This window comes from Streptomyces sp. NPDC049541 (genome assembly GCF_044465725.1).
Lineage (GTDB): Bacteria > Actinomycetota > Actinomycetes > Streptomycetales > Streptomycetaceae > Streptomyces.
The window spans coordinates 517,265-572,417 of sequence record NZ_JBITLY010000002.1 but is presented as its reverse complement, the minus strand read 5'-3'; the positions used below and the strand labels follow the sequence as shown (position 1 = coordinate 572,417).

At 72.1% G+C, this 55,153-nt stretch carries 51 protein-coding genes and 2 pseudogenes (2 of these 53 cut by a window edge); 25 read left to right on the top strand and 28 right to left on the bottom strand.

Annotation, left to right across the window (positions count from 1 at the left end; translation table 11 throughout):
• Together ACIBW9_RS09715 and ACIBW9_RS09710 are read right to left on the bottom strand one after the other, a co-directional pair.
• Positions 1-49, bottom strand: partial view of a hypothetical protein gene (locus ACIBW9_RS09715; RefSeq protein ID WP_398953035.1) — the 5' end (the start) only. Its footprint begins 158 nt before the window's first position; only the first 49 of its 207 coding nucleotides appear in the window; the start codon lies at positions 47-49; its stop codon lies off the left edge, out of view.
• Positions 46-1,029, bottom strand: coding sequence for a TIGR01777 family oxidoreductase (locus ACIBW9_RS09710; RefSeq protein ID WP_398953033.1), 984 nt, complete (start codon positions 1,027-1,029; stop codon positions 46-48). Before ACIBW9_RS09710 ends, ACIBW9_RS09715 begins: the two co-directional genes overlap by 4 nt.
• A gap of 279 nt (positions 1,030-1,308) precedes the next feature.
• Here ACIBW9_RS09710 and ACIBW9_RS09705 point away from each other — a divergent pair, with 279 nt between their 5' ends.
• Positions 1,309-3,330, top strand: coding sequence for an NPCBM/NEW2 domain-containing protein (locus ACIBW9_RS09705; RefSeq protein WP_398953031.1), 2,022 nt, complete (start codon positions 1,309-1,311; stop codon positions 3,328-3,330).
• 24 nt (positions 3,331-3,354) lie between these two features.
• On the opposite strand, the gene ACIBW9_RS09700 is transcribed toward ACIBW9_RS09705, so the two are convergent.
• Positions 3,355-4,302, bottom strand: a complete 948-nt coding sequence (locus tag ACIBW9_RS09700) for an ROK family protein (protein WP_398953029.1) — start codon at positions 4,300-4,302, stop codon at positions 3,355-3,357.
• Positions 4,303-4,550: 248 nt separating this feature from the next.
• Here ACIBW9_RS09700 and ACIBW9_RS09695 point away from each other — a divergent pair, with 248 nt between their 5' ends.
• A complete protein-coding gene (locus tag ACIBW9_RS09695) occupies positions 4,551-5,600 on the top strand; it encodes a LacI family DNA-binding transcriptional regulator (protein ID WP_398953027.1) in 1,050 nt (349 codons plus the stop codon).
• A 6-nt stretch (positions 5,601-5,606) separates the two neighbouring features.
• On the top strand, positions 5,607-6,362 hold the full coding sequence (locus tag ACIBW9_RS09690; protein ID WP_398953025.1) for a hypothetical protein: 756 nt from the start codon (positions 5,607-5,609) through the stop codon (positions 6,360-6,362).
• Positions 6,363-6,374: 12 nt separating this feature from the next.
• Here the strand turns inward: ACIBW9_RS09690 and ACIBW9_RS09685 are convergent, their stop codons facing one another.
• On the bottom strand, positions 6,375-8,234 hold the full coding sequence (locus ACIBW9_RS09685) for a protein kinase (protein WP_398953023.1): 1,860 nt from the start codon (positions 8,232-8,234) through the stop codon (positions 6,375-6,377).
• A 96-nt stretch (positions 8,235-8,330) separates the two neighbouring features.
• The gene (locus ACIBW9_RS09680; protein WP_398953021.1) at positions 8,331-9,635 is read right to left on the bottom strand and encodes a DUF6986 family protein; all 1,305 of its coding nucleotides are present in this window, start codon (positions 9,633-9,635) and stop codon (positions 8,331-8,333) included.
• 209 nt (positions 9,636-9,844) lie between these two features.
• On the opposite strand from ACIBW9_RS09680, the gene ACIBW9_RS09675 reads away from it, so the two are divergent.
• Positions 9,845-10,768, top strand: a complete 924-nt coding sequence (locus ACIBW9_RS09675; protein ID WP_398953019.1) for an endonuclease/exonuclease/phosphatase family protein — start codon at positions 9,845-9,847, stop codon at positions 10,766-10,768.
• Between the two features lie 58 nt (positions 10,769-10,826).
• Here ACIBW9_RS09675 and ACIBW9_RS09670 read toward each other — a convergent pair whose 3' ends face one another.
• The 4 genes from ACIBW9_RS09670 to ACIBW9_RS09655 form a co-directional block, all read right to left on the bottom strand.
• Positions 10,827-11,789 carry an electron transfer flavoprotein subunit alpha/FixB family protein gene (locus tag ACIBW9_RS09670; protein ID WP_398953017.1) on the bottom strand — a complete coding sequence of 321 codons (963 nt, stop codon included), beginning with the start codon at positions 11,787-11,789 and terminating at the stop codon, positions 10,827-10,829.
• 74 nt (positions 11,790-11,863) lie between these two features.
• Positions 11,864-12,652: an electron transfer flavoprotein subunit beta/FixA family protein gene (locus ACIBW9_RS09665; RefSeq protein ID WP_398953015.1), complete on the bottom strand. Its 789-nt coding sequence runs from the start codon at positions 12,650-12,652 to the stop codon at positions 11,864-11,866.
• A 220-nt stretch (positions 12,653-12,872) separates the two neighbouring features.
• Entirely contained in the window at positions 12,873-13,388 is a 516-nt protein-coding gene (locus ACIBW9_RS09660; RefSeq protein WP_398953013.1) for a flavin reductase family protein, read from the bottom strand.
• A 205-nt stretch (positions 13,389-13,593) separates the two neighbouring features.
• Positions 13,594-14,007 (bottom strand): TlpA family protein disulfide reductase, encoded by a 414-nt coding sequence (locus ACIBW9_RS09655; protein ID WP_398953011.1) that lies wholly within the window; start codon positions 14,005-14,007, stop codon positions 13,594-13,596.
• Positions 14,008-14,082: 75 nt separating this feature from the next.
• Here ACIBW9_RS09655 and ACIBW9_RS09650 point away from each other — a divergent pair, with 75 nt between their 5' ends.
• Together ACIBW9_RS09650 and ACIBW9_RS09645 are read left to right on the top strand one after the other, a co-directional pair.
• Positions 14,083-14,499 carry a DUF4395 domain-containing protein gene (locus ACIBW9_RS09650; RefSeq protein WP_398953009.1) on the top strand — a complete coding sequence of 139 codons (417 nt, stop codon included), beginning with the start codon at positions 14,083-14,085 and terminating at the stop codon, positions 14,497-14,499.
• Positions 14,500-14,683: 184 nt separating this feature from the next.
• Positions 14,684-15,412 (top strand): lysophospholipid acyltransferase family protein, encoded by a 729-nt coding sequence (locus ACIBW9_RS09645; protein WP_389074047.1) that lies wholly within the window; start codon positions 14,684-14,686, stop codon positions 15,410-15,412.
• A 130-nt stretch (positions 15,413-15,542) separates the two neighbouring features.
• Here the strand turns inward: ACIBW9_RS09645 and ACIBW9_RS09640 are convergent.
• From ACIBW9_RS09640 to ACIBW9_RS09615, 6 genes and pseudogenes are all read right to left on the bottom strand, one after another.
• Positions 15,543-15,729, bottom strand: a pseudogene (locus tag ACIBW9_RS09640) (cytoplasmic protein); the annotation flags it as partial.
• 17 nt (positions 15,730-15,746) lie between these two features.
• The gene (locus ACIBW9_RS09635; RefSeq protein WP_398953006.1) at positions 15,747-16,340 is read right to left on the bottom strand and encodes a transglutaminase domain-containing protein; all 594 of its coding nucleotides are present in this window, start codon (positions 16,338-16,340) and stop codon (positions 15,747-15,749) included.
• A gap of 71 nt (positions 16,341-16,411) precedes the next feature.
• Positions 16,412-16,840: a PH domain-containing protein gene (locus ACIBW9_RS09630; protein ID WP_398953004.1), complete on the bottom strand. Its 429-nt coding sequence runs from the start codon at positions 16,838-16,840 to the stop codon at positions 16,412-16,414.
• 63 nt (positions 16,841-16,903) lie between these two features.
• Complete coding sequence (locus tag ACIBW9_RS09625) at positions 16,904-17,974, bottom strand: threonine aldolase family protein (RefSeq protein WP_398953002.1); 1,071 nt, start codon at positions 17,972-17,974, stop codon at positions 16,904-16,906.
• Positions 17,971-18,765: an SDR family NAD(P)-dependent oxidoreductase gene (locus tag ACIBW9_RS09620; RefSeq protein WP_398953000.1), complete on the bottom strand. Its 795-nt coding sequence runs from the start codon at positions 18,763-18,765 to the stop codon at positions 17,971-17,973. The genes ACIBW9_RS09625 and ACIBW9_RS09620 overlap by 4 nt, the downstream gene beginning before the upstream one ends.
• The gene (locus ACIBW9_RS09615) at positions 18,762-20,159 is read right to left on the bottom strand and encodes a DUF6421 family protein (RefSeq protein ID WP_398952998.1); all 1,398 of its coding nucleotides are present in this window, start codon (positions 20,157-20,159) and stop codon (positions 18,762-18,764) included. The genes ACIBW9_RS09620 and ACIBW9_RS09615 overlap by 4 nt, the downstream gene beginning before the upstream one ends.
• A gap of 393 nt (positions 20,160-20,552) precedes the next feature.
• On the opposite strand from ACIBW9_RS09615, the gene ACIBW9_RS09610 reads away from it, so the two are divergent.
• Positions 20,553-21,236 carry a glycerophosphodiester phosphodiesterase gene (locus tag ACIBW9_RS09610; RefSeq protein ID WP_398952996.1) on the top strand — a complete coding sequence of 228 codons (684 nt, stop codon included), beginning with the start codon at positions 20,553-20,555 and terminating at the stop codon, positions 21,234-21,236.
• A gap of 20 nt (positions 21,237-21,256) precedes the next feature.
• Here the strand turns inward: ACIBW9_RS09610 and ACIBW9_RS09605 are convergent, their stop codons facing one another.
• A complete protein-coding gene (locus ACIBW9_RS09605) occupies positions 21,257-21,796 on the bottom strand; it encodes a GNAT family N-acetyltransferase (protein WP_398952994.1) in 540 nt (179 codons plus the stop codon).
• 384 nt (positions 21,797-22,180) lie between these two features.
• Here ACIBW9_RS09605 and ACIBW9_RS09600 point away from each other — a divergent pair, with 384 nt between their 5' ends.
• The 5 genes from ACIBW9_RS09600 (at position 22,181) to ACIBW9_RS09580 (ending at position 29,135) form a co-directional block, all read left to right on the top strand.
• Complete coding sequence (locus ACIBW9_RS09600; protein ID WP_398952991.1) at positions 22,181-22,573, top strand: VOC family protein; 393 nt, start codon at positions 22,181-22,183, stop codon at positions 22,571-22,573.
• Positions 22,574-22,780: 207 nt separating this feature from the next.
• Complete coding sequence (lanKC, locus tag ACIBW9_RS09595; protein ID WP_398953957.1) at positions 22,781-25,393, top strand: class III lanthionine synthetase LanKC; 2,613 nt, start codon at positions 22,781-22,783, stop codon at positions 25,391-25,393.
• Positions 25,380-25,517 carry a SapB/AmfS family lanthipeptide gene (locus ACIBW9_RS09590; RefSeq protein ID WP_398952989.1) on the top strand — a complete coding sequence of 46 codons (138 nt, stop codon included), beginning with the start codon at positions 25,380-25,382 and terminating at the stop codon, positions 25,515-25,517. Before lanKC ends, ACIBW9_RS09590 begins: the two co-directional genes overlap by 14 nt.
• A gap of 61 nt (positions 25,518-25,578) precedes the next feature.
• Positions 25,579-27,303 (top strand): ABC transporter ATP-binding protein, encoded by a 1,725-nt coding sequence (locus tag ACIBW9_RS09585; protein ID WP_398952987.1) that lies wholly within the window; start codon positions 25,579-25,581, stop codon positions 27,301-27,303.
• Positions 27,300-29,135 carry an ATP-binding cassette domain-containing protein gene (locus tag ACIBW9_RS09580; RefSeq protein WP_398952984.1) on the top strand — a complete coding sequence of 612 codons (1,836 nt, stop codon included), beginning with the start codon at positions 27,300-27,302 and terminating at the stop codon, positions 29,133-29,135. Before ACIBW9_RS09585 ends, ACIBW9_RS09580 begins: the two co-directional genes overlap by 4 nt.
• On the opposite strand, the gene ACIBW9_RS09575 is transcribed toward ACIBW9_RS09580, so the two are convergent.
• Positions 29,065-29,661, bottom strand: a complete 597-nt coding sequence (locus ACIBW9_RS09575) for a response regulator transcription factor (protein ID WP_398952982.1) — start codon at positions 29,659-29,661, stop codon at positions 29,065-29,067. The genes ACIBW9_RS09580 and ACIBW9_RS09575 overlap by 71 nt on opposite strands.
• A 64-nt stretch (positions 29,662-29,725) precedes the next feature.
• The gene (locus ACIBW9_RS09570; RefSeq protein ID WP_398952980.1) at positions 29,726-30,670 is read right to left on the bottom strand and encodes a GNAT family N-acetyltransferase; all 945 of its coding nucleotides are present in this window, start codon (positions 30,668-30,670) and stop codon (positions 29,726-29,728) included.
• 176 nt (positions 30,671-30,846) lie between these two features.
• Between ACIBW9_RS09570 and ACIBW9_RS09565 the strand changes: the two genes are divergently transcribed.
• Positions 30,847-31,611, top strand: a complete 765-nt coding sequence (locus ACIBW9_RS09565) for a VOC family protein (RefSeq protein ID WP_398952978.1) — start codon at positions 30,847-30,849, stop codon at positions 31,609-31,611.
• Here ACIBW9_RS09565 and ACIBW9_RS09560 read toward each other — a convergent pair whose 3' ends face one another.
• The 4 genes from ACIBW9_RS09560 to ACIBW9_RS09545 all read right to left on the bottom strand — a co-directional run bounded on the left by ACIBW9_RS09560 (position 31,612) and on the right by ACIBW9_RS09545 (position 36,824).
• Positions 31,612-31,905, bottom strand: a complete 294-nt coding sequence (locus ACIBW9_RS09560) for a DUF1905 domain-containing protein (protein ID WP_398953955.1) — start codon at positions 31,903-31,905, stop codon at positions 31,612-31,614.
• A gap of 2 nt (positions 31,906-31,907) precedes the next feature.
• Positions 31,908-34,496, bottom strand: a complete 2,589-nt coding sequence (locus tag ACIBW9_RS09555) for a cellulosome protein (protein WP_398952976.1) — start codon at positions 34,494-34,496, stop codon at positions 31,908-31,910.
• A 127-nt stretch (positions 34,497-34,623) separates the two neighbouring features.
• Positions 34,624-35,166 carry a MarR family winged helix-turn-helix transcriptional regulator gene (locus ACIBW9_RS09550; RefSeq protein ID WP_398952974.1) on the bottom strand — a complete coding sequence of 181 codons (543 nt, stop codon included), beginning with the start codon at positions 35,164-35,166 and terminating at the stop codon, positions 34,624-34,626.
• Positions 35,163-36,824: an FUSC family protein gene (locus ACIBW9_RS09545; protein ID WP_398952972.1), complete on the bottom strand. Its 1,662-nt coding sequence runs from the start codon at positions 36,822-36,824 to the stop codon at positions 35,163-35,165. Before ACIBW9_RS09545 ends, ACIBW9_RS09550 begins: the two co-directional genes overlap by 4 nt.
• Before the next feature lie 165 nt (positions 36,825-36,989).
• On the opposite strand from ACIBW9_RS09545, the gene ACIBW9_RS09540 reads away from it, so the two are divergent.
• From ACIBW9_RS09540 to ACIBW9_RS09530, 3 genes are all read left to right on the top strand, one after another.
• On the top strand, positions 36,990-37,538 hold the full coding sequence (locus ACIBW9_RS09540) for a DUF5134 domain-containing protein (RefSeq protein WP_398952970.1): 549 nt from the start codon (positions 36,990-36,992) through the stop codon (positions 37,536-37,538).
• 61 nt (positions 37,539-37,599) lie between these two features.
• Positions 37,600-38,274, top strand: a complete 675-nt coding sequence (locus ACIBW9_RS09535; RefSeq protein ID WP_398952968.1) for a phosphatase PAP2 family protein — start codon at positions 37,600-37,602, stop codon at positions 38,272-38,274.
• A complete protein-coding gene (locus ACIBW9_RS09530) occupies positions 38,271-38,960 on the top strand; it encodes an HAD family hydrolase (protein WP_398952966.1) in 690 nt (229 codons plus the stop codon). Before ACIBW9_RS09535 ends, ACIBW9_RS09530 begins: the two co-directional genes overlap by 4 nt.
• A gap of 86 nt (positions 38,961-39,046) precedes the next feature.
• On the opposite strand, the pseudogene ACIBW9_RS09525 reads toward ACIBW9_RS09530, so the two are convergent.
• Positions 39,047-39,112 (bottom strand): annotated as a pseudogene (locus tag ACIBW9_RS09525) (hypothetical protein); the annotation flags it as partial.
• A 197-nt stretch (positions 39,113-39,309) separates the two neighbouring features.
• On the opposite strand from ACIBW9_RS09525, the gene ACIBW9_RS09520 reads away from it, so the two are divergent.
• Positions 39,310-39,999, top strand: coding sequence for a TetR/AcrR family transcriptional regulator (locus ACIBW9_RS09520; RefSeq protein WP_398952964.1), 690 nt, complete (start codon positions 39,310-39,312; stop codon positions 39,997-39,999).
• On the opposite strand, the gene ACIBW9_RS09515 is transcribed toward ACIBW9_RS09520, so the two are convergent.
• Positions 39,984-40,451: a DUF6214 family protein gene (locus tag ACIBW9_RS09515; protein ID WP_398952962.1), complete on the bottom strand. Its 468-nt coding sequence runs from the start codon at positions 40,449-40,451 to the stop codon at positions 39,984-39,986. The two genes, ACIBW9_RS09520 and ACIBW9_RS09515, sit on opposite strands and share 16 nt — an antisense overlap.
• Before the next feature lie 190 nt (positions 40,452-40,641).
• On the opposite strand from ACIBW9_RS09515, the gene ACIBW9_RS09510 reads away from it, so the two are divergent.
• Both ACIBW9_RS09510 and ACIBW9_RS09505 read left to right on the top strand, forming a co-directional pair.
• The gene (locus tag ACIBW9_RS09510; protein WP_398952960.1) at positions 40,642-41,997 is read left to right on the top strand and encodes an FAD-dependent oxidoreductase; all 1,356 of its coding nucleotides are present in this window, start codon (positions 40,642-40,644) and stop codon (positions 41,995-41,997) included.
• A gap of 132 nt (positions 41,998-42,129) precedes the next feature.
• Positions 42,130-43,515 (top strand): nucleobase:cation symporter-2 family protein, encoded by a 1,386-nt coding sequence (locus ACIBW9_RS09505; protein ID WP_398952958.1) that lies wholly within the window; start codon positions 42,130-42,132, stop codon positions 43,513-43,515.
• On the opposite strand, the gene ACIBW9_RS09500 is transcribed toward ACIBW9_RS09505, so the two are convergent.
• Positions 43,438-43,803: an ArsR/SmtB family transcription factor gene (locus ACIBW9_RS09500; RefSeq protein WP_398952956.1), complete on the bottom strand. Its 366-nt coding sequence runs from the start codon at positions 43,801-43,803 to the stop codon at positions 43,438-43,440. The genes ACIBW9_RS09505 and ACIBW9_RS09500 overlap by 78 nt on opposite strands.
• Before the next feature lie 92 nt (positions 43,804-43,895).
• On the opposite strand from ACIBW9_RS09500, the gene ACIBW9_RS09495 reads away from it, so the two are divergent.
• Positions 43,896-44,975: an NADH:flavin oxidoreductase/NADH oxidase gene (locus ACIBW9_RS09495; RefSeq protein WP_398952954.1), complete on the top strand. Its 1,080-nt coding sequence runs from the start codon at positions 43,896-43,898 to the stop codon at positions 44,973-44,975.
• 8 nt (positions 44,976-44,983) lie between these two features.
• On the opposite strand, the gene ACIBW9_RS09490 is transcribed toward ACIBW9_RS09495, so the two are convergent.
• From ACIBW9_RS09490 to ACIBW9_RS09480, 3 genes are all read right to left on the bottom strand, one after another.
• A complete protein-coding gene (locus tag ACIBW9_RS09490) occupies positions 44,984-49,306 on the bottom strand; it encodes an HAD-IC family P-type ATPase (RefSeq protein ID WP_398952952.1) in 4,323 nt (1,440 codons plus the stop codon).
• A gap of 9 nt (positions 49,307-49,315) precedes the next feature.
• Positions 49,316-49,849, bottom strand: a complete 534-nt coding sequence (locus ACIBW9_RS09485; protein WP_398952950.1) for a hypothetical protein — start codon at positions 49,847-49,849, stop codon at positions 49,316-49,318.
• A 158-nt stretch (positions 49,850-50,007) separates the two neighbouring features.
• Positions 50,008-50,751, bottom strand: a complete 744-nt coding sequence (locus tag ACIBW9_RS09480) for a PaaX family transcriptional regulator C-terminal domain-containing protein (protein WP_398952948.1) — start codon at positions 50,749-50,751, stop codon at positions 50,008-50,010.
• 72 nt (positions 50,752-50,823) lie between these two features.
• Here ACIBW9_RS09480 and ACIBW9_RS09475 point away from each other — a divergent pair, with 72 nt between their 5' ends.
• The 5 genes from ACIBW9_RS09475 to efeB form a co-directional block, all read left to right on the top strand.
• Positions 50,824-52,491, top strand: coding sequence for a DNA alkylation response protein (locus tag ACIBW9_RS09475; protein WP_398952946.1), 1,668 nt, complete (start codon positions 50,824-50,826; stop codon positions 52,489-52,491).
• A gap of 201 nt (positions 52,492-52,692) precedes the next feature.
• Positions 52,693-53,922 carry an EfeM/EfeO family lipoprotein gene (locus ACIBW9_RS09470; RefSeq protein WP_398952944.1) on the top strand — a complete coding sequence of 410 codons (1,230 nt, stop codon included), beginning with the start codon at positions 52,693-52,695 and terminating at the stop codon, positions 53,920-53,922.
• Positions 53,919-54,128, top strand: coding sequence for a hypothetical protein (locus ACIBW9_RS09465; RefSeq protein WP_398952942.1), 210 nt, complete (start codon positions 53,919-53,921; stop codon positions 54,126-54,128). Before ACIBW9_RS09470 ends, ACIBW9_RS09465 begins: the two co-directional genes overlap by 4 nt.
• Positions 54,125-54,250, top strand: coding sequence for a hypothetical protein (locus ACIBW9_RS09460; RefSeq protein WP_398952940.1), 126 nt, complete (start codon positions 54,125-54,127; stop codon positions 54,248-54,250). Before ACIBW9_RS09465 ends, ACIBW9_RS09460 begins: the two co-directional genes overlap by 4 nt.
• Before the next feature lie 115 nt (positions 54,251-54,365).
• Positions 54,366-55,153, top strand: partial view of an iron uptake transporter deferrochelatase/peroxidase subunit gene (gene efeB, locus ACIBW9_RS09455; RefSeq protein ID WP_398952938.1) — the 5' portion only. 436 nt of this gene lie beyond the right edge of the window; only the first 788 of its 1,224 coding nucleotides appear in the window; it begins with the start codon at positions 54,366-54,368; the stop codon falls past the right edge of the window.

Here is a 55,153-nt window from a genome sequence, read left to right as displayed (position 1 = left end):
CGAACCCGGTGGCGAGGGAGGCAATGGCGAGCATGCTGCGTTTCTTCATGCCCGGTTCAACTGTGAAACCGCCCGCGGGTCACGCCCTCGTCCGTCGCGCACCTGGCGCACCAGGTCGGCGGCGGCCTCGGGCCACTGGCCGTACTCGAAGGCGAACCCCGCTTCGAGCAGGCGGCCGGGGACGACCCGGCGGCTCTTCAGCAGGAGTTCGGTGTCCGAGCGCAGGGCGAAGGCCCCGAGTTCCGCCATCCAGCGCGTGGCGGGCAGCCCGACCGGCATGCCCCAGGCAGTGCGCAGGGTCCTCATGAAGGCGCGGTGCGGCAGCGGTGCGGGAGCGGCGAGGTTCACCGGCCCGGCGAGGTCGTCCCGGTCGACGAGGAACTCCACCGCGCGGACGAACTCGCGCTCGTGGATCCAGGAGACGTACTGGGCACCGCCCGCGACCGGGCCGCCGAGGCCGAGCCGCGCCAGCCGCAGCAGGACGTCGAAGACTCCGCCGCGATCGGGGCTCATCACCATGGCGGAGCGCAGGGCGACCTTGCGGGTGCGGGGCGTGTCGGCCTCCTCCTGCGCCCGCTCCCAGTTCCTGGCGATCTCGACGCTATAGCCCCAGTAGCCGGGAACGTCCGACTCGTTGCCGCCGATCTCGCCGGTCGTCTCGTCGTTGGGCGCGTCGAAGCGGTGGGCGTAGACCGTGGCCGTACTCATCTGGAGCCAGACGCGGGGCGGCTGCGCTGCGGCTGCGATCGCCTCGCCCACGACCCGGGCCGAGTTCACCCGGGAGTCCATCATCGTCTGCAGATTGGCCGGGGTGTACCGGCAGCTGACGCTGCGCCCCGCCAGGTTGATCACGACGTCACTGCCGGTGATCTCCTCGACCCAAGGGCCCAGGTGCTCGCCGTCCCAGCGGACCTCGCCCTGGCGCACCGGCCGCCGGGTGAGGATCACGACCTCGTGACCGGCACCCGTCAGCGCGCGCCTCAGGACCGTGCCGACCTGCCCTGTTCCGCCAGGAATGACGATCTTCATCAGGCTTCCCCCTTCGTATGACGGAAGCCTAACCCAAAAACTTGAACGCGTTCAAAACTTCCTCCTCTTTGTGCGCACATCCGATGACCTGCCCACCTCCGGACTGGACCAATAAACCAAACGACAACCGTGGGGCCGCGAGGGCAAGGGTCCCGACGGGATATCGAACAACCACTACCCGACCTCTTCCAACAGAGTCGGACACGTTCTACCGTGATCGCGCAGCGATGACGCGGACATGACGTCATCCCACCTTTCGTGTGCTCGGAGGAACGTACGATGCGTCACCTTCCCACCCGCACAACCCGCCGAAGAGTGGTCGGAGCGCTCGCCGCAGGGCTGCTGGGCGCCGCGGGACTCGCCGTGCCCGCCGTGGCGGCACCCACCGCCGCGCCCGCCGCCCCCGCCCTGGCCGACGGCCTCGCCCTCACCCCACCGATGGGCTTCAACAACTGGAACTCCACGCACTGCCGTGCCGAGTTCAACGCGTCCATGGTCAAGGGAATCGCGGACATCTTCGTCGAGAAGGGCCTCAAGGACGCCGGATACCAGTACGTCAACCTCGACGACTGCTGGGCCCTGCCGGCCCGGGACGCGGACGGCAAACTCGTCCCCGATCCGGCCCGCTTCCCGAACGGGATCAAGGCGGTCGCCGACTATGTTCACGCCAAGGGGCTCAAACTCGGCATCTACACCAGCGCGGGCACGAAGACCTGCGACAGCGCCGGGTTCCCGGGCGCGCTCGGTCACGAGTACAGCGACGCCCGGCAGTTCGCGGACTGGGGCGTGGACTACGTCAAGTACGACAACTGCAATAACCAGGGTGTGGACGCCACGTTGCGCTACACGACCATGCGCGACGCCCTCAAGGCGACCGGTCGGCCGATCGTCTACAGCATCTGCGAATGGGGCCAGAACAAACCCTGGGAATGGGCGGCCGACGTGGGCCACTTGTGGCGTACGACGGGCGACATCAGCGACAACTGGGGTTCGATGCTGTCCATCCTGAAGAAGAACCTGCCGCTCGCGCCGTACGCGGGCCCCGGGCACTGGAACGACCCCGACATGCTGGAGGTCGGCAACGGCGGCATGACGGACACCGAGTACCGCTCGCACTTCTCGATGTGGTCGATCATGGCCGCCCCGCTGCTCATCGGCTCCGACCTGCGCAGGGCCTCCCAGGCGACCTTCGACATCCTCGACAACAAGGAGGTCGTCGCCGTCGACCAGGACCCGCTGGGCAAGCAGGGCACGGTCGTCTCCTCCCAGGGCGGGCGCTGGGTCGTCGCCAAGGAGATGAAGGACGGCAGCCGCGCGGTCGCCCTGTTCAACGAGTCCGGAACGGCCCAGCACATCAGCACCACCGCCCGGGCCGTGGGCCTGCCCGCCGCCGACGCCTACACCCTGCGCGACCTGTGGCAGCACAGGAGCTACAACACCGCCGGCACCATCTCGGCGACCGTACCGGCGCACGGCACGGTCCTGGTACGGGTCATGGCCGACCCCAAGTGGGCCGCGCTCCCGCCCGCCGTCGAACTCGGCCTGGACGGCAGCCCGCTGGTCGAGGCGGGCAAGGCGGCCGCACTGACGTCGACCGTCACCGACCTGGGCCGCACACCCGCCCGGCGTGTGTCCGTCTCGCTGACCGGACCCCAGGGCTGGGCGGTCCAGGCGACCTCACGGACCACGGCCGCCTCGCTGCCGTCGGGCCGCTCCCTGCGCACCACGTGGTCGCTCACAGCCCCGGCGGGGACGCCGACAGGGTCGTACGACCTGACCCTCAAGGCGAGTTACCGTTCGGCGAGCGGTGACCGCGTCGACAGCACGGTCCCGCTGACCGCATCCGTCGTCGTGCCGCCGCCCTCGGGGACGTCCGGACTGGGCGACCTGCCCTGGCTGTCGGCCACGAACGGCTATGGGCCGGTCGAGCGCAACACCAGCAACGGGGAGAGCGCCGCGGGCGACGGCAACCCCCTCACCATCGGCGGGGTGGTGTACGGCAAGGGACTCGGCGTCCACGCGGAGAGCGCCGTCGAGTACTACACCGGCAGGGCGTGCAGGACGGTCACCGCCGATGTCGGCGTCGACGACGAGAAGGGCGCCAACGGCACCGTCGCCTTCGAGGTCTGGGCCGACGGCACCAAGGTCGCCTCGACCGGCGTGCTGACCAATGCGATGCCCGCCCAGCCGCTCACCGCCGATGTGACCGGCGCCCAGGTGGTCCGTCTGGTCGTCACCGACGGCGGCGACGGGATCGACTCGGACCATGCGGACTGGGCGAACGCGCAGTTGGCCTGCTGAGTCCCGGCAGCCCTTTCGGGTCCTTCAGACCGCGGCTGCGTCCGCCTGCTTGGCGAGCGCGGCCGCGGCCGCCCCGACCAGTCCGGCGTCCGTGCCCATCTGGGCCGGCGTGATCTTCAGGCGCTGCACGAAGGACAGGGTCGCGTAGTCGCCGAGGGCCTTGCGCAGCGGGGTGAACAGCACGTCGCCCGCCTTGCCCACTCCGCCGCCGATCACCGCGATGTCGATCTCGACGAGCGTGGCGGTGGCCGCGATGCCCGCGGCCAGCGCCTGGGCGGCGCGCTCGAAGGAAGCGACAGCGACCGGGTCCCCGGCACGGGCGGCGGCGGCCACCGCGGCCGCGGAGGTGTCCCCGTCGGGGCCGGGCCGCCAGCCGTTCTCCAGGGCGCGGCGGGCGATGTTGGGGCCGCTCGCGATGCGTTCGACGCAGCCGCGCGAGCCGCAGGGGCAGGGGTCGCCGTCGAGATCGACGCTGATGTGGCCGATGTGGCCCGCGTTGCCGGTGGGGCCGGGGTGCAGCTGACCGTTCAGGACCAGGCCGCCCCCGACACCCGTGGAGACCACCATGCACAGCGCGTTGTCGTGGCCGCGGGCGGCGCCCTGCCAGTGCTCGGCCGCAGTGATCGCCACGCCGTCGCCGATCAGCTCGACCGGCAGACCCCCCGCCGCCTCCTGGACCCGCCGCACGAGCGGGAAGTCGCGCCAGCCCGGCACGTTCACCGGGCTCACCGTGCCCGCGGAGGCGTCCACCGGGCCGGCGCTGCCGATCCCGAGCGCCGTGGCGCGGCCCCACAGCGGTGCGGCGGTCAGCTCGCCGAGGACCTCCCGCACGGCACCCATCACGGTCTCGCCGTCCTGCTGCGCGGGCGTCGCACGCTGAGCGCGCACCACGATCTGGCCGTGGCCGTCCACCAGCGCCCCGGCGATCTTCGTACCGCCGATGTCGAGCGCTGCCACGAGGTCGGTGTGCATCAGTGTCGGATCTCCCCGAAAACCATCGGATCCCCGGCGGTCAGGGGGAAGTTCCCCCTTCAACTACGGAGACGGGCGGGCCGGTCTGACGGTGGGGGCGCAGGCCGGAGATTGCGATGGACAGTCTCTCGCGCATATGACAACGTTGTCCAGGCTCTATGCTCGACGCCACATCCTCATACAAACTCATGGTCTGACGCACCCCCGTGGACGAGACCCGCGGACGAGACAGGACAGGACAGCGCATCGTGCCCGAGACCGCTCGCCGAACAGCCCCCCTCTCCGCTACGCGCTACGGCAACCGTCCCACCATGAAGGACGTGGCGGCGCGCGCCGGAGTCGGGCTGAAGACCGTCTCCCGCGTGGTCAACGGCGAGCCCGGCGTCACCCCCGAGACCGAGCGCCGCGTCCAGGAGGCCATCGACGCGCTCGGCTTCCGCCGCAACGACAGCGCGCGCGTGCTGCGCAAGGGCCGCACCGCCAGCATCGGCCTGGTCCTGGAGGATCTCGCCGACCCGTTCTACGGCCCCCTCAGCCGCGCGGTCGAGGAGGTGGCCCGCGCGCACGGCGCCCTGCTGATCAACGGCTCCAGCGCCGAGGACCCCGATCGCGAGCAGGAGCTGGCGCTGGCCCTGTGCGCGCGGCGGGTGGACGGACTGGTGATCATTCCGGCCGGTGACGACCACCGCTATCTGGAGCCCGAGATCAGGGCGGGTGTCGCCACGGTGTTCGTCGACCGGCCCGCCGGGAAGATCGACGCCGATGTCGTCCTGTCCGACAACTACGGCGGCGCCCGCGACGGCGTCGCCCACCTCATCGCCCACGGACACCGCCGGATCGGCTTCATCGGCGACATGCCCCGTATCCACACGGCCGCCGAGCGCCTGCGGGGCTACCGGGCCGCCATGGAGGACGCGGGCATCCCGGTCGAGGACTCCTGGATGTCCCTGGGTGTCACGGACCCGCAGCGGGTGCGCCGGGCCGCCGAGGAGATGCTCTCCGGGCCCGCCCCGGTCAGCGCGGTCTTCGCGGGCAACAACCGCGTGACGGTCACCGTGGTCCGGGTCCTCGCCGAGCAGCCCCGCCGGGTCGCCCTGGTCGGCTTCGACGACTTCGAGCTCGCCGATCTGCTGCAGCCGGGCGTCACCGTGGTCGCCCAGGACGCGGCGGCCCTCGGACGCACCGCCGCCGACCGCCTCTTCCGTCAGCTGGACGGCACGCTGCTCACGCCGGAGCGCATCGAGCTGCCGACCAGACTGATCACCCGCGGTTCGGGCGAACTGCCGCCGGCGGACTGAGCCGCCATGGACGGCGAAGCAGACCACCGCCTCGAAGTGCTGGGCCTCGCAGTGGCCCCGCGTGACCAACCCCTGCTCTACCCGGGAGCCTGGCCCACGCGGTCCGGGCTCCTCGACGGCGACCGGTTCCTGCCCCTCGACCGCCTGGTGCACGAGGACCGCGTCCCCGTGCTGGCGGTCGGCTCCAACGCCTGCCCGGGCCAACTGCGCCACAAAATGGACGAGTCCGGGATCACCTCGCCCGTCCCGATGGTGCGCGCCCGGGTCACCGGCATCGACGTGGGCGTCTCCGCACACGTCAGCCGCCTGGGCTATGTGTCCGCCTCACCGGTCGATTCGCCTGGCACCCTGCGCGAGTTGTTCGTCACCTGGCTGGATGCCGCGCAACTCGCGATGATCGACGCGAGCGAGGGCGTGCCGCTGCGGTACGGCAACTTCCGGCGCGCCCGGCTGCAGGAGCCGCGGGTTCGGATCGAGCTGGAGGACGGGACGCGGCTGCCCGGTGCGTACATCTACGTCAACCGCCGCGGGGTCCTGCGCAACGGCTCGGGGACGCCGCGCAGGCCGGTCGCTCAGCGGGCGCTGCTCAGCGAACTCCTCGTCGGTTCGGCCCGGTTGAGGGAGCTGTTCGGTGTCACACCCGAGGAGTTCTGCACCCGGGCGCGTGCCGATGCCGGGCTGTGCGAGCAGGGCACCCGGGTGTTCGCCGAGGAGAAGCTGGTGACGGAGTCCGGGCTGGAACGGTACGTGGCGGACGGGTGACAGTGACGGGCGTCAGCAGACCGGGAGTCCGGGGATCGGCTGGTCGTTGTCGCCGCCCTTGACGTAGACGTCGCTGACGTAGACGTTCGTGTTGCCCCTGTCGTCGTCCGTCTTCGCCCACCAGACGTTGGTCCACTGGCCGTAGGTCTCGCGCCGGCCCAGGTTCTGCTGGCAGTAGAAGTAGTTGGTGCCCGCGCCGAGGACGCCGACCTCGGTGCCGGAAGCGGTGTAGGACTTGGCGGTGCGCCAGACCGTGCAGTTGTACTTGCCGCCGCCTATGGAGGTGCAGGCCGGTGCCGGGGTGGTCGCGCCCCCTCCGCCTGTCGTGCCGCCGCCGGTGGTGCCGCCTGAGGTCGTGCCGCCCGTGGTACCGCCTCCGGTGGTGCCGCCGCCCGGGGACTTCGCCGTGGGCGAGGAGGAGGCCCGGCTCGTCGGTGTGGCCCCGTCCTTCCGGCCCGCGGTCTTCGTCGGTGCCGGGGTCTTCTTGTCGCCCTGTTCCGTCGGCTCGGGGCCGTCCGAGTGGTCGGCGTCGGTGCGGTCGGAGGCGGACGCCTGGGCATCCGAACGGGACGCGGAGGGGCGCGTGTTCGCTTCCGTGTTCCGGGCGTTCAGCAGGGCGACGGTGCCGCCGGCCGCCGCGAGGACGACGGTGACGGCCGCGGCGGCGAGCAGGGCGCGGCCCTTGCGGCGCGGGGAGGTCGAAGGCGACATGGGCCCGGTGGGGGCCGTCGCCGGCTCCGGTGCCGGGTTCTGCGGCGCGGGCGGGCCGAAGCCCGGCGTCGCGTGTGCGGCAAACGGCGCGGGGGTGGAGCCGGGCGCCGCCTGGTCGTGCCGTGCGGCCGGGTCGGAGCCGGGCGGCACCGGCCCGCGTTGCTCGGTGGGAGCGGAACCCTGCGCCGCTTCCGGAATGAGGAACCCTGGGGGCAGCGAGGGGACGTCCGGCTCCGTCCGCGCCCTCGGCGCCGGGTGATCGCGCAGGGTCGTCGTCGGTGTGTCCGTGCCGCCCGCGTCCGCCACCGCCTGCAGCAGGGCGCGCCCCTGCTCGGCGTCCGGGCGGGTCTCGGGCCGCTTGTCCAGCAGCTGCCGGAGCACGTGGGCGAGCGGGCCGGCACGCTCCGGCTCCGGCAGGGGCTCGGTGACGATGGCGGTGAGCGTGGAGTACGTCGAGGTGCGGCGGAAGGGCGAGGAGCCCTCGACGGCCGCGTACAGCGTGGCTCCCAGGGCCCAGACGTCGGAGGCCGGGCTCGCCTCGGCGCCCTGGGCGCGCTCGGGCGCCAGGTAGTCCAGGGAGCCGACGAGCGCACCGCTGCGGGTCAGATGGGTGGCCGCGCCGTCGCCGGGGTCCTCCATAGCCGCGATGCCGAAGTCCGTCAGGACGACCCGGCCGGACCCTTCGAGCAGGATGTTTCCGGGTTTCACGTCACGGTGCAGGACGCCGGCCCGGTGGGCTGCCGCCAGCGCGTCCATCACCCTGGCGCCGATACCGGCGGCCTCGACCGGGTCGAGGGGGCCGCGCTCGCGCAACACCTGCTCCAGGGACGGCCCGTCGACCAGCTCCATGACGATGAGCGGACGGCCGTCGACCTCGGTCACGTCGTGCACGGCGACGACCGCGGGGTGGCGCACCCGGGCCGCCGCGCGCGCCTCGCGCTGCATCCGCAGCCGCAGATCGGCGAGTTCGGGCCCGGCGGCGTCGGTGTAGGTGCGCAGTTCCTTGACGGCGACCTCACGTCCCAGCACCTCGTCGACGGCTCTCCAGACGATGCCCATGCCGCCGCGGCCGAGTTGGGACACGACGCGATAGCGCCCCGCCAGCAGCCGCCCCGTCCCGTCAGCCCGGTTGTTCCCGCCTGAGGACTCCCCCGAAGACACCGCCCGCCCCGTTCCTGTGACATGTCAATGCGTGCCGTACAGACTACGGTGCCGGGGTGACAACGTCGGCCGGTGGTGACGGCTGTGACGGGTCTGCTACTTGGCCGACGCGGTCAGGTCGCCGCGCCGGGGTGCCGCGAAGCCCTCCAGATCGGCCCGGGTCAGTCCGGTCGCCCGGGCGACCTCGGCGATGTCCAGCGCGCCGCAGTCCAGTCCGCGCAGCAGATAGCCGCTGAGGGCCTTGGCGGTGGCGGGCTCGTCCATGACGTCACCGCCGGCCCGGTTGGCGTAGCGGGCGAGACGGGCGGCGGCCTGCTCGAAGCCCTCGCGGTAGAAGGCGAAGACGGCCGCGTAACGGGTGGGGATGTGGCCGGGGTGCATGTCCCAGCCCTGGTAGTAGGCGCGGGCCAGGGCTCGGCGGGTGAGGCCGTAGTGCAGGCGCCAGGCGTCGTGGACCTTCTCCGTCGGGCCGACCGGCAGCACATTGGTCGAGCCGTCCGACACCCGTACGCCCGTCCCGGCGGCCGCGACCTGCATGATCGCCTTGGCGTGGTCGGCGGCCGGGTGGTCGCTGGCCTGGTAGGCGGCGGAGACGCCGAGGCAGGCGCTGTAGTCGAAGGTGCCGTAGTGCAGTCCGGTGGCGCGGCCCTCGGCGGCCTGGATCATGCGCGCGACGGTGGCGGTGCCGTCGGTGGCGAGGATCGACTGGCTGGTCTCGATCTGGATCTCGAAGCCGATCCGGCCGGGCTCGAGCCCGCGAGCCTTCTCGAAGGCCTCCAGGAGCCGCGCCATGGCGGTGACCTGCTCGGCATAGGTCACCTTGGGCAGCGTCAGCACCAACCCGTCGGGCAGCCCGCCGGCCTCCATGAGACCGCTGAGGAAGATGTCGAGGGTGCGGATGCCCCGGTCGCGTACCGGCGCCTCCATGCACTTCATGCGGATGCCCATGTACGGGGCCGCCGTCCCCTTCGCATACGCCTGTGCGATCAGGCGGGCCGCGCGGGCCGCCGCCTCGTCCTCCTCGGCGTCCGGGCGGGGGCCGTAGCCGTCCTCGAAGTCGACGCGCAGGTCCTCGACGGGCTCCCGCTCCAGCTTGGCGCGCACGCGCGCGTACACGGGCTCGGCGAGTTCGTCGGACAGGCCGAGGACGGCCGCGAACGAGGCGGCGTCGGGGGCGTGTTCGTCGAGGGCCGCCAGGGCCTGGTCGCCCCAGGAGCGGATGGTGTCGGCGGCGAAGACGTCACCGGGGACGTAGACGGTGTGGACGGGCTGGCGGGTGCCGGGGTCCCCGGGGTAGCGGCGCTCCAGTTCGGCGTCGACCGGGGCGAGGGAGGCGCTGATCTCCTCGCTGATCGCGCCTGCGAGGCTCGTCGCCACCTTCTCCTGCTGGCCCTGACCCATCCCATACCCTCCTGTTTTCCACTGTACGGAATCAATAATCCGTAGAATGAAGTTATCTGGGCACCTTCCGGTGGTCAACACCATGTCCACGGGGAGCAACCCCGTGATCTCGGCATGTTCACGCCCATCTCACACCCGGGTATGACACTTCCCTGTGCACGACTCGCCCTCGCACGACTCGTCCGGCTGCCGCCCCCGAAGGAGCCCGAGTGTCGAACCACCGCCGAGTCACCCGCCGTCTGGGCATCAAGGCGGCCTTGGCCGCGGCGGTCACCGTGCCGCTCGCCGGCGCCGCGATCGCCGCCTCGTCCGCCTCGACCGCGCCGTCCCCCTCGACGCCGGCGCGCCGGTCGCCCCGCCTCGAGGTCATGACCTTCAACCTGCGTTTCGCGAGCACCAAGGAACCGAACAGCTGGAGCGACCGCAGACCGGTGATGGGCGAGCTGCTGCGTCGCGCGCACCCCCACGTCATCGGCACACAGGAGGGCCTCTACCAGCAACTGCGCGACATCGACTCCGACCTCGGGCCGTCCTACGACTGGATCGGCACCGGCCGCGAGGGCGGCAGCCGCGACGAGTCCGCGGCGATCTTCTACGACAACCGGCGTCTGGCCCCCGTCGAGCACTACACCTTCTGGCTCTCCGACACCCCGGAGGTCATCCGCTCGAACACCTGGGGCGCCGCCTTCCCGCGCATCGTCACCTGGGTCCGCTTCCGCGATCTCTCCGACGGCGGGCGGGAGTTCTACGTCCTCAACACGCACTTCGACCACGCCGGCCAGTACGCGCGCGAGCGCAGCGCCTCACTGCTGACCCAGCGGATCGCCCAGCTCGACCGTTCGCTGCCGGCCGTGGTGACCGGCGACTTCAACGCCGCCGCGCACCGGAACCCGGTCTACGACACGCTGGTGGGCTCGGGGCTTCTCGACACCTGGGACGCGGCGGCGCACCGCGGCGCCCCGTACGGGACCTTCCACGGCTACAAGGGGCTGATCCCGAACGGCGACCGCATCGACTGGATCCTCACCACGCCATGGGTGACGACGCACCGGGCAACCATCGACACCTTCTCCGCCGACGGTCAGTTCCCGAGCGACCATCTGCCCGTGCGGGCCTCGCTCAGTCTGGAATGAGCCGAGGCCCCCGCGACTGTTCGTGCAGTCGCGGGGGCCTCGACCGGCCTGCGGGTGATCAGCCCTTGCGGGCGTTGATCTCCTCGGTGAGCTGGGGGACGACGTCGAAGAGGTCTCCGACCACGCCGTAGTCGACCAGGTCGAAGATCGGGGCCTCCGGGTCCTTGTTGACCGCCACGATCGTCTTCGAGGTCTGCATGCCGGCCCGGTGCTGGATGGCGCCGGAGATGCCGTTGGCGATGTACAGCTGCGGGGAGACGGACTTGCCGGTCTGGCCCACCTGGTTGGTGTGCGGGTACCAGCCCGCGTCCACCGCGGCACGGGAGGCGCCGACGGCCGCACCGAGGGAGTCGGCGAGGGCCTCGATGAGCGGGAAGTTCTCGGCGCCGTTGACGCCGCGGCCGCCGGAGACCACGATCGCGGCCTCGGTCAGCTCCGGGCGCCCGGTCGACTCGCGCGGGGTGCGGCCGGTGACCTTGGTACCGGTCGCCTGCTCGGAGAAGGACACGGACAGGGCCTCGACGGCACCTGCGGCCGGGGCGGCCTCCACGGCGGCCGAGTTCGGCTTGACCGTGATGACCGGGGTGCCCTTGGAGACACGGGACTTGGTGGTGAAGGAGGCGGCGAACACCGACTGGGTGGCCACCGGGCCCTCGTCACCGGCCTCCAGGTCGACGGCGTCGGTGATGATGCCGGAGCCGATGCGCAGCGCCAGACGCGCGGCGATCTCCTTGCCCTCCGCGGAGGACGGCACCAGCACCGCGGCCGGGGAGACGGCCTCGACGGCCGCCTGCAGGGCGTCCACCTTGGGGACGACCAGGTAGTCGGCGTACTCGGACGCCTCGTGGGTCAGCACCTTGACGGCGCCGTGCTCGGCGAGCGCGGCGGCGGTGTCACCCGCGCCGTTGCCCAGCGCGACGGCGACCGGCTCGCCGACGCGGCGGGCCAGGGTCAGCAGCTCCAGGGTGGGCTTGCGGACGGCACCGTCCACGTGGTCGACGTAGACGAGAACTTCAGCCATGGGATTGCTCTCCTGCGATGTACGAAGTCTGAGGGGCGGTAAGGGCGTTGAGCCTCGGAGGGACTACAGGTCCCTTAGATGAACTTCTGGCTCGCGAGGAACTCGGCGAGCTGCTTGCCGCCCTCGCCCTCGTCCTTGACGATCGTGCCCGCGGTGCGAGCCGGACGCTCGGCCGCCGACTCGACCTTCGTCCAGGCACCCGCCAGACCGACCTCCTCCGCGTCGAGCTCCAGGTCGGACAGGTCCCACGACTCCACCGGCTTCTTCTTCGCCGCCATGATCCCCTTGAAGGAGGGGTAGCGCGCCTCACCCGACTGGTCGGTCACCGACACGACGGCCGGAAGCGAAGCCTCGAGCTGCTCGGAGGCGGCATCGCCGTCACGGCGGCCCTTGACCGTGCCGTCCTCGACGGAGACCTCGGACAGCAGGGTGACCTGCGGGACGCCCAGGCGCTCCGCGAGCAGCGCGGGTACGACGCCCATGGTGCCGTCGGTGGAGGCCATGCCCGAGACCACCAGGTCGTAGCCGGCCTTCTCGATCGCCTTGGCCAGCACCAGCGAGGTGCCGATCGCGTCCGTGCCGTGCAGGTCGTCGTCCTCGACGTGGATGGCCTTGTCGGCGCCCATGGACAGGGCCTTGCGCAGCGCGTCCTTGGCGTCCTCGGGGCCCACCGTCAGAACGGTGATCTCCACGTCGTCGTCGGAGTTCTCGGAGATCTGCAGCGCCTGCTCGACCGCGTACTCGTCCAGCTCGGAGAGCAGACCGTCCACGTCGTCCCGGTCGACGGTCAGGTCATCGGCGAAGTGCCGGTCGCCAGTGGCGTCGGGCACGTACTTCACAGTGACAACGATCCTCAAGCTCACGCCGGCTCTCCTACTGCAATCGTCATTTCGGTGCTGCCTACTTTCAGGCAGCATAGGCGCCTCAAGCGGCCGATCCCGATCGGGGCGACCCGCGCTCCGAGCGAAACATTACTCGTCAGTACACCCAGTTCGTTCCCGCTAAGCAAGCGCTTTGAACTGTGACCTTTGCAACGCAGCGTAATCGGAACTCGACCGCTTCGCAGGCGGAGCCGCCCGGCGGTCAGTCGCGCAGGCCGTTGAAACGACCCTGGTGGTAGAGGAGCGGGCGGCCGGGGCCCGTGGGATCACCGAGCACGACCTCGGCCAGCACGATGCGGTGATCCCCTGCGGGGACGCGGCCCACGACCCGGCACACCAGCCAGGCGAGGACGTCGTCGAGGACGGGAACGCCTTCGGGTCCCGTACGCCAGGCGGTGGGCGCGCCGAAGCGGTCGGCGCCGCTCTTGGCGAAGATGGCCGCCAGGTCCTGCTGATGCTCGCCGAGTATGTGGACGCCGATGTGGTCGGTCGCCGATATCGCCGGCCAGCTGGAGGCGCCGGTGCTGATGCCGAAGGACAGCAGCGGCGGCTCGGCGGAGACGGAGGTGAGCGAGGTGGCGGTGAAGCCGACCGGGCCGGAATCACCTCGCGCGGTGATCACGGCGACTCCCGCCGCGTGCCGCCGGAAGACGGAGCGCAGCAGGTCGGGGGAGGCGAACTGAGGGGTACGGGTGCCGAGGTCGGGCGTGGCCGTCATGGAGTTGTCCTTCTACGCGGAGGGGCGGGCGTCGTGGCTGCTCAACAGCTCGGACAGCGCGCGCTCGCAGTGCGGGCGAGGTCGACGTGCACCCGCCCGTAGAGAAGGAGTTCCGTAGGCATACGGTCAGGCTGACGATAGGTGGTGTGCGCAGTCAAGTACGTTCCGACATATGGGAGATGCCTCACCGTCCGCAGCGCGGCCGTCAAACCGCCTCCCCCAGTGCGGCGATGACGTCGGCCTTGCGCGGCTGGCCGGTGGCACGCCGTACGACCCTGCCGGCGGCGTCAAGGACCAGCACGGTCGGCGTCTTGAGGATGTCGAGTTCGCGCACCAGGTCCAGGTGGTCCTCGGCGTCGATCTCGACGTGGGTCACACCCGGGACCATGTCGGCGACCTCACCGAGGACGCGTCGGGTGGCCCGGCAGGGCGCGCAGAAGGCACTGGAGAACTGCACGAGCGTGGCGCGCTCACCGAGTTCCCCACCCAACTCGGCCGCCCCGAGCCGCTTCCCGCCGTCGCGCCCACGCACGCGTACCCTCCCGTTCCGCTGCCGATGAATCACTCCGTAGGCGCTCGCCACCAGGAGCACCACTGCGCACACCACAAGTCCGGTCATCACCTGCACAAGCATTCACGAGACTGCAAAGATTCCCGGCTCCCCGGATCTTTTCCCATACGGAATGCTTGCTTCATGGACATTGATGTGAGGGGCCCCCGCTTCGGGGCGGCCGTGACGACCGCCGTCCTGGCGGTGGTGCTGATCACCGGGAGCGCCTGGCTGCTGGCCTGGCAGACGCTGGCGTTCGCGCTGGGCGCGGCGGGCGGGGTGGGCCGTTCGCCGTACGGCTGGCTGTTCCGCAAGGTGGTGCGCCCCCGCCTCGGGCCGCCGACCGAGTTCGAGTCGCCGGAGCCGCCGCGGTTCGCGCAGGCGGTGGGGCTGGTCTTCGCCGGTGTGGGACTGGTCGGTTTCGGACTCGGCCCGACCTGGCTGGGGCTCGCGGCGACCGCCGCCGCGCTCGCCGCCGCGTTCCTCAATGCCGCGTTCGGGTACTGCCTGGGCTGCGAGATGTACCTGCTCGTACGGCGGGTGACGGTCCGTACGGAGTAAAGGCGGCTTAAAAAACCGAGGTGGATCAGTTGTGGGACGTGACGAGGATCTCGCCGTTCTGCGGCGCCAGGACTGGCCCCCCGTTCGTTCTTGGGGCACGATCTGCGCAATGCCGTAAACCTACGGCTGCGTAACTTCCCGCCGGGAGCACCCGTCCAGGCAGAGAGAAGGGTCCACCCCGTCCATGGCTGAGCTTGTCTACCGTCCCGTCGTCGGTCTCGCCCAAACGTTGTTCAAGGTCTGGGACCTCAAGATCGACCTCAAGGGATCGGAGAACATTCCGCGCTCGGGCGGCGCCGTGCTGGTGAGCAATCACATCAGCTACCTGGACTTCATCTTCGACGGTCTCGCCGCCCTGCCGCAGAAGCGTCTGGTGCGCTTCATGGCGAAGGAGTCGGTGTTCCGGCACCGGATCTCCGGTCCGCTGATGCGCGGTATGAGGCACATCCCGGTGGACCGCAAGCAGGGCGAGACGGCGTACCAGCACGCCTTGCAGTCGCTGCGCTCCGGCGAGATCGTCGGCGTCTTCCCGGAGGCGACCATCTCGCAGTCCTTCACCCTGAAGAGCTTCAAGTCGGGTGCCGCCCGCATGGCCCAGGAGGCGGGCGTGCCGCTCATCCCGATGGCGCTGTGGGGCACCCAGCGGCTGTGGACCAAGGGGCACCCGCGCAACTTCAAGCGCAGCCACACGCCGATCACCATCCGGGTGGGCGAGCCGGTGGAGGCCCCCCAGGACCAGTACGCGGGCGCCATCACCCGGCGGCTGCGCGAGCGCGTCCAGGAGCTGCTGGAGGCGGCCCAGCGCGCCTATCCCGTACGGCCCAAGGGTCCGGACGACACCTGGTGGATGCCCGCCCACCTCGGCGGCACGGCGCCGACCCCCGAAGAGGTGAAGGCGGCCGAGGCCCGCTGAATCGTCGCTCCGGGGCGTGGACGGTGATCCGGGCCCCGGAGGGCCGGGCCTTTCCAGCAGGGCCGGACGACCTCGCCCGCGGCGGAGTGTTCGACGCCCCCCCTCGCCGCCGGTCGGCGTCACCAAGTCCAGGCAGTCCAGCGTCCGACAGGGCCCGTTTCGCCGACGCCTCGCCCGAGTTGCGATGCACGAGGGCTCGGAGCCGAACACCGTGCAGATCTCGAGCGGGCAACCATGTGCGGGTCCTCGTGCGGGGCGCGACCGTCCAGGCGGGCGGAACTCTCCCCGGTGCCGGGCCCGTTGACCCGGCCGTGCGCCGGCGTCACGGTCTGCCTCAGAGCGCGGTGGGGAGCGTCTTCCAGAGACCGGGCCGGTCGGGGGCGGCCTTGAGGGCGCCGATGACCGCCGGATGCGGTTCGGCGTACAGCTGTGGATAGTCCACCTCATCGGACTGCGGATCGGGGCTCCAGGCCAGTCGCTCACCTTCGAGGGAGAACTGGGCGTCGACGCCCGGTTTGTTGCCGCGGGGGTCCTGCCGGTGCCAGGCGCCGTTGAAGCGGACGGCGACCAGGCCGTGCACGGCATGGCCGTCACCGTCGTCGTGCGCCAGCCTCTGGTAGCAGAGTGCCGTGGGGATGTCCTCGGCCCGCAGCAGGGCGGCGAGGGCGTGGGCCTTGGCGTGGCAGATGCCGGTGCCCTGCCGCAGTACGTCGGAGGCCCGCCAGGTGACGCGCAGGTCGCCCGAGTCCTGGGAGTGCGGGATGGTGTCGCGCACGAACTCGAAGGCGGCCTGCGCATAGGCATACGAGTCGGAAACGTCCCGGGCGAGCCGGACGGCCGTCTCCCGTACCACTGGATGGTCATGGTCGACGACGTCGTCAGCAGCCAAGTAGGCGGAAAGGTCAGGGGTGTTCTGGATCAGCTCCATGCCTGCAGAGCATAGGAATGCGATCATCGACAGTCAATCAATTTGCAGAGTCCTGCATACTCATGCATCACTCAGCTCTCGTCGCACATCCTGTTCAGGTCCTTCGCGATCCGATCGACTCGTGACTCGCCCTCACTGCGCAGCCCGTACACGCCCGTGAGGCTCACGACACTGCCGTCGAAGAGGATCGCCACGGGGCACTCCCACAGGGCGCCGTTCGTCGACCAGTCGATCCCGCTCTCGACCACCACCATGTCGTCCCACGCCACGAACCGGGTCCGCCACAGACCACGGCTGCGGATGCCGTCCGGGGACACCCGCAGCCGACTGGAGAGGGCGCGCCAGGCCAGCCAAGTCGCAGCCACCGCCGGCGCGGGGAAAAGAAAGGGCTGCATCGGCTCCGGGGCCTCGGTGACGAGGCCGAGGACCACTGCGCCGAGCATCAGGACGCCGGCGCAGCTCAGCCCGTTCGTCCACGGGTTGCGGATGGTCCTGTCCATGCCTCATGGCATACCGCCGGAATTCCCGGGACGACACCGCCGCCGCGGTGGCTCGACGCAGACCTAACGCGCCATCTCCTCCTTGAGCGCCGCGAGGAACGTGTCCACGTCCTCCTCGGTGGTGTCGAAGGCGCACATCCAGCGCACCACGCCCGCTGCCTCGTCCCAGAAGTAGAAGCGGAACCGCTTCTGCAGCCGTTCGCTCACATCGTGCGGGAGCTTGGCGAACACCCCGTTGGCCTGGACCGGGTAGAGGATCTCCACGCCGTGCACGGCGCGCACGCCCTCGGCCAGGCGCTGGGCCATCTCGTTGGAGTGGCGGGCGTTGCGCAGCCACAGGTCCTTGGCGAGCAGGGCCTCCAACTGCACCGAGACGAAGCGCATCTTGGAGGCGAGTTGCATGGACAGTTTGCGCAGGTGCTTCATGTGGCGGACGGCGTCCTGGTTGATGACGACGACCGCCTCGCCGAACAACGCGCCGTTCTTCGTCCCGCCGAGCGAGAGGATGTCGACGCCGACCGCGTTGGTGAACGTCCGCATCGGAACGTCCAGGGACGCGGCCGCGTTGGCTATCCGGGAGCCGTCCAGGTGCACCTTCATGCCGTGCGCGTGGGCGTGCTCGCAGATCGCGCGGATCTCGTCCGGCGTGTAGAGCGTGCCGAGCTCCGTGCTCTGGGTGATCGAGACGACCTGCGGCATCGCGCGGTGCTCGTCGTCCCAGCCGTACGCCTGACGGTCGATCAGTTCGGGGGTGAGCTTGCCGTCCGGCGTCGGCACCGTCAGCAGCTTGAGGCCGCCCATGCGCTCCGGCGCGCCGCCCTCGTCGACGTTGATGTGCGCGCTCTCGGCGCAGATCACCGCACCCCAGCGGTCGGTGACCGCCTGGAGCGCGACGACGTTCGCGCCGGTGCCGTTGAAGACCGGGAAGGCCTCGGCCGTGGCCCCGAAGTGGCTGCGGATGATGCCCTGGAGGTTGTCGGTGTAGTCGTCCTCGCCGTACGCGACCTGATGCCCGCCGTTGGCCAGGGCCAGGGCGGCGAGCACCTCCGGGTGGGCCCCGGCGTAGTTGTCGCTGGCGAAGCCGCGGACCTGCGGGTCGTGATGGCGACGCGCGTCGGTCCTCGGGGGGTTCACGGCTTCTCGGTCAGCCACAGACGCTTTCCGTTCACTTCGGCGGCGGGCTTGCTCCAGACGTCGGTGATGGCCTCGGCCAGCTCCTTGACGTCCGTGAAGCCCGCGAACTTCGCATTGGGTCGCTCGGCACGCATCGCGTCGTGCACCAACGCCTTCACCACCAGGATCGTAGCCGCCGACGTCGGGCCCTCGGCGCCTCCCGCCTTGCGGAAGAAGTCGGCCATGGCCAGGGTCCACGCCTCGGCGGCGGCCTTGGCGGCGGCGTACGCGGCGTTGCCCGCGGTGGGCTTCGTCGCGCCCGCGGCGCTGATCAGGACGTAGCGGCCGCGCTCGCTGCGCTGCAGCGCCTCGGAGAAGGCCAGGGAGGTGTGCTGCACGGTGCGGATGAGCAGCAGCTCCAGAAAGTCCCAGTCGTCGAGGCTGGTCTTGATGAAGGTCTCGCTGCCGCGCCAGCCGCCGACGAGGTGGACCAGGCCGTCGACGCGGCCGAACTCCTTCTCGATGTGGGTGGCCCACTCCCGCGTGGACTCCAGGTCCAGCAGGTCGACGGGCTCGCCGGTCACGGTGGCGCCGCCGGAGGCGTAACGGGCCGCGTCCACGGCCTCCGCGAGCCGCTCGGGATCGTTGTCCGCGGCGACGACGGTCGCGCCCGCCTCCGCGAGCCGGACCAGTGCCGCGCGCCCGGCGGGTCCGCCCGCGCCGGCCACCGCGATCACCGCACCGCTGAGAGCTCCGTTCCCCGCCATGGTCTTCGCCTCCTGAGCAGTGGTTCTGGTGCTGCGGTCGCTCATGCGGCGACCCGCTCGGGGCTCTCCGCCGTGATGCCCTTGGTGGAGGCGATCACGTTCTTCAGCTTCTTGGAGAGGGCCTCATAGAACATGCTCAGGGGAAACTCGTCCGGAAGCACGTCATCGACGAGCTTCCGCGGCGGGCGGCTCAGGTCGAGGGCGTCGGGGCCCTTGGCCCAGCGGGAGCCGGGGTGCGGGGCGAGGTACTGCGACACCAGGTCGTAGGCGGCGAACCAGTGGACCAGCTTCGGGCGGTCGATGCCGGCCCGGTAGAGGTCCTCGATCTCGCCGCACAGTTGGTTGGTGACCTGCGGGGCGCGCTGCCAGTCGATGTGCAGCTTGTTGTCGGTCCAGCGGATCACGTCGTGCTTGTGCAGATAGGCGAAGAGGAGCTGGCCGCCGAGGCCGTCGTAGTTGCGCACGCGCTCGCCGGTGACCGGGAAGCGGAACATGCGGTCGAACAGCACCGCGTACTGCACGTCACGGGCCTGCTGGACGCCGTCGGCGTCCAGCTTCACGGCCTCCTTGAAGGCGGTGAGGTCGCAGCGCAGCTCCTCGAGGCCGTACATCCAGAACGGCTGGCGCTGCTTGATCATGAACGGGTCGAAGGGCAGGTCGCCGTGGCTGTGGGTGCGGTCGTGGACCATGTCCCACAGCACGAAAGCCTCCTCGCAGCGCTTCTGGTCGTGGACCATCGCGGCGATGTCCTCGGGCAGGTCGAGGCCCAGGATGTCGACGGCGGCGTCGGTCACGCGACGGAAGCGTGCGGCCTCGCGGTCGCAGAAGATGCCACCCCAGGAGAAACGTTCCGGCGCCTCGCGTACGGCGATGGTCTCCGGGAAGAGGACGGCGGAGTTGGTGTCGTAGCCGGCCGTGAAGTCCTCGAACTTGATGCCGCAGAACAGCGGGTTGTCGTAGCGGGTGCGCTCCAGCTCGGCCAGCCAGTCGGGCCAGACCATGCGCAGCACGACCGCTTCGAGGTTGCGGTCCGGGTTGCCGTTCTGCGTGTACATCGGGAAGACGACCAGGTGCTGCAGGCCGTCCGCGCGGTTCGCGGCGGGCTGGAAGGCCAGCAGCGAGTCCAGGAAGTCGGGCACCTCGAAGCCGCCCTCGGCCCACCGAAGCAGGTCCTTGGCCAGCGCCTCGTGGTAGTCGGCGTCGTGCGGGAGCAGCGGGGAGAGTTCCTCGACGGCCGCCACGACACGCCGTACGGCCGCCTCGGCCTCCGCGCGCCCGGGCGCACCCGCGGCCCCGAGGTCGATCGATCCGTCCTTGGACTGCCATGGCCGGATCTGCTCCACGGCATTCTTGAGCACGGGCCAGGCCGGGTGCTCAACCACCCTGGTCACCGGAGGAACCTGCTCCCCCGAAGCCGCCTGCACAAGAATTTCCGTCATGTCCCATCCTCCACGGGAGAAGCTTGCGTATGGAGACCGTATACATACGGACTTCCTCTCAGCAAGAGGAGTCTCGGGAGATTATCCTGCGCTTCTCCTTGGTCACAGAACTTTTTCCTGCCGGAAACCCATCCGGCAGACATTTGGGTATCGCGCGGCTACCCGGCGACGGAGCGTCGAAACCGGCCACCGGTCAATGCCGGAAGGACTCGCCCACGCCCGGGTGATCCCCGACGGGTACAGGCCAGGCCCGCGCCCGACGGCACGCCGATACCCCGTGTACGCGCGGGTTCATCGCCGGGCCGGGCCACTAGGCTGCGGCTCTGCCCGCGCGGCCGTCCGCTCCGGTCCGCGCGCGGAGCCGAGCCGCCGTCGACGGAAGCGAGTTGAACCTTGAACTTCCTTACCATCGGTCATCGCGGAGTCATGGGTACCGAGCCCGAGAACACCCTCCGTTCCTTCGTCGCCGCCCAGCACGCCGGGCTCGACGTGATCGAACTCGATCTGCATCTGAGCAAGGACGGCGCCCTGGTCGTCATGCACGACACCGACGTGGACCGCACGACCGACGGCACCGGCCCGATCGCCGAGAAGACCCTTGCCGAGCTGCGCGCCCTGGACGCGGGCCGCGGCGAGCGCGTCCCGGTCTTCGAGGAGGTCCTCGAAGCGGTGCGGGCCCCTCTGCAGGCCGAGATCAAGGACATCGCGGCGGCACGGGCGCTTGCCGAGGTCATGCTCAAACGGGACCTGGTCGCCCGGGTCGAGGTGTCCTCGTTCCACGACGAGGCGATCGCCGAGATCTCGCGTCTGGTGCCGGGCGTACGGACCGCGCTGATCGGCAGCCGCTACGGCACCGACATCGTGGAGCGCGCCGTGGAAGCCGGTGCCGCGACCGTCTGCCTCAACATCCGCCGCCTCACCCTGGAGATCGTGGAACAGGCCCGCAAGGCGGACCTGAGGATCATCGGGTGGGTGGTGAACACCCAGGACCATCTGCGGCTCGTCCGGGCGCTCCAGCTGGACGGCGCGACCACCGACTACCCGGAGATCAAGCGCACCGGCCGCTTCACGGCCTGAGCCTCAGACCAGCTCCTTGATCAGACCAGCTCCTTGACCAGCAGCTCGAACTGCAGGTCGTCGCGGAGCGGAATGCCGAAGCGCTCGTTGCCGTACGGGAACGGGGTCATCTTTCCCGTACGGCGGTAGCCGCGGCGCTCGTACCAGGCGATCAGGTCGTCTCGCACGGAGATCACGGTCATGTGCATCTCGCGCACGCCCCAGCTCTCGCGCGCCGCGCGCTCCGCCTCCGTGATGATCACCTTGCCGAGGCCCGCGCCCTGCAGTTGCGGGCTGACCGCGAACATCCCGAAGTAGGCGTGTTCCCCGCGGTGTTCGAGCTGGCAGCAGGCGACGACGGCGCCGTCCCGCTCGACCGTCAGCAGCCGGCTGTCGGGCGACTTGATGACGGCGAGCACGCCCTCGGGGTCGGTGCGCTGCCCTTGCAGGATGTCCGCCTCGGTGGTCCACCCGGCCCGGCTGGAGTCCCCGCGGTACGCCGACTCGATCAGCGCGACCAGCACGTCGACGTCGGCGTCGGTGGCGTCGCGGAAGGTCAGTCCGTCGGCGGTGGTCTCCATGGGCGTCACTCCGGTTTCTGGCACGGCACGGGCAGGGACGAGGGTAACCCTGCCACTGGGCCCTGTCGTTCGGATCAGGTCGGCCGTAGGGGACTGCGCCTTGCAGCCGCCCCGAGCGGGGTCATGAGGGGTCCCCCCGCTCGGGCGAAGCCGAGAGTGGGGGAGCGTGCAGCTGCAAGGCGGAGCAGGCTGTGACATCAGCCGCTGCCGCGGCGGGCGACGCGGAGCGATGGGGGCCCCTCCCGCTCGAGCGAATTCGAGAGTGGGGGAGAGTGACGACAACGCGTCTGGAGGTCCCCCCACGCCCTTGAGGCAGTGGGGGAGGGCGTGCCAGGCCCCGCGACGCCGAGCCGATCCAAACGGCAGGGCCTAGGCTCCATGTGTATGGTGCACGTTCTCAGCAGCCGGACCCTTCTCCAGCCGAGCGATCCCGAGCGCTCCCGCGCGTTCTACGGCGAGCAGTTGGGCCTCGCCGTCTATCGCGAGTTCGGTACGGGGCCGCAGCGCGGCACCGTCTACTTCCTCGGCGGCGGCTTCCTGGAGGTCTCGGGCCGCTCCGAGACCCCGCCCTCCCCCGCCGTCCGGTTGTGGCTGCAGGTCGAGGACGTGACCGCGGCGCACGAGGAGCTGCGGGCCAAGGGCGTCGAGATCGTGCGGGAGCCGGTGAAGGAGCCGTGGGGGCTGGTCGAGATGTGGATCGCGGATCCGGACGGGACACGGATCGTGCTGGTGGAGGTGCCGGCGGACCATCCGATCCGGTACCGGCCGGGGATCTGAGCGCCGGGAACCAGCCGGCCCCGTACCGGCAGTTTTCCCCGGTCCGCAGTGAGGGGTTCACGGTCCGGGGAGACAACTTCACGCCGCACGCGTGACGAACAGTGGTATGCCACGGCGGCGGACTCTGGAATGCTCGTGAGTGATCCCGGGTGAACGTTCCCCACAACGCCAGATTGCTCTACGAAGCACAGGAGCAACCCCGTGGACATGCGTTACGAGGCCTACTGCCTCCTGGATCCCCACTTCTACGAGACGCCCACCCGTGCCCGGGAACAGCTCGGCGACTTCGCCCAGACCCGCTGTCCGGCCCCCGGCGGGTGGCAGCGCTCCGGGTTCGGCGAGTGGGTGGTCTTCAGCCCCGACGGCGCCGAACTCCCCCCGCAGGGCTGGAAGATCCATGTGTCGGCGTGCCTCGACGACGCGCAGGACATCCTCACCGTCGTATGGGACTACTGCGTCCCGCGCCGCATCGCCTTCAAGTTCCTGCCGAGCACGGACCATCTCCTGGTCGCCAACGCCAAGTACGCGGCGCGCGGATCGAGCGGCAAGTTCGTGACGATCTACCCGGCCGACGAGGACCGGCTCGCGGTCGTCCTCGACGAGTTGGGGGCCCTTCTGGAGGGGCGGCAGGGGCCGTACATCCTGAGCGACCTGCGCTGGGGAGAGGGCCCGCTGTACGTCCGCTACGGCGGATTCGCCTACCGGACGTGCGTCTCGCCCGACGGGTCGACGGTGACGGCGATCGAGGACCCCTCCGGCCGGCTGGTGCCCGATGTGCGCGGTCCGACGTTCCGCCCTCCCGACTGGGTGCGGCTGCCCGCCGTCCTCGAACCCCATCTGGCCGCCCGGGCGGGCACCACCGTCGCGGACCTGCCGTATCTGATCGAGGGCGCCCTGCACTACTCCAACGGCGGCGGCCTGTACCACGGTCGCGACCGGCGGACGGGGCAGCGGGTCGTGCTCAAGGAGGCCCGGCCGTACGCGGGGCTCACCATGGACGGCGCGGACGCGGTCACCCGGCAGCGCTACGAGCGGGAGGCCCTGGAGCGGCTGCGCGGGCTCGACTGCGTGCCCGCCCTGCTCGACCACTTCGTCCTGGGCGGCCACCACTTCCTCGTCGAGGAATTCGTCGACGGGCAGACCCTCAGCAGCCTCTTCGTCGAGCGGTATCCCCTGGTCCACCCCCACTCCGACGAGGCGGAACTCGCCGACCACACCGCGTGGGCGCTGGACATGACGGCCCGGATCGAGCGCGCGGTCGCCGCCGTGCACGACCGCGGCACGGTCGTCGGCGATCTGCACACCGACAACATCCTGGTACGGCCCGACGGCCAGGTCGTGCTGATCGACTTCGAGGGCGCGATGGACGCGGCCGAACAGCGCAGGCAGCGGCTGGCCGCCGTGGGCTTCGCGGCCCCGCCCGACCGGACCGGGACCGCCATCGACGAGTACGCGCTCGCCTGTCTGCGGATCTCCCTGTTCATTCCGCTGACCGGCCTGTTCGGGCTCGACGCCGGCAAGGCCCGGCAACTCGCCGAGGAGGCCGCCCGCTCCTTCCCGGTCCCCCGCGCCTTCCTGGCGGAGGCGGTCGAGGTGATCACCGGGGACAGCGGCACGGGCACACGGTCGCAGGAACTCCGGGTGGAACCGGACCGCCCGGGCTGGCTGCGCGCCCGCGCCTCCATGACCGCCGCGATCCTCGCCGCCGCCACACCGGACCGCGACGACCGGCTCTTCCCGGGCGACATACGGCAGTTCGGCGCCCCCGGCGGGGGCCTGGGCATCGCCTACGGCGCGGCAGGAGTGCTCTACGCCCTCGACGCGGTCGGCGCCGGCCGCCACCCCCGGCACGAGGAGTGGCTCGTACGGCATGCCCTGAACCCGCAACGGGGAACACCCCTCGGCTTCTACGACGGCCTGCACGGCACCGCGTACGTCCTCGAACACCTCGGCCACCACGGCACGGCGATGAAGCTGCTCGACCTGTGCCTGGGTGATCGGTGGCAGCAGCTCGGGCCCGATCTGCACGGCGGGCTTGCCGGCATCGGCCTGAACCTCCAGCACTTCTCGGCGGCGACCGGTGAACCCGCGCTGCGCGACGCCGCGTTCGAGGCCGCACGCCTGGTCGCCGACCGGCTGAGCACCCCCGGCTACCCGTACGCCGGCCTGCTGCACGGCTCGACGGGGCCCGCCCTGATGTTCCTTCGGCTCTACGAGTCCACCGGCGACCCGGAGTTCCTCGACCTGGCCGGCACGGCGCTGCGCCAGGACCTGGACCGCTGTGTCGTCCGCGAGGACGGGGCGCTGGAGGTGGACGAGGGCTGGCGGACCATGCCGTATCTGGCGGACGGCAGCGCGGGCATCGGTCTCGTCCTGGACGACTTCCTCGCCCATCGCGAGGACGAACGGTTCCGGGAGGCGGCCACGGCGATCCGCACGGCGGCCTCGGGGCGGTTCTTCATCCAGCCGGGGCTCTTCGCGGGCACCGCCGGAATGATCCTGTGTCTCAGCAGGCGCCATCCCCCCGGCACGGCCGCGCGCCGGGACCCGGTGGTCGCCGGGCATGTGCGCAGCCTGTCCTGGCACGCGCTCACCCACCGGGGCCATCTCGTCTTCCCCGGCGAGCAGTTGCAGCGGCTCTCCACCGACCTGGCCACCGGCAGTGCGGGCGTGCTGCTGGCCGTCGGTTCGGCCCTGCACGACAGCCCCGTACGTCTGCCGTTCCTCGCCCCCACGGGCGAACGCGGCGGCCGCACGGACGCAGATCCCCGCCCCCACGAGGTACTCAGGGAGGAGGTGAATCTCCATGTCACTGCTTGAACTGCAGGGATTCGACCCCGATGTCGTCGCGGGTCACGGCGGCGGAGGCAGCCGCCTCAGCGCACTCGTCTGCGGTCACGCGCCGAGCAACCTCAGCCTGACCGTCTGCGGAAGCATCAAGTGATCGACCGGGTGCGGGAACGCCCCGCGTGTTCCCGCACCCGCCAACGCGCCGGGAGGTCGCCATGCCTGTGCGTGAGGCGGACCGCCTGCTGCTGGCGGCGGCCCGGCGCGGAGGTGCCTGGGTGGGCGCCATCGTGCTCACCTCCCTCCTGCTCACGGGCGTGACCCTCGCCCTGCCCGCGGTCATGGGCCGCACCCTCGACGCCGTCCTCACCAGCCGCGGCACCGCGCAGTGGATGGCTCTGAGCGGTGCGTTGATCTTCGTTCTGGTGGCCTTCGACGCCGTGGACGACCTGGTCTCCGGGGTGGCCGAGGCGCGGTCGACGGCGTGGCTGCGGCACACGCTGCTGGGACATGTGCTGGACGCGGGCACCCGGGCCACCCGCCGGTTCACCGAAGGAGACCTGGTCGGCCGCATGGTCGGCAACACCGCCCGGACGGGGAACTTCGCCTCGGGCGTGACCTGGGTCCTCGTCGGCCTCGTCCCGCCGCTCGGCGCGATCGTCGCCCTGGCCCTCATCGACTTCTGGCTGTGTCTCACCTTCCTGGTCGGCATGCCCCTCGTGGTGGTGCTGGCGCGGTCCTTCCTCCGGGACGTCTCGGGCGCCAACGAGGGGTACTTCCGTATCCAGGGCACCATCGCCGCCCGGCTCTCCGACGCCCTCGGCGGCATCCGTACGATCGCCGCCGCGCGGACCGTGGACCGCGAGGCGCGCCGTGTCCTCCAGCCGCTGCCCGAGCTGCACCGGCACGGCCTGGGCATGTGGCGGGCGGTCGCCCGGGTGTCGGCGCGCGGAGATCTCGTCGTTCCGCTGCTGGTGGTCGCCGTCCTGGCGGTGGCCGGTCTGGAGCTCTCGCAGGGGCGCATCTCGCCCGGAGAGGTGCTCGCGGCGAGCGAGTACGCCGCCATGGCGGTCGGGATCGGCAGCGTCTTGTCGTCGGTGAACCAGCTGGCCCAGGCCCGTACGACGGCGGGGCGGATCGCCGAAGTGCTGGCGCTGCCCCCCGTGGCCCATGGCCACGAAAGCCTCCCCGAAGGCCCCGGAAGGCTGGAGTTCCGGCAGGTGACCATGCTGGGGACGGGCGGTCCCCTGCTCAGGGACCTCAGTCTGGTCGTCCCCGGCGGCGCTCTCGTCGCCGTCGTGGGGCGCTCCGGGGCCGGTAAGTCGCTGCTGGCCGCGCTGGCCGGGCGCCTCGTCGACCCGGACCGGGGCGAGGTGTTGCTCGACGGCGTACCGCTGCGCCGCCTTCGCCGTGACGAGCTCAGGCGGGCGGTGGCGTACGGCTTCGAACGCCCGGTACTGCTCGGTGAGACCTTCGCCGACGCCATCGGCTTCGGGGCGCGGGCTCCGTGCGACGAGGAGCTGGTGGCGCGGGCCCGGGCGGCCCGGGCCGACGCGTTCATCCGCCACATGCCCGCGGGCTACGCCAGCCGCGTCGCCGAGACCCCGGTCTCCGGCGGCGAGGCGCAGCGCATCGGGCTGGCCCGCGCGTTCCTCCAGGCCCGGCGGGTGCTCGTGCTCGACGACGTCGTGGCAAGCCTGGACACCGTGACCGAGCACCACATCAGCCAGGTGCTCACCGGCGCGCTCGCCGACCGTACCCGGCTCGTCGTGACGCACCGGGCGTCCACGGCCGCGCGCGCGGACCTCGTGGTCTGGCTCGCGGACGGCGCGGTGCGGGCGCTGGGAACGCATCACGCGCTGTGGGCGGATCCGGACTACCGGTCCACGTTCCAGCCGCTCTCCATCGCCGGGGCGGTGGCCGGCGCCGGAGGCGCGCGGTGAAGCGGCGGTCCGTGCGGATCCTCCGCTCCTCGCTCGGCCGCCGGCGCCGGGAGTACCGGCGGCTCGTGGCCTGGTCGCTGGTGCAGGCCGTACCCGCCCTCCTGTCGGGATGGATCGTGGCCCGGGCCGTCGACCGCGGCTTCCTCGCCGACCGGCCCGCGACCGGCTTCCTCTGGCTGGGTGTGCTGGCGGTCGCCCATCTCGTCGGGGCCTGGGGCACCCGGCACGCCACTTTGGGGCTGGCCTCGCTCATCGAACCGTTCCGGGACGAGCTGGTCACCCTGGTGACCACGGGCACGCTGTACCGGTCCGCGCGGCTGGGCGGGCCCGCCGACACCGCCGGCGTGGCACGGCTCACCGAGCATGTCGAGCGGGCCCGGGACGCCTACGGCGCGATCGTCCTGTTCGTCCAGGGCTTCGTCGTCACGGCCGTGGCGGTGCTCGTGGGCCTGGCCGGTCTCGACCCCCTGCTGCTGGTCCTGGTCCTGCCGCCGCTCCTGATCGGCCTCGCACTGTTCCTCGCTGCGCTGCGGACCATGGCCGCACGCCAGCGGGAGGTCATCCTGGCCGACGAGCGCATCGCCGAGGTCACCAGCACCCTGACCGGGGGGCTGCGGGACGTGGTGGCCTGCGGCGCCGAGGACCGCGTAAGGGCCGAGACCGGGGCGCAGGTCGACGCCGCCGCCCGGGCCGCCGTGTCGCTGTCCCGGCTGACCGCGCTGCGGACCGCCGCCCTGGGCATCAGCGGCTGGGTACCACTGCTGCTCATCCTGCTCGGAGCGCCCTGGCTGGTGCGCAACGGTGTGACGGCGGGCGCGATCCTGGGGGCGGTGAGCTATGTGTCGCAGGCCCTCCAGCCGGCCCTGCAGGGATTCGTCCGGGGACTGGGCAGCAGCGGGCTGTGGCTCGTGGTCACCGTCGGCCGCATGGCCGAGATCGCGGTGGAGCCCCCGGCCCCGCCGGAGGCCGTCGAGCCCGGAACCGGGGTCGCCGCGCACACACCGGTACGGCAGGGCGGCGCCCGTCTGGAGGTGCACGGACTGACGTTCGGTTACGCCCGTTCCGCGGAGCCGGTGATCCGCGACCTGGACCTCGTCCTGCGCCCGGGCGAGCACCTCGCCGTGGTGGGACCCAGCGGCGCCGGGAAGTCCACGCTCGCCGCACTGATCGCGGGCGTCCTCGAACCCGGGGCAGGGCAGGTGCGCCTCGACGGCGTGCCGGTGCGCGCCCTGGGGAGCGGCGAGGACCTGGCGCGGTGTCGGGTGCTCATCCCGCAGGAGGCGTACGTCTTCGCCGGCACGCTGGCGGAGAACCTCACCTACCTGGCGCCAGGCGCTCCCCCTGCGGACGTGGAGTCGGCGGTCCGCTCGGTGGGTGCGACGCCGCTCGTCGAGCGCCTCGGCGGCTACGACGCACCCCTGGCCCCCGGGGACCTCTCGGCCGGCGAGCGTCAGCTGCTCGCCCTGGCCCGCGCCCTGCTTCCGGCGCCCCGGCTGACCCTCCTGGACGAGGCGACCTGTCATCTCGATGCGGCCGCCGAGGCGATCGCCGAGGAGGCCTTCGCCCGCCGCCCCGGCACCCTGGTCGTCGTCGCCCACCGCATCAGCTCGGCGCTGCGGGCCGACCGGGTCCTGGTGATGGACGGCGCACGGATCGGCCTCGGCACCCACGAGGAGCTGCTGACCGGATCTGCGCTCTACCGGGATCTGGTCGGCCACTGGGGCGTGGCGCAACCGTCCCGGGCACCGCTCGGCGCGGTGGTCACATCCAGCCCGACTCCCTCGCGATCCGGATGGCGTCGATCCGGGTGCGTCCCCCGATCTTCCTGGTGATCGCCGACAGGTGGTTGCGGACCGTGGCCACGGACAAGGACAGCCGCTCGGCGACCTCCCGGGTGGGGACGCCGTCAGCGGTCAGCCGCAGGATCTCCACGTCCCGCGGGGTCAGCGGGTTCGCTCCCGCCTCCAGCGCGGCCAGCGCGAACTCGGGGTCGATGAACCGCTGCCCCCTGACCAGCTTGCGGATGCCGTGGATCAGCCGGTCCGCCGGAGCGTTCGTACTGATCACCCCGGCAGCCCGCAGATCCAGCATCCGCCGCAGCCGCGCCGGTGTGGGGGAGGCCATCATCAGCAGCACTCGGCACTCGGGCAGCCGCCGCTTCAGCTCGCCCCGCGCGGCGAGTTCCTCGCCCTCCTTGGAGTCGACGTCGATCACGGCCACGTCGGGGCGGCACAGCAGTGCCCGCGCCAGCACCTCGCCGTTGCCCGCGGCCTCCGCGACGACCTCGATGTCGTCCTCGCGGGAGAGCAGGGCGGCGAAGGCTCCCCGCACGAGGCGGGTGTTCTCGACGAGAAGCACGCGGATCAATGTCGTCCACCCTCCGCAGACCTGAAGAAAATTATCGACCCTTGTGTCCGGAATTTCAGTTCGGTCGTCCCACGGCCCGGCGAGTCCCCCGCGGGCGGTGTTCCCAGCGCCGGTCGGTACGGGTCAGCTCCCGGAAACCCGAAGCGAGCAGGAGGTCGAGGGCTTCGTTGTCGTCGTCCGGCTCGTAGGCGAAGAGACGGTCGGTGCCGGACAGGCGCAGCCAGTCGGCGGCCTGGGCGAGCAGTTGTCGCTCCAGGCCCTCGCCGTGGAAGGCCGGATCGATGTGCAGGTTGCCGATGTCGGCGAGGCCTGCCGCGCGGGCGTGCCGTTCCGGGCGGGACAGGGCGGTGTCGACCTCGATGAAGCCCGCGGCGCGTGCGTCGGCACGAGCGGTGAAACGGGTGCCGCACTCCCCCAGCGACCGCTCGAACCACACGCCCGGACGGGGTTCGACGGCCGGCAGGTCGGCCACCCGGGCGATCAGGACCACCTCGGTGTCTCCGACGTGCCGGAAGCCCGAGCGTTCGTAGACGGCGCGGATGTGCGGCCAGTTGCGGGGCAGGCCGTGGACGGCGGGGGCCGGGAGGGCGCCGTCGGCGTACCGGACGCGGACGTCCCAGCGGGCGAACTGGGCCAGGCACGCGGCCATCAGCTGGTCCGCGGCGTCCTCGGCGTCAGGCGAGAAGGAGGCCGGTGGCCGGCACACGAACCAGTCGATCTCACCGGCGTCGCGGTAGTGGTCGCCGACCTCCGCGCCGGAGCGGTAGCGCAGCAGGTGGGCTGCGGCCACGACATGGCGGCGCTGCTCGGCGACGAGGGTGACGCGCTCGGCGACCCAGGGGTCGGTGATGAACTCGCCGGGCTGTCGCTCCAGGTCGCTCAGGACGGTGTTCACCGAGACGGAGACACCGGGGATGACGGCGGCGACATGTGCGTTGATCAGGTCGGTGAGCTGGTCGCGGTCGTCGCGGCGGAAGGGGCGCACCGTGGGCGCGGGCATGGGGAAACCTCCGGGGCAAGGACGTGGACTGGAGGCCGCCATGCGGTGCGGTACAGGGGCGAGGGTACGTCGGGGGCGGCGCCGGGCGCGAGGGGTTCGGCCGGATGGCCACCGGGCGGGGCCGGGATTAGCGTGCTGGAGGGGCCATTGTTCGCCCGAGGCTTCGGAAGGACACCATGAAGCTCGACAAGCCGGTGACCGGCGGGCCCTGCTGGACCGAGCTCGGCACCAGCGACCTGTCGGCGGCCAAGCGGTTCTACGCGGAGCTGTTCGGCTGGCGCAGCGAGACGGATCCGCGTCAGGAGGCCGGCGGATACACGGTCGCGCACCTCGGGGACGCCGCGGTCGCCGCGCTGACCCCGCTGTACCAGGAGTCGCAGCCCGTCGCGTGGAACGTGTCGTTCGCGGTGGCGGACGCGGATGCCGCCGCCGCGGCGGTGACCGCGGCCGGCGGGACGGTTCTGCTGGGCCCGATGGATGTGTTCGACCTGGGACGATTCGCGGTGGCGCTCGATCCGGCAGGCGCCGCTTTCCAGTTGTGGCAGGCGCGGGCCTTCCCGGGTGCCGGCCTGTTCAACGCGCCCGGCTCGCTCGGCTGGGTGGAGTTGCTGACCCGCGCGCCCGAGCGGGCCGAGAGCTTCTACACGACGGTGTTCGGCTGGAGCGTCAGCGCTACCGAGCATTACCCGCAATGGCGCATCGACGGCGCGGACTTCGGCGGCATGGTGCGCATGGACGAGAAGTTCCCGCCCGAGGTGCCGCCGCACTGGCTGCCGTACTTCGCGGTGGCCGACGTGGACGCCTCCGCGGACACGGCGACGGAGGCGGGCGGCACCGTCCTCATGGAGCCCACCTCGGTGCCGGACGGGCCCAGGATCGCGGTGCTGCGGGATCCGCAGGCCGCGGTGTTCGGCGTGTACCGGGCGGGCGACGAGCACTGATCAGTGCGGGAGCCGGACGGTCATCTCCACGGTGATCTCGTCGCCGGCGGTGATCCGCCGGGGCGCCCGGACCGCGGCCTTCAGCGGAAGCAGGTAGCCGCCGTCCTTGGGGAACAGCGAGGTCTCGAAGTCGACCCCGCCGATTCGCGCGGCCACGGGGATCACGCCCCAGCCGTAGCTGGCCTGCGCGGCGACCTCACGGATGTCCGCGGACTCCTCGTCGGGCACGGGCAGGTAGTAGTAGGGCGCAGGTCCGCGCCACTCGATCACCAGGCCGGCGAAGGTGAACTCCAGCATCAGGCCGCCCCTTCCTCGTGCCCGTCACGATAGAGCGCCTCGGCAAGCGGGGTCACCGTGACCTGGTCGATGACCGGGGCGTACGCCGAGCGCTGGCCGTATGCGTTCTTGGTGCGGCCGTCGAAGTCGGGGAGTTCGTCGGCGGTGAACGTGAGCGTGTTGGTGCCCTGATGGAGGGTCACGGGCACGGAGAGGTTCCAGAAGTTGTTGAAGTGGAAGGTGGTGGGGAACAGGACGCGCTGCGGTGCCGCGCCGTTGACGGAGATGTCCGCGTGGCGGCAGACCGGGTCCGGGTTGTAGTGGGTGGCGGGCGCCTGCTCGCCGTTGGAGTAGCGGATGGTGAGCGCGTGGCGTCCGGCGCGCTCGGCCCTCACCGTCAGGGTGAGCGCATTGCCGGAGCCGCCGCCGACGCCGTCGACGGCCTTGCCACCGGTGGCGTACGAGTGTCCCGTCACCCTTGCGGTACCGGTCAGGATGCCTTCCTCGGCGGCGGCCACGTATGTGGGCAGCAGTCGGCGGGAGGCGCCGACGCGCAGCCGGTCCACGACCAGGCGGTCCGAGGTCCCGGTGACGGTGACCTTGTTGATGCCGCCGGCCAGGAAGAGCGGGACGGGGCCTCGCTGCACGCGTCCGAGTTCTTCGCCGTTGACCGTGAGCAGGCCCTCGCCGGGGCCGAGCAGGTCTACGGTGACCGTCGCCTCGTCGTCTTCGGCCGCATGCACCCAGAACGTGACGGTGCCGCCGCGCGGGAGGACGGCGGCGCCGGGGCCGGAGGCGCCGAGGTCGGCGTAGCTCACCCGTGCGCCCGCGTCGAGCGCGGCGAACTCGGCCTCGTACAACGCCTCCTGGTCGTCGCGCAGGGCGAGGTCCAGCTTGTCGACGACGGCGTCGCCCTTGGTCGTGCCGAGGTCGGGGTCCCGCGCGGCGAGGGTGATCCGGTGCGGGCCGGCGGTCAGTTCGACCTCGGTGTCGGTGTGGCCCCACACCGCCCACTTGTAGCCGAGGGGGAGCCGCAGCTCACGCGCGTCCTCACCGTCGACGCGCAGGAAGACGTTGGTGGGGCCGTGCTCGCGCACCAGGTCGGCCAGGTTGTGGGAATTGGCGAAGACCCGCAGGTCGTACGTCCCGTCCTGCGGGGCCTCGACGTCGAAGGCGAGCACGCCGTCGGTGCCGGTGCGCAGGCCGCCGATGTGGTAACCGCCGGAGGTCGCGAACTTGTCGACGTCGGAGGGGGATCCCTCCGGGCCGTGCTTGACGTAGCCGCCGCCGGTGTATGTGGCGTCCTCGGCCTCGTAGGTCAGCCGCCGGCCCGCCGCGGGCGGCAGCAGCGCGGCGCCGTGGCCGCCGGGGGCCACGATCAGCTGGTAGGCGGACATCTCGTCGAGATCGGTGAGCGTCAGCGTCACCCGGCCGTCCGTCACGGGCAGTTCGGCGTCGAGCAGCCGCAAGGGCTGGGCGCTCGCGCCGACCTGGCCGCTCCAGGCGATCTCCTGGAGGCGTACGTGGACGGTGGCACCGAACAGGTCCGCGTCCACGCCTTCGAGGACCAGGTCCGCGGCTCCGCTCGCGCCGCCGAACAGCACGCGGGCCTGCCGTTTCAGCCGGTCGAGGGTGGCGACGCCCTGCAGGGTGTACTGGAGGTTGGGGTGCGGTGCGGTGACCCGGACGGTGTGGCCGGACAGCTGCCCATAGGCGTTGAACAGCCACCACTGGCCGTTCCCCTTGTTGGCCTCGACCGCCGAGTCGTTGAGGTTTCCTGCGATGTTCCAGTACGCCATGTCGGCGTCGACCTTGGACTCCTCGATCGCTGCGATCCACTGGACCATCTGCCCGGGGACGGACAGATGGTAGTTGTGCGCGTACTCGTTGAGGTTGACGGGCAGCGGTCCGATGCCCAACTCCCGTTCCAGCTCCCGGTACTTGGCGACGTTCCTGCGGACCTCGTCCGGGGAGGACAGCTCGTGCCAGGTGATCACGTCGGGGAGCACTCCGTGCTCGCGCGCGAACTCCAGGAAGCCGCGCACCTCCGGATAGAGGATGCAGGTGTTCGGGCCGGCGATGCGCGCCTCGGGGTCCAGGCCCTTGATGAGGTGGTACGCCTGCTGCCAGGCCGCGAAGTAGGGGCCGGGCTCGGTGTGCCAGGAGATCTGGTCGTAGCTCCACTCACCCGTGCCGAACATGTTGCCCTCGGGCTCGTTGAACGGCACGTACACGACATGGGACTTGAGCGCGCCCAGCGTCTGCACCTGCGCGACCTGGCGGCGGATGGTCGCCAGGTAGGCGGTGAGGCGTTCCTCGCCGGTGGTGCCCGGCCACTCGTAGGGGAAGCCGCGGTGGATGTCGGTCAGGTAGACGTAGACGTCCTGGCCGCCCGCCGCGACGAAGGACGGCAGGATCTCCAGGGCGTCGGCGCCGGGGTGCTGGACGCCGTCCTGCGCCTTGGTGGTGACCGTGCGGACGTACATGCCCTCGACGACGGCCCGGCTGGGCACGCCGTCGCCGTAGAGGCCGTAGAGCGTGCCGCTCGCGCCGCCGTGGAAGGGGCCGGTCTCCGTGCCCAGATCGACAGTGAGCGTTTCGACTGTCACGGCATCGCCCTTTCGTTCGGCATGTCGTACGCCAGTCGGCGATCCGAACCGGCCTGGTCGAACGTAGGGAGTCGGTGTCGATCACGTCAACGGGCACACGGCCTCCGAAAGTTCCGGAGGCGGCCGTTCAGACGCGCAGCGCGCCGAGGCGGCCCTCGAGCCGGCCGAGCAACTCGCCCAGCAGCCCGGCCAGTTCGCCCTGCCCCTGCGGATCCAGGACGGCCAGCACGGAGGTCTCGTAGGCCAGCTGCTCGGGGAGGATGCCGTCGACGAGCTCGCGGCCCGCGTCCGTGAGGCGGAGGTGGGCGACGCGCCGGTCGCGGGTGTCGCCGCGGCGCTCGACCAGCCCGCGCTCGGTGAGCTGCTTGAGTCGCTTGGTGACGGCGGCGCCCGAGGAGAAGGTCTCGCGGGCGAGTTCGCCGGGGGTCAGCTCGTGACCGGTGCGGCGCAGCGCGCCGAGCAGGTCGAACTCGGGGCGGCTGAGGCCGGCCCGGCGCAGCGGGGCGTCCTCGGCCTGCTGGAGGAGGGCGGCGCAGCGGTTGATACGCCCGATGATCTCCATGGGGCCGGTGTCGAGGTCGGGGTGGACGGCCTGCCACTGCCGGACGACCGCGGAGACGGTGTCCTCGCCCCTGGTCGCCTCCGCCTGCCGTCCGTTCGCTGCCGTCATGGCCGTACGCCCTCCGCTCTCGCGCTCCGGTGCAGTCCCTGGTGTCGTGCCGTCGCCGCGAGCGTACGGTGTCCGGCCTGTTCGGCGTGCACGACCCGCTCCTGGGGCAGGGCGCGCTGCCACCACTCGCCGGACGCGGCGTCGACGGTGGCACGCAGCTCGGCCAGGGAGGCGGCGAGTGAGCGGCGGGCGGCCTCCAGGGCGGCGGGTGCGGGGGCGGGCCCGGCCAGCAGGCGGGCGGTGTGCTCGTGGGCACGCTCGGCGGCGGCCAGCGCCTGCTCGACTCGGTCGCCCGCGCGGCGATTGGTGACGGCGACGGCGGCGAGGAAGCCGACCAGGGCGCCCACGAGGGTGTCCGTCACCCGCTCGGTGATCAGCTCCCCCGGCTCCTGGAACCGGGTGAACTCGGTGATGAGCAGGGCCATCGGGGTCACACAGACGCTGCCGAGCCAGTAGTTGCGGCCCATCAGGGCCTCCGCGCCGAAGTTGAAGGCGAGACAGCACAGCACGAGGGCCGCCGGGCCCAGGTGGGCGAGCGGGACGACGGCGGCGAAGAGCAGCACGCCGACGAGGTTGCCGACGACGCGCTGGATGCCCCGGCTCCAGGTGAGGGCGAGATTGGCCTGGTAGAGGGAGGCGGCGGTGACCAGGGCCCAGTAGGGGCGGCCGGTCCCGAGGGCGAGGGCGGCGTAGCCGGCGAGGGCGCAGCCCAGGGCGGTGCGTACGGCGATCGGGGCGAGCGGGCCGAGTCGCTGCCGCAACGGGCGGGGCGGGGCGGCGAGTTCGGCGTCCACACCGAGGAGTTCGGCGGTGGCCGCCGGGTCGTGGACCACCGGGACGGGTCCGGTCCCGGTCAGCTCGCGGGCCCAGGTGGACAGCTGCTCGGGGTCGGCGTCGGCGGGGACCGCGAGGGCCACTTCGGCGCGGACGACGAGGCGTTCGAGTGCGCGCCGGGTGCGGCTGTCACGGGTGGCGAGGAGCGACTGCCAGGCGGCCTGGACGGCGGCGGCCGCGGCGGCACGGGTCCGGGCCTGGCCCTCGCCGGTGCCGCGGGTGACGGCGTGAGCGGCCGCCGTCCTCAAGGCGGCCGCGGTGGCCCGGCGCTCCGGTCCGTGCGGGCGCAGCAGCCCGGGCGCCATGCCGACCACCCAGGCCCAGCCGCCCGCGGCGAGCGCCGACGCGAGGTGGGCGGGGACCTGGGCGAGGGTCTGCGGGGCGAAGAGGGACGCGGAGGTGATGAAGGTCGGCACGACATTGCCGGGCGGGCCGATCCGGGTCGCGTCGCACACCGCCTTCTGCAGGGCGGCCAGCAGCGCACCGATCGTGACCAGGACGAGGGCGCTTTGGGTGAGTGAGGCGGCGGCCAGGGAGATGGCGAGACCACCGACCATGCCGAGGACCACCCGGGCCAGGATGCGGGCCCGGGCGGCGTAGGGACGGTTGTGGGCGTACAGCGCGCACAGCGACCCGGCCATCGTGTACATCGCCAGATCGAGCCGGCCCAGGGCCAGCAGCGCCAGGTTGGGCGGGGCGACCGAGGCGACCACGCTCAGTGCGGGCTTGAACCAGATGTCCGCGGGACGACCCACCCGCAGCACACCCGCCAGCGGAAGACGGCGGACACGCGGGGCGGCGGGGACGGGGGTCGCATGGTTCATGGGGCATGAGTTTAGCAGGTGTTTTACTCATAAAAGATTTGCGGTGGCACTCGCTCACCTGGTGTGCTCCTGCGAATGCTCCCCGTGTACATCCTTGCGCTTGCGTGCGCGCCGTGTGCCGGGGGCAACCACCGACTGTCGACTTCGTCGAGCGGGGAGGTGCGCGTGCACGGACCGGCTTCGCCCGGCTGGCTGCTGGTCGCGGTGTGTGCGGCGACCGGGGCCTACTGTCTGCTGCGGATGCGCAGCACCGTCGAGGAGCAGCGCCGGGCCGCGGGCGGCGAGGCGCTGATGGGCTTCGGCATGGCCGCCATGGCCGTACCGGCGGCGGCGTTCAGCCCGCCGGCCTGGGCCTGGCCCGGGTACGCGGCCGTCTTCGGTGCCGCCGCGCTGCGCGCCCTGTGGGCGGCGCGGACGGATGCGCACCATCTGCACCACCTGGTGGGCGCCTCGGCCATGGTCTACATGGCGGTCGTGATGGCGGCCACTCCGGGACGCCATGCCGGGCACGGGGGTTCGGGCGGGGTGCCGCTGGTGACGGGGGTCCTGCTGCTCTACTTCACGGGCTTCGTGCTGTTGGCCGGTGTCCGGCTGATGCCCGGCGTGGCCACGGCCGGTGGCGGGTCGGCGGGCTGGGGCGACCGTCCGGAGTTGGCGCGGGCGTGCCGACTGTCGATGGGGATCGCGATGGTGGCGATGCTGATCACGCTCTGATGCGGGGCTGCGCGACCACGGGCATTGGCCTTGCACCCCGCCGGTCGGCGACGATCGTTGCATGCATTCCGCGCCCGTCGACTCCCCGCCCCGCCGACCGGACCACCGCACCACCACTCGCGCCGCGGCCGCCCTGGCGCTGGGCTCCGCGCTGCTGCTCACCCTGGTCGCCGTCAAGTGGCACCCGTTGATCAGCGTCGACGGCGACATCGCCCGCACCACCCACCGCTGGGCCGTCGAAGCATCCGGCCTCACCCACGTCTTCCGCATCCTGACGGACTGGGTCTGGGACCCCTGGACGATGCGTCTGGTGTGCGCGGTCGCCGTGGTCCGGCTGGCGTGGCGGCGCTCGGCACGGTGGACGGCACTGTGGCTGGCGGCCACCTGCGCGCTGGGCAGCCTGCTGCAACAGACCCTCAAGGCCGCGGTCGACCGCCCGCGCCCGGTCTGGTCGGACCCCGTCGACTCGGCGCGTTACGCGGCCTTCCCCTCGGGGCACGCGATGACCGCCACGGTCGTCTGCGGCCTCCTGCTGTGGCTCCTGCACCGCCAGGGCCCCGGCCGCGCCGTGTGGCGTACGGCGCTGGCCGTGGGGGTGGTCTCGGTGCTCGGGGTGGGGCTCACGCGCGTATGGCTGGGCGTGCACTGGCCCTCCGACGTGGTGGGCGGCTGGTTGCTGGGGGCGATGCTGGTGGCGCTGGCCGTGCTGGTGCATCAACGTAAGATCCACTCATGACGGCTGTCCTGTTCGACTTCTCCGGCACTCTCTTCCGTATCGAGTCCACCGCGTCCTGGCTGCGTGCGGTGCTGGACGAGGCCGACATCACGGTGCCGGAGCCCGAGTTGGTGCAGGCGGCGAAGGCGCTGGAGGTGGCGGGTGCCCTGCCCGGCGGGGCGAATCCGGCGCAACTGCCCGAGGAACTGGCCGAGGTGTGGCGGATCCGGGACCAGAGCGCCGAACTGCACCGGGCCGCATACACGGGGCTCTCCCGCCAAGTGGCGCTCCCCGACCCGACCTTGCATGACGCGCTGTACGACCGGCACAGGACGCCGGCGGCGTGGACCCCGTACCCCGACGCCGCCGAGGTGCTGCAGGCGCTGTGCGAGCGCGGGATCGATATCGGGGTGGTCAGCAACATCGGCTGGGATCTGCGCCCGGTCTTCCGCGAGCACGGCCTCGACCGGTATGTCGACGCGTACGTCCTGTCGTACGAGCACGGCATCCAGAAGCCTGACCCGCGGCTGTTCGCGGTGGCCTGCGAGGCGGTCGGGGCCGATCCGCGGGAGACCCTGATGGTCGGCGACGACCGGCGGGCGGACGGCGGCGCGGCGGCCCTGGGGTGCCGGGTGCACCTGGTGGACCATCTGCCGGCGGCCGAGCGGCCGGACGGGCTGCGTCCGGTGCTGGAGCTGGCGGGCTGACGGCCGCGCGGCCCTCTCAGCCCTGACAGCCCTCCGCCTGCGAGGACGGCCGTATCTGCGCGTCGTCCGGGGTCTCCCCCGAACTCGGCCTTGGCGCGCCGCTGCCGCAACAGGTCCCAGCACGCCGAGCCTCCGCCGGCGGGGGCACCCACGAGTGCTCCGGTTCCGGCCGGGACCCGCCGGTGCGGAAAGTAGCCTGAGGACACCTTCAGGGCGATGTGGCCGCCCGCCTCGGACGATCCCCCGCGTCGCCCGAAGCAGACGGCAGCCCTGACCAGCCCCTATGGAGCTCCGATCAGGACGTTCTGAGTATAGTTGGCTGGCAGCCAGTCAACGCAGGAGTTACAGCATGTCCCCGCGCAGCGCCTCGGTCAATGAAGAGTTGCGGAGACGTTCCCGGGAGCGGCTCCTGCAGGCGGCCGTCGAACTCGTCGGCGAGCGCGGCTACGAGGCGACGACCCTCGGCGACATCGCCGACAGAGCGGGCTCGGCGCGCGGCCTGGTGTCGTACTACTTCCCGGGAAAACGCCAGCTCGTGCAGTCCGCCGTACACCGGCTGATGCACCGCACGCTGGAGGAGGCGGTGGAGCGCGAGCCGCGCACCGAGGACGGCCGGGAGCGGATGGCGCGGGCCATCGACGCGATTCTGGCCCTGGCCCGGGACCGGCCCGTGCTGATGCGCCAGCACATGGCGGGACTGCTGCAGGCGGAGGGCTTCGTGCAGTGCCCGGAGCAGCAGCGCCTCGCCGAGGTGCTGCGGGACGTCGTCGTCCGCAACGGGGCGCAGGACGTCGACGTGGAGTACCCGTTGCTGCGTTCCCTGCTGATGGGTGCCGTCTATGCGATGGTGCTGCCGAACGTGCCGATGCCGATCACGACCCTGCGGGCCGAGCTGTTCGAGCGCTACCGGCTCGACTGGGAGATGGGCGTGCCGCCGGACGCCGAGGCGGCCTCCGGCGCGACGTGCGAGACGGATCTTTCGAGGTTTTTCGCGACCGGTGAGGAGCCCGGATCCCGGTCCGGTCAGCGCCGCGCGTGACGGGGCGACAGAAAGCCCGAGTCGCGTGCCTGCGAGATCAGCCTGAGTGACTTGCGGCGGCTGTGGCCGGTCGCGCACATCACCGCGAGGACGGGGTCGAAGCCTCCTTCCTGCGCCGCGCGGTACTCCTGGGCGACGAGCCAGCGGCCCTCGACCCCCGAGGGCCACGCGGGGCGGGCCCGCCGGGGCACCGCGGAACCCTCGTCCCCGGCGGCCGGACCCACCCCGGGGCCGCACGCCCGGAAGAGCGGCTCCTCGATCCACTCGGCGAGTTCCGCGAGGTCGTGCAGGGACAGGGCCGGCTGGGAGCGGACCTCTTCCAGCGAGGCACAGCCCTCGCAGACCACGGCGAGCGCGTCGATCCGGGCACCGTCGGTGAACGCAAGCCGGACGGTGAACCACGAGGTGGCGCGCTCGTCCTCCCGCACTTCCCACGCGGGCCATACGGACACCGTGCCGTCCGTCGGACAACGATCAGAAAGATTAAGAAAGGATGCGTCTAGCACACGCGGAACGTAACCACTTGATCACATTCAGCAAGGGTGGACACGCACGTCGATGCCGCGCCTGCACCCTGTCAGCGGAGCACCGGCGGTGCGATGCTGGAGCCGTCAGCGATCTCCTGCCGTAAGGAGTTCCGCCGTGTTGCGTGTCGCCGTCGTCGGTTCCGGGCCGAGCGGGGTCTACACCGCCCAGAACCTCGTCCAGCTGGACCCCGGGGTGCAGGTCGACGTCCTGGACCGGCTGCCGTGCCCCTACGGCCTGGTGCGCTACGGCGTCGCACCGGACCACGAGAAGATCAAGTCACTGCAGAACAACCTGCGTACGGTGCTGGAGCACGAGCGGGTGCGGTTCCTCGGCGGCGTCCGGATCGGCCCCGGCGGGCTGCCGGCCGCCCGGCTGCGCGAGCTGTACCACGCGGTCGTGTACTGCGTGGGTGCCGCCACCGACCGCCACCTGGGGATCCCGGGCGAGGATCTGCCGGGCAGCTGGTCGGCCACGCAGTTCGTGTCCTGGTACAGCGCCCATCCGGACTCCGCCGACGACGGTTTCGTACGCGACGCCCGGTCGGCCGTGGTCATCGGCGTGGGGAACGTCGCGGTGGACGTCACGCGGATGCTGGCCCGTAGCCCTGCGGAGCTGAGCCCGACCGACATGCCGCAGGCGGCGCTCAGCTCGCTGGCCGCGAGCCGGGTGCGCGACATCCACATGGTGGGCCGCCGCGGCCCCTCCCAGGCCCGCTTCACCACCAAGGAACTGCGCGAGCTGGGCGGTCTCCCGGACACCGAACTCCGCGTGGATCCGGCGGAGTTGGCCCTGGATCCGGGTTACGTGGGTCCCTCCGCGCTGCCGGCGGTCCAGCGCCGCAATGTGGACGTGCTGCGCGGCTGGGCCGAGACGCCGCCCCACGACGCCCCGCGCCACATCCGGCTGCGCTTCTTCCTGCGCCCCGTCGAACTGCTCGCCGACAGAGGGCGCGTGGGCGCGGTGCGCTTCGAGCGGACGCAGCCCGACGGGCAGGGCGGCGTGACGGGCACGGGCCGCTACGAGGACATCGAGGCCCAGTTGGTGCTGCGTTCGGTGGGCTATCGCGGGGTGCCGCTGGAGGGGCTGCCCTTCGACGCGGCGAGCGGCACCGTGCCGCATCTGGCCGGACGCGTGCTGCGCGCGGGCGTGGTCGCGCCGGGCGAGTACGTGGCCGGCTGGATCAAGCGCGGCCCCACGGGCGTCATCGGCACCAACCGTCCGTGCGCCAAGGAGACGGTGCTGTCGCTGCTCGAGGACGCCCCCGTGCTCGAGCGCAAGGAGCTTTCGGAGGATCCGGTCGCGGCGCTGCGCGCGGAGGGGATCGAACCGGTGTCGTGGGCGGGTTGGCAGGCCATCGAGCGGGCCGAGGCGACCCTCGGGGCCTCGCTCGGGCGCAGTGTGGTCAAGCTGGCGGACTGGGACTCGCTGCTGGCGGCGGCGCGGACGGCGGGCTCGCAGCAGGTGTCGTAGCAGAGTCGAACGGCCTCCAGTGGGCAGGACACCCCTCGGCAACAACGCAGAAATCAACAAACTGTTCAATCCCTTTACGGTCTCGTGCCGTTCGGATGTCCCCCTCCCCGTCGCCGTCGCTCTGGAGTGCCCATGGCCACGACCACACCCGTCCATCCCGTCGACGAGGTCCCGCCCGTACGGCAGTTGGCCGCCTTCGGTCTGCAGCACGTGCTCGCGATGTATGCGGGCGCGGTGGCGGTGCCGCTGATCGTGGGCGGTGCGATGAAGCTGTCTCCCGCGGACCTGGCGTATCTGATCACCGCGGATCTGCTGGTGTGCGGTGTCGCGACGCTCATCCAGTGCGTGGGCTTCTGGCGGTTCGGGGTGCGGCTGCCGATCATGCAGGGCTGTACGTTCGCGGCCGTGTCACCGATGGTGCTCATCGGGACGACGGGTGGCGGGCTGCCGGCGATCTACGGTTCGGTGATCGTCGCGGGGCTTGCGATCGTGCTACTCGCTCCGGTCTTCGGCCGGTTGCTGCGCTTCTTCCCGCCGCTGGTCACCGGCACCGTCATCCTGATCATCGGGGTGTCGCTGCTGCCGGTCGCGGGCAACTGGGCCGCGGGCGGGGTCGGCGCGAAGGACTTCGGGGAGCCGAAGAACCTGGGTCTCGCCCTCTTCGTGCTGGCGGTGGTGCTGGGTGTGGAGCGGTTCGCACCGGCGTTCCTGAGTCGCATCGCGGTGCTGATCGGCATCGCGATGGGTCTGGCGGTGGCGATCCCCTTCGGGTTCACGGACTTCGGCGGCGTCGGCGACGCCCATTGGCTGGGCATCAGCACGCCGTTCCGTTTCGGGGCGCCCGGTTTCCACGCCTCGGCGATCGTCTCCATGCTGGTGGTGGCGCTCGTGACGATGACCGAGACGACCGGTGACCTGATCGCGGTCGGCGAGCTGACCGGACGCAAGGTGGGGCCGCGCTCACTGGCGGACGGCCTGCGCGCCGACGGCCTGTCGACCGTACTGGGCGGTGTGTTCAACACCTTCCCGTACACGGCGTACGCGCAGAACGTGGGCCTCGTCGGCATGACCCGGGTGCGCAGCCGCTGGGTGGTGGCCACCGCGGGCGGCATCCTCGTGCTGCTCGGCCTGTTGCCCAAGCTGGGCGCCGTGGTCGCGGCGATACCCGCGCCGGTGCTGGGCGGGGCGGGTCTGGTGATGTTCGGGACGGTGGCCGCGAGCGGCCTCAGGACCCTCGCCCGGGTGGACTTCAAGGACAACCACAACCTCACCGTCGTGGCGGTGTCGGTGGCCGTGGGCATGCTGCCGGTCGGCGTGCCGACGGTCTACGCGAAGTTCCCGGACTGGTTCCAGACGGTGATGAACAGCGGGATCAGCGCGGGCTGCCTGACGGCGATCCTGCTGAACCTGCTCTTCAACCACCTTCCCTCGAAGGTGACTTCAGCCGCCGAGGCGGACGGCCTGCCGGGCGGCGGCGGCGAGCAGGCTGTCGAGCAGCCCCGGGAAGAGATCGTCTAGGTCCTCCCGGCGCAGGCCGTTCATCTTGGCCGTGCCCCGGTAGCACTGCCGGACCACTCCCGCCTCGCGCAGCACCCGGAAGTGGTGCGTGGTCGTGGACTTGGTGACCGGCAGGTCGAAGTGCGAACACGTGAGCTCGTCGCGCTCGGCGGCGAGCTCACGCACGATCTGCAGCCGCATCGGGTCGGAGAGCGCGTGCAGCACGGCTTCCAGCCGGATCTCGTTACGCGCGGGGTGCGGCAGATCACGGGCGGCGGCGGCAGGGGCGGTGGTACTCACGCCCCCCATTGTACGAGAGGTGTCGTAGTTTGACATCTCCCGTACTACGATGCCTATCGTACGAGCCGTCCTTCGGTCCCGCGAGAACGGAGCAGCTCCCCATGAGCGCCCTTTTCCAGCCCTTCACCCTGCGCGACGTGACCATCCCGAACCGGGTCTGGATGCCCCCGATGTGCCAGTACTCGGCCGCTCCCGAGGGCCCGGAGACCGGCGCGCCGAACGACTGGCACTTCGCGCACTACGCGGCGCGCGCGGCCGGCGGCACCGGGCTGATCATCGTCGAGGCCACCGGTGTCTCACCCGAGGGCCGCATCTCCCCGTACGACCTCGGCATCTGGAACGACACCCAGGTCGAGGCCTTCCGCCGCATCACGCGCTTCCTCGTCTCACAGGGCACGGTGCCGGGAATCCAGCTTGCGCACGCCGGCCGCAAGGCCTCCACGGACCAGCCCTGGAAGGGCGGCGCACCGGTCGGTGCGGACGCACACGGGTGGCACGCGCTCGCGCCCAGCGCGGTCGCGTTCGACGACATTCACCCGGTGCCGACCGAGCTGACCGCTGATCAGATCCGGGAGATCGTGGGCCAGTTCGCGGACGCCGCCCGTCGGGCCCTGGCCGCCGGTTTCGAGGTCGCCGAGATCCACGGCGCGCACGGCTATCTGATCAACGAGTTCCTCTCCCCGCACTCCAACCACCGCACCGACGCCTACGGCGGCTCGTACGGGAACCGCACCCGCTTCGCCCTCGAAGTCGTGGACGCCGTACGTGAGGTGTGGCCCGACGACAAGCCGCTGTTCTTCCGCATCTCGGCCACCGACTGGCTGGAGGAGGGGGGCTGGACGGCCGACGACACCGTACGCTTCGCCGCCGAGCTCAAGGCCCACGGCGTCGACCTCGTCGACGTGTCCACCGGCGGCAACGCGTCGGGCGTCCGCATTCCCGTCGGCCCCGGCTACCAGGTTCCCTTCGCCGCCCGGGTGAAGGCCGAGACGGCGATGCCGGTCGCCGCGGTCGGGCTCATCACCGATGCCGAGCAGGCCGAGAAGATCCTCGCCAACGGGGAGGCGGACGCGGTGCTGCTCGGGCGGGAACTCCTGCGTAACCCCTCCTGGGCGCGACACGCTGCGCGGGAGCTCGGCGGGGATGTGCACGTGCCCGCCCAGTACCACCGGTCCGTCTGAGCGGGCCCTCACCGCCTCCAGGCCGGCACCTGGCGGAGCACCGCGCGCTCCACATGCGGCACCGCCCGTTGACCGGCCACCGCGACGGCGATCGCCGCGGCGACGCCGGTCCAGGCGAGCGGGCCGAGCGGGGTGCAGCCGAAGAGCCGGCTGATGCCCGGGGTCTCCACCACGGCGAACAGGGCGGCCGCCGAGCCGAGGGCGGTGGCCGCCACCAGCGGGCTGTTGCGGCGGTCGGCCAACGTCTGGGCGAGCTGGGTGCCGACGAGGGCGCACAGCGCCATCGTGGCGGAGCGGCGCGCCGTGCCCGGTGTGAAGCGGCCGAACAGCCAGGCCGTGGTCGCGCCCAGGGTGGTGGTGAGGGCACGGTGGCGGATCTTGCGCACCAGGGGGGCGCCGAGGAGCGAGGTGCCCAGCGGCTCGGTCCCTTCCGCGCCGTTCGCGCCGTCCGGCGAGCCGGGGTGCCGGTCCCCCGCCGCCTGCGGCGTCACCGACACGGCCATCGCCGGGAACAGGTCCGTGAGCAGGTTCACCAGCAGCATCTGACGGGTGGACAGGGGTGCCGCGCCCGACAGCAGCGTGCCCAGGATGCCGAAGCCCACCTCGCCCGCGTTGCCGCCGATCAGGATGGTGGTGGCGTCGGCGACGCTGTGCCACAGGGCCCGCCCTTCGGCGACCGCCTCGATCAGGACCGAGAGGTCGTCGACGGTCAGGACGAGGTCGGCTGCGTTGCGGGCGGCCGCCGAGCCGCGGGCGCTGATGCCCACGCCGATGTCGGCGGCGCGGATGGCCGCCGCGTCGTTGGCGCCGTCACCGACCATCGCGACGACCCGGCCCGCGTCCCGCAGCGCCTCGACGACCTGGAGCTTCTGCTCGGGTGCGACCCGGGCCACGACGCCCATGTCGCGCAGCATCCGGGCCCGCCCTTCCCGGTCCGCGGAGGCCAGTTCGTCGCCCGTGACCACGCCGGTGTCCTGCGGCCAGCCCAGATCGGCGGCGATGGCCCGGGCGGTCTGCGGGTGGTCGCCGGTCAGCACGATGGGTCGTACGCCGGCCGCCCGCAAGCCCTGGACCAGGGCGGTGGAGGTCTCGCGCGGCACGTCGGCGAACGCGAGCAGTCCGGTGAACTCCAGGTCCTGCAGGGGCTGTTCGATGACCTCCGAGGCGGTGTCCGCGCTGTCCAGGCGGCGCCGGGCCACGGCCAGTACGCGCAGTCCGTCACGGGCGAGGGCCTGCGCCGCGTCCGAGGCTTCCGGGGACAGACCGGGGCATGCGAGCAGCACGGTCTCCGGGGCGCCCTTGACGACGAGTTGGGGCGCGCCGTCCTCCTCCCGTCCGACGGCGGCGGCGTATCCGCGTCCGGCCTCGAAGGGCAGCGCCGCGGTCTGGGTCCACTGCGGGTCCGGGGCGGCCGCGTCCAGGACCGCCTCGTCGGTGGCGTGCACGGGCCGTTCCGTGCCGCCGTTCAGCCGGGGACAGGCGCGGGCCGCGGTCCGCAGCGTGGTGTCGGCCGCCTCGTCGTCCGGAGCATGCGCGGTGCCGCCCGCGTCGCTCACCCGCACCAGGCGCAGCCGGTTCTCCGTGAGGGTGCCCGTCTTGTCGAAACAGATGGTGTCCATCCGGCCCAGGGCCTCCAGGGTGCGCGGGGTGCGCACGAGGACGCCGCGGCTGCTCAGCCTGCGGGCGGCCGCCATCTGCGCCACGGTCGCGACCAGTGGCAGCCCTTCGGGGACGGCGGCCACCGCAACCGCCACGCCGCCGCTCACCGCACGGCGGACGGGTGCGCCGCGCAGCAGCGAGAGCGCGGTCACCGCGGCCCCGCCCGCCAGCGTCAACGGCAGTTCCTTGTTGGTGAGTTCCCGCAGCCTGGCCTGCATCCCGGCGGCCGGCGGCGTGCGAGCGGCGAGGTGGACGGCCCGGGCGGCCTCGGTACGGTCGCCGGTGTCCACCACGACGGCCCGGGCCCGTCCGGCCACCAGGGTGGTGCCCTCGAACACCATGCAGTGCCGGTCCGGCACGGCGGCGTGCGGGGTCGGGTCGGGCCCCTTGTCGGTCGGCAGCGACTCTCCCGTGAGCGCGGACTCGTCCACCTCCAGGCCGTCCGCCCACAGGATCCGGGCGTCGGCGGGTACGACGTCGTCGGCCCGGAGCTCGATCACATCACCGGGCCTGAGCCTGGCGGCGTCCACGAGGTGCGGTTCGGCCGACGTCTCCTCCTCCGTGACCCGTGCCTTCGGTTTCTGTTCGGCCAGCAGCTTGGACAGCGCCCGCTCGGCCCGCAGCCGCTGGACGCCGCCGACGAGGGCGTTCAGATCGAGCGCGCCGACCACCAGCAGGGCGTCCACGACGGAGCCGAGGATCGCCTCGGCGGCCGAGCCGACCGCCAGCACCGGGGTCAGCGGGTCGTCGAGTTCGCGGCGCACGGCCCGGGCGAGCTCCAGGGACCCGCGGACCGGCGCCAGCACGGGCTGCCGGCCCAGGGTGCGGACCGCCGTGCGTGCCCGGTCCGTGAGCTGCTCGGTGAAGGCCGGCTCCGGTTCCGTCTCGTGTTCAAGGCGGTCGCGCACCTCGGCCGGCCGCAGTTCGTGCCAGGCCACGCGCGGCCGGGGGTGCGGGGCGCGGGCCGCCGCCACAGCGAGGGCCGCTCGCGCTCCGCTCAGCAGGGCCCAGGCCGCGCTCACATCGACGGGTGTGTGCCGCAGGCCCGGCCATGGGGTGGGGCGTCCACGGCGGGATTCGCCGATGGTCACGAGGAGCCCGGACAGCGTGGCACCGGACCGTGCGAGGGTCTGTGACCTGCGGCCCACGGCGCGTGCGGCCGGGACCGCGGTGAGCAGCCGCCATACGTCGAGGAGGCCGTGCAGGGCCAGTACGTCCGCGTCCCACAGGACGGCACTGTCGCCGTCGCTGACGGCGAGGGCCACGTCTCCGGCGAGCAGCCCGGCCAGGACGTCGTCGTCGGACGCCGTCGGCCGGGCGACCGTGACGACGACGGCCCCCTCGTCCTGCAGCGCGTGCACCACCTCGGCGAGCGGCCGCTCGGCGCTCACCACCTGGTCGACGAGGCTCGTGAAGTCGGCCAGGGCCGGGTCGTCCACCATCACCACCCGCAGCCGCGCGCGTCGTGCCACGTCCAGTACGGGCTCGGCCCACGCGTCGGCGCCCTCGCCCGGGCCCCGCAGCGCGCTCGGATGCAGGACGACCGTGTCGGCCATTTCAAGCTGCCGCAGCCGTTCCGTGTCCCGCACCAGCACGCCCGCACGGGACAGCGCGCCGCTCAGGACGGCGTGGAAGGCGGCGGGCCCGTAGCGCGCGGCCTTGGGAGAGCCCGCGAGCACCGCCTCCGCCGCCTCCCTGGCGTCGTGCTTGATCAGCAGCATGGCAGCGGCGCCGAGCACACTGCCGGTCTCCGCCTTCTCGGCGTACTCCTGGGCCGGTGACGTGCGCAGCGGCGGGCGCGGGCAGCGGTCCCCCGCGGCGATGCTGTCCCGCTCCGGTACGCAGATCTGGTCGTGGACCGCGTCGAACGCAGCCGTGCGGGCCACGGTCTCGGCGAGCTGCAGGGCCCGCAACGCGCCGTCGAGGGCCAGGGGCGTCGGGGTCCGGCCCGCGCCATGGGCCACCGCGTTGGCGACGGCCAGCGCCAGATCCATGTGGGACCGGCCGATCCGGGCCCGCAGCCAGCCGCGGAAACGCGGGTTCTCCCGCGCCATGGTGACCAGCGCGGTCACTGCCCGTGGCGAGGCCGGCAGCCGCAGGCCGTAGCCGATCAGTGCGGCCGCGATGCCCGCCCCGTCGACCGCGAGCGCCGTCGCCGCGGCCCGCACCCCGGCGGGATCGGCCGGGTGCGGGACGTCGTCGACCGTCTCGTCGGTCTGTGCCAGACCGTGCCGGGCCGCGAGTTCCGTCGCCTTCTCCACGACCCGGTCGGTGACGGCTTCCTCGGTCGCGGTCACCACGAGCCGTCGCAGTCCGCCGTCCCAGTACGCGAGGGCCACGTCCGGCCGCTCGGCCAGGGCCTTGGCGACCCGGCGCGCCGCATGCTCCATGCCGCCCGCCTGCCGTACCCGGTCCGGTTCGGCGGGTCGTAGCGCGAGGTGCGCCCGTGATCCGGCTCGCCAGGGATGCGGGGTGAGCGGTACGGCGTTGCGGGCGACCCGTGCGACACGCACCGCGGCGTCAGCGCCCCGCACCCCGGCCCGTGCCGTGCCCGCGACCGCTCCGGCGGCGACCCCCACCGCGGGAGCGGCTCCTCTGGCGAGCAGCCGGGGGCCGGCCGACACGATCCCTACGGCGGCGCTCGCCGGGCGCGTGAGCAGTTCCAGAGCCATCTCTCACCCTCAGCCGGTCGCGCTGCTGCGGCGGGCCGCCGAGCCGGTGCGCGCGGTGGACTTGCCGCGACCGGTGGACGTCGTCTTCTGACCCGTGGACCCACTGGCCGGACCGCTGGATTTCGCGCCCTGGCCCGTGGACTTTTTGGTGGAGGCCGTGGCCTTCTTGGCCAGTGCCGTGGCCTTCTTGGTCTGTGCCGTCGTGTTCTTGGTCAGTGTCGCGGTCGTCCTGCCGCGGGTGCCGGACGGCGTGCTCCCGCTCCGGGCGGACGTGGTCGGCCTGTCCTCCGGCTTCGGCTGGGTCAGCCAGGCCACGGCTGCACCGGTCAGGGCGATCGGCCACTCGACCACACCGGCGAGGCCGAGCACTCCGGCTCCGGTGTACACGGCTATCCGGCGCCCTTGCGGTGAGATGGCTCCGATCCGGTCCAGCGCACCTTCGGTGGCCCTGGTCACGGCCCCCGCACCGGGCACCCTGCGCAGCGCCGAGGCCGCGGTCCGCAGAGGCTCGAGCAGAGTCGTCGACGCTTGCTGCGTGTCCATAGCTCTCGTCACCTCGTATGACGTCGCCGTTCGTGTGCGCACCGGGTTCCCGCGAAATGCGACGTCACCCGCCCTCGGGGTGCCGGGATGACATTCCTGCCGCCCCTGAGGAGAGGCACCGCCCACAAGGAGGCCCCCACGGTCAGGTTCCGATCGGTTCAGTGCCCGATCGACCGGGTGATCTCCCCCTGGTACTCCGCGTACGCGGCGCGCAGCGTCGCGCCCGGCCAGTCGGAGGGGAGCAGTTCGGACGGCAGCACGGGGTCGGCGAGCAGGTGGCGGACGACCGCGGCGAAGGCGGTGAAGCGGTCGGCCGGGCGGTGCGCCCCGGCGACATGGGCGAGCAGGGACCGGGCGGTGGCGGCCCAGGGGCCCAACGGCCACAGCTGCGCGGCCAGTTCGCGCGCGGGCCGGTCGGGGCGGGCGGTGTAGGACTGGGCCACCTGCAGCAGGTCGCCCGGCAGGGAACGGCTGAGGTTGGCGGGGCGCAGCCAGACGCCCTCGCGGAGTTCGGCCAGACGCAGGGTGGTCAACCGGGTGCGCAGGTCGGCGCGTTCGGCGGGGCCGCGGCCCGTCGCCGTGATCACCACCATCTCCCAGTCGCCGTCCCACGCGCGCGTGCGGGCCTCCACCGCCTCGTCCTGACGGCGCTGGCGGGCCAGCAGGCGGTCGCTGAGCCGGTAGACGGCGTCGGTGCGCCGCAGGTCACCGGAGGCCACCATCCGGCTGAGCGCGGCACGCAGCGTGGAGCCACCGACGCCGAAGGGCTCCACCGCACGGACGAGCTCCTTCACCGGAAGCTCCGGCGGGTGCGTGCCCAGCAGCAGGCTCAGCACCACCGACCGCGCGGACAGCGGCGGCAGCTCGACCTCGCCGGGCTGGGCCGCCATGTTCATCCGCATGGGCAGGTACTTTACGTGCGCACGCTTTGTTGCACCATTGCTGCGGCCGCAGAAAAGATGCAACATGGCTGCATGGTCTCGACACCCGCGCCCGCGCAGCCCCACCGGCAGTACGCCACGCACGACGTCACCAACCAGCCGCCCGCCCTGACGCCGTACGACGCCTCCGAGGACACGGCCCTGCTGGAGGGGCTGCGGCGGGAGAGCGCCGGATGGGCCGAGGAGGACATCCGGCGGCTCGGCCTGCGGGCCGGCAGCGCCGAGGCGCAGGAGTGGGCCGAGCAGGCCAACGTCCACGAGCCGGTGCTGCGCACGCACGACCGCTACGGCAACCGCATCGACGAGGTCGACTTCCATCCCAGCTGGCACCATCTGATGCGCACCGCGGTCGCCGAGGGCCTGGCCGCCGCGCCGTGGGCGGAGGACCGGCCCGGCGCCCATGTCGCCCGTACCGCGGGCGGGCTGGTGTGGGGACACACCGATGCGGGGCACGGCTGTCCCACCTCCATGACGTACGCGGCCGTACCCGCCCTGCGGGCCCAGCCCGAGCTCGCGAAGATCTACGAACCCCTGCTGACCAGCCGGGAGTACGAGCCGGGGCTGCGGGTGCCGACCGACAAGCGCGGTCTGCTCGCCGGCATGGGGATGACCGAGAAGCAGGGCGGCTCCGACGTCCGTACGAACACGACCACGGCATGGCCGACCGCCGAGCCGGGCGTCTACCAGCTGCGCGGGCACAAGTGGTTCACCTCTGCGCCGATGTGTGACGTCTTCCTGGTGCTGGCGCAGGCCCCGGAGGGTCTGTCGTGCTTCCTGGTGCCGCGGATCCTGCCCGACGGGAGCCGCAACACCTTCCGCATCCAGCGGCTCAAGGACAAGCTGGGCAACCGGTCCAACGCCTCCTGTGAACCGGAGTTCGACGGGACGGTGGGCTGGCTGGTCGGGCCGGAGGGCCGTGGCGTCAAGACGATCATCGAGATGGTCAACTGCACCCGGCTCGACTGCGTGATGATGTCGGCGACGCTGATGCGCAGGACGCTGGTCGAGGCGGGGCACCATGTGCGCCACCGCAGCGCGTTCGGGGCGCGGCTCGTGGACCAGCCGCTGATGCGCAATGTGCTGGCGGACCTCGCACTGGAGTCGGAGGCCGCGACGACGCTCACCCTGCGGCTCGCGGGTGCCGCGGACCGGGCGGTGCGCGGGGATGCGGGGGAGGCGGCGTTCCGGCGGATCGCGACCGCCGTCGGCAAGTACTGGGTGACCAAGCGGGGCCCGGCCTTCACCGCGGAGGCCCTGGAGTGCCTCGGCGGCAACGGCTATGTGGAGGAGTCGGGCATGCCCCGCCACTACCGCGAGGCTCCGCTGCTGTCGATCTGGGAGGGCTCCGGGAACGTCAACGCCCTTGATGTCCTGCGGGCGTTGAGGCGTGAGCCCGGCACCGCACAGGCCCTCTTCGACGAGCTCGCCCTGGCGCGGGGCGCGGACGGGCGGCTGGATGCCGCGGTGGTCCGGCTCGAGGGCCTGCTGGCCACCGGGTCCGAGTCCGGAGCCCGGCGCCTGGTGGAGCTGATGGCCCTCACCCTGCAGGCCTCCCTCCTGGTGCGGCACGCCCCGCCCTCCGTCGCCGACGCCTTCTGCGCGAGCCGGCTGGGCGGCGACTGGGGACACGCCTTCGGGACACTGCCGGACGCCGCCGATCTGGACGCCGTACTGGAGCGGGCGCTGCCGGGCGGACGTTGAGCCGAGGTGGGACGCGGAGGCGCCGTGGCCCGGGTTCTTCGCAGATGAGACGCCCCCACGCTGCGGAACGGGCAGGTGAACCCTGGCCGAATTCTGGCTCTTCCTCCGGTCAGGAACCGGTCAGGACGGCTGTCGCGGTCCTGCGGCCTGCTTAGGATCATTCGGCGCCGACTCGTTCGTACGACCATCAGGAGGGCCGGCATGCCCGAAACCGCATCCGGTCCACCCGCTCCCCGGCCCCGGCGGCGCACCGCGCTGCTCGCGGGCGGAGGCCTCACGGCCGTGGCCGCGGTGACGGCCGGTCTGCTGGCCGCGGGGGGTTCCGGCGCGGGACAGCGTCCGGCCGAGGCCGCGGACGGGCTGCGGCACACGACCGTCGAGGTCACGTCCGCCGCCTGCGGCCGCGGCTGGACGCATCCCGAACCCGGCCGTCAGGTCTTCGAGCTGCACAACACCTCCGGCTCGGCGGCCGAGGTCTATCTGACCGATGCGAAGACGGGTGCGGTCTACGGCGAGGTCGAGGGGCTGGCCCCGGGCACCGAGCGCCCGATACGGGTGACGCTCGGCAAGGGCTCGTACGCCTTCAAGTGCCTGCCCGACGACGCCGACGCCGTCACCGGCCCCACCGTGCGCATCACCGGCGGCAACGTGCGCAGCGGTCCGGCTGCCCTGCCGGTGACCCAGCAGCAGCTCATCCCGCCCACGCTCGCCTACCAGAAGTGGATCGGGGCCCGCACGGTCGAGCTGGCGGACAGGACCGACGTGCTGCGCGAGGCGATCGACCGCGGGGACCTCTCGGCCGCCCGCGCCGCCTGGCTTCCCGCACACCTGGTCTACGAGCGGATGGGCGCCGCTTACGGCACCTTCGGTGACGCGGACGCGGCGATCAACGGGACCACGGCCGGACTGTCCGGCGGGGTGCACGACGCGGGCTTCACGGGGTTCCACCGGGTCGAGTACGGGCTGTGGCACGGCGAATCGGCGAGCAGCCTGCGCGGGCCGGCGGACCGCCTCGCCCAAGCCGTGCACGCCTTGCGTGACGGCTGGCCCGACCAGCGGATGGATCCGGCCGACGTCGGTCTGCGCGCGCACGAGATCCTGGAGAACACGGTGCAGTTCGAGCTGACGGGTCGTACCGACTACGGCAGCGGCACCAATCTGGCCACCGCCCGCGCCAACCTCGACGGCACCCGCGTGCTGCTCGGTTACCTGCGTCCGCTGCTGACGACCCGCGACAAGGGCCTGTCCGACCTGGACTCCTGGATGACCCGAGCCCGGCACACGCTCGACGCCGCAGAGCACGACGGCCACTGGACACCGCTGGACCGACTCCCCCGCGCCCAGCGGGAGAAACTCGACGCGGACCTGAGCGAACTGACCGAACACCTCGCCGCCGTGGCCACGCTCACCGACGTACGGAGGACGGCGTGAACCCACCGCCGGACACCACCAGCCACGGCCGCGACCGGGCGTGTGACCGCCGACGCCAGACCGCGTCCGCCTCCGCGCAGCTCCGCCCCTACCCGGAGAACCCCCACGGCCCCCAGGCCGCCACGAGCGGGACCGGGACCGTGACCGCCGACCACCAGGCCGCCTCCGCCTCGGCCACCCGACCGACGACACGGAGAGCCGCGTGACCCCGCCGCCCAACAACGCGCCCAGCGGCCTCCTCGCCACCGCAGCCGCCAAGGCCGGAACCACCCTCTCGGCCACCGACCACCAAGCCGCCTCCCCCGGCAACCTACGGAGAACCACGTGAACCGGCCACCCGACCCCGCACCCCACGGCCCCCAGGCCGCCACGAGCGGGACCGTGACCGCCGACCACCAGGCCGCCTCCGCCATGGCCACCCGACCGACAACACGGAGGATCACGTGACCCCGGCGCACGAGATCGCACGCCGCGGCCTCCTGGCCGCCGCAGCCGCCACCGCCGGGGCCGGGCTTGTGGCCGCCGAGCGTCAGGTCGCGTCCGCCGCGGCGCCGGTCCGCGAGGGTGGGCGGGTGGCCTTTCACGGGCGGCACCAGGCGGGCATCGTCACTCCGGCGCAGCGGGCCACGGCGTTCGTGGCCTTCGACGCGACCGCGGAGAACCGGGGCGAACTGGCGGAGCTGTTGCGTACGTTGACGGACCGGGCCCGGTTCCTGTCCTCCGGTGGCAGCCCGGAGGAGTTGGGCATCACCGGGCCGCCCGCCGACTCCGGCACCCTCGGCCCGGACGTCCCGGCGGACGCCCTGACCGTCACCGTGGGCGTCGGCGCCTCGCTCTTCGACGACCGTTACGGCCTGGGCTCGCGCAGACCGCACCGGCTCACCATGATGCCGTCGTTCCCCGACGACGACCTGGATGCCGCCTGGTGCCACGGCGATCTGAGCGTGCAGTTGTGCGCCGCCAACCAGGACACGGTGCTGCACGCCCTGCGCGACCTCACCCGGCACACCCGCGGTGGCATGCAGGTGCGCTGGCGCATGGACGGCTTCATCAGCCCGCCCCGCCCCTCGGGCACGCCCCGCAACCACCTGGGCTTCAAGGACGGCATCGCCAACCCCGACCGGCGTGACGCCCGGACGATGGACCGCCTGGTGTGGGTGGGCAGCGGCACCGGCGAGCCCGACTGGACCGTGGGCGGGAGCTATCAGGTCGTTCGGCTGATCCGCATGCT

What these genes read in the sequence shown, in the direction of transcription:
- ACIBW9_RS09710 (WP_398953033.1), bottom strand. Translation starts at nt 1,029, where the DNA reads ATGAAGATCGTCATTCCTGGCGGAACAGGGCAGGTCGGCACGGTCCTG.
- ACIBW9_RS09705 (WP_398953031.1), top strand. Translation starts at nt 1,309, where the DNA reads ATGCGTCACCTTCCCACCCGCACAACCCGCCGAAGAGTGGTCGGAGCG.
- ACIBW9_RS09700 (WP_398953029.1), bottom strand. Translation starts at nt 4,302, where the DNA reads ATGCACACCGACCTCGTGGCAGCGCTCGACATCGGCGGTACGAAGATC.
- ACIBW9_RS09690 (WP_398953025.1), top strand. Translation starts at nt 5,607, where the DNA reads ATGGACGGCGAAGCAGACCACCGCCTCGAAGTGCTGGGCCTCGCAGTG.
- ACIBW9_RS09680 (WP_398953021.1), bottom strand. Translation starts at nt 9,635, where the DNA reads ATGGGTCAGGGCCAGCAGGAGAAGGTGGCGACGAGCCTCGCAGGCGCG.
- ACIBW9_RS09670 (WP_398953017.1), bottom strand. Translation starts at nt 11,789, where the DNA reads ATGGCTGAAGTTCTCGTCTACGTCGACCACGTGGACGGTGCCGTCCGC.
- ACIBW9_RS09660 (WP_398953013.1), bottom strand. Translation starts at nt 13,388, where the DNA reads ATGACGGCCACGCCCGACCTCGGCACCCGTACCCCTCAGTTCGCCTCC.
- ACIBW9_RS09655 (WP_398953011.1), bottom strand. Translation starts at nt 14,007, where the DNA reads ATGACCGGACTTGTGGTGTGCGCAGTGGTGCTCCTGGTGGCGAGCGCC.
- ACIBW9_RS09650 (WP_398953009.1), top strand. Translation starts at nt 14,083, where the DNA reads ATGGACATTGATGTGAGGGGCCCCCGCTTCGGGGCGGCCGTGACGACC.
- ACIBW9_RS09645 (WP_389074047.1), top strand. Translation starts at nt 14,684, where the DNA reads ATGGCTGAGCTTGTCTACCGTCCCGTCGTCGGTCTCGCCCAAACGTTG.
- ACIBW9_RS09635 (WP_398953006.1), bottom strand. Translation starts at nt 16,340, where the DNA reads ATGGAGCTGATCCAGAACACCCCTGACCTTTCCGCCTACTTGGCTGCT.
- ACIBW9_RS09630 (WP_398953004.1), bottom strand. Translation starts at nt 16,840, where the DNA reads ATGGACAGGACCATCCGCAACCCGTGGACGAACGGGCTGAGCTGCGCC.
- ACIBW9_RS09620 (WP_398953000.1), bottom strand. Translation starts at nt 18,765, where the DNA reads ATGAGCGACCGCAGCACCAGAACCACTGCTCAGGAGGCGAAGACCATG.
- ACIBW9_RS09615 (WP_398952998.1), bottom strand. Translation starts at nt 20,159, where the DNA reads ATGACGGAAATTCTTGTGCAGGCGGCTTCGGGGGAGCAGGTTCCTCCG.
- ACIBW9_RS09605 (WP_398952994.1), bottom strand. Translation starts at nt 21,796, where the DNA reads ATGGAGACCACCGCCGACGGACTGACCTTCCGCGACGCCACCGACGCC.
- ACIBW9_RS09600 (WP_398952991.1), top strand. Translation starts at nt 22,181, where the DNA reads ATGGTGCACGTTCTCAGCAGCCGGACCCTTCTCCAGCCGAGCGATCCC.
- lanKC (WP_398953957.1), top strand. Translation starts at nt 22,781, where the DNA reads ATGCGTTACGAGGCCTACTGCCTCCTGGATCCCCACTTCTACGAGACG.
- ACIBW9_RS09590 (WP_398952989.1), top strand. Translation starts at nt 25,380, where the DNA reads ATGTCACTGCTTGAACTGCAGGGATTCGACCCCGATGTCGTCGCGGGT.
- ACIBW9_RS09585 (WP_398952987.1), top strand. Translation starts at nt 25,579, where the DNA reads ATGCCTGTGCGTGAGGCGGACCGCCTGCTGCTGGCGGCGGCCCGGCGC.
- ACIBW9_RS09570 (WP_398952980.1), bottom strand. Translation starts at nt 30,670, where the DNA reads ATGCCCGCGCCCACGGTGCGCCCCTTCCGCCGCGACGACCGCGACCAG.
- ACIBW9_RS09565 (WP_398952978.1), top strand. Translation starts at nt 30,847, where the DNA reads ATGAAGCTCGACAAGCCGGTGACCGGCGGGCCCTGCTGGACCGAGCTC.
- ACIBW9_RS09550 (WP_398952974.1), bottom strand. Translation starts at nt 35,166, where the DNA reads ATGACGGCAGCGAACGGACGGCAGGCGGAGGCGACCAGGGGCGAGGAC.
- ACIBW9_RS09545 (WP_398952972.1), bottom strand. Translation starts at nt 36,824, where the DNA reads ATGAACCATGCGACCCCCGTCCCCGCCGCCCCGCGTGTCCGCCGTCTT.
- ACIBW9_RS09535 (WP_398952968.1), top strand. Translation starts at nt 37,600, where the DNA reads ATGCATTCCGCGCCCGTCGACTCCCCGCCCCGCCGACCGGACCACCGC.
- ACIBW9_RS09530 (WP_398952966.1), top strand. Translation starts at nt 38,271, where the DNA reads ATGACGGCTGTCCTGTTCGACTTCTCCGGCACTCTCTTCCGTATCGAG.
- ACIBW9_RS09520 (WP_398952964.1), top strand. Translation starts at nt 39,310, where the DNA reads ATGTCCCCGCGCAGCGCCTCGGTCAATGAAGAGTTGCGGAGACGTTCC.
- ACIBW9_RS09505 (WP_398952958.1), top strand. Translation starts at nt 42,130, where the DNA reads ATGGCCACGACCACACCCGTCCATCCCGTCGACGAGGTCCCGCCCGTA.
- ACIBW9_RS09500 (WP_398952956.1), bottom strand. Translation starts at nt 43,803, where the DNA reads ATGGGGGGCGTGAGTACCACCGCCCCTGCCGCCGCCGCCCGTGATCTG.
- ACIBW9_RS09495 (WP_398952954.1), top strand. Translation starts at nt 43,896, where the DNA reads ATGAGCGCCCTTTTCCAGCCCTTCACCCTGCGCGACGTGACCATCCCG.
- ACIBW9_RS09490 (WP_398952952.1), bottom strand. Translation starts at nt 49,306, where the DNA reads ATGGCTCTGGAACTGCTCACGCGCCCGGCGAGCGCCGCCGTAGGGATC.
- ACIBW9_RS09485 (WP_398952950.1), bottom strand. Translation starts at nt 49,849, where the DNA reads ATGGACACGCAGCAAGCGTCGACGACTCTGCTCGAGCCTCTGCGGACC.
- ACIBW9_RS09480 (WP_398952948.1), bottom strand. Translation starts at nt 50,751, where the DNA reads ATGCGGATGAACATGGCGGCCCAGCCCGGCGAGGTCGAGCTGCCGCCG.
- ACIBW9_RS09475 (WP_398952946.1), top strand. Translation starts at nt 50,824, where the DNA reads ATGGTCTCGACACCCGCGCCCGCGCAGCCCCACCGGCAGTACGCCACG.
- ACIBW9_RS09470 (WP_398952944.1), top strand. Translation starts at nt 52,693, where the DNA reads ATGCCCGAAACCGCATCCGGTCCACCCGCTCCCCGGCCCCGGCGGCGC.